Consider the following 57671-nt stretch of genomic DNA (forward strand, 5'->3'; position numbering starts at 1 on the left):
CCTTGCTGATCGGCATGCCGCACCTGTTCGACGTCAGCTTCATCATGCTGGCCCCGCTGGTCTATACGGTGGCAAAGCGCACCAATAGCCATCTGCTTTACATAGGTCTGCCCCTGGCCGCCGGCCTGTACGTGTCTCACGGTCTGCTGCCGCCGCACCCGGCCCCGACGCTGGCGGTCGCAGCGTTCCATGCCAATACCGGACTGACCATCTTTTATGGCCTGCTGATCGCCGTACCCACGGCGATCATCTGCGGCCCGATCTTCACCCGCCTGATCAGCCCCTGGTTCGGCCCGGCGCCCGACCTCAGCGCAGGCCCAGTGGGCGCGCGGGAAGTCAGCCCGGATCAAAACCAGGTGTCGCTGCTGTCATCGATCATCGCCGTGCTGCTGCCGCCCGGCTTGATGCTGGTTGGCACCCTGGGCTTGGCCTTCAGCGTCAAGGGCTCGATGGCCTACGGGGTATTCAACGCCCTGAACAACCCGATCCTGTCGTTGTTGATCGCGGTCATCTTTGCCTTCTTCGCCTTGGGCCTGCGTGCCGGATTCAACCTGGGCCAGGTGCAGAAGATGGCCAGCCAGGGCCTGGCACCGCTGGGCGCGATCGTGATGATTCTGGGCGCTGGCGGTGGCTTCAAGGAAATGCTCACTACCATTCACCTGGATGCACTGATCACTCACCATGCTTCTGGCTGGGCGGTCAATCCGCTGATTCTAAGCTGGGGTATCGCGGCACTGCTGCGCATCTGCGTCGGTTCTGCGACAGTCGCCACCGTCGCTGCCACCGGGATCGTCGCGCCCCTGGCACTAGCCTATCCGGGCCTGTCACCGGAGCTGTTGGTACTGGCCACCGCCTCGGGTGCCGTGATGCTCTCCCACGTCAATGACTCGGGTTTCTGGCTGTTCAAGGAGTACTTCCAACTCAGTGTGGCTCAGACCTTCCGCACCTGGACCCTGATGCTGTGCCTGCAATCAGTGATCGGTTTGATCGGCGTTCTATTGATCGAAGCGGTGATTCGCTAAGATGGCCGCCTGACCATCTGCCTGCACGCCCCGGAGCCTGAATGCCCACCGACGAGGACCTCGCCATCACTGGCGCCGCACCGATGATTCCCGACCAGCGCCGGGAACAGATCCTGCGCCAGTTGCGCAAGCACCAGGTGCTCAGCGTGCACCAACTGACGGAAATGTTCGATTGCTCGCACATGACCGTGCGCCGCGATATCAGTGTGTTGGAGCAGGAAGGCCGCGCCTACTCGGTGCCCGGTGGCGTGCGCATTGCCAGCCAGTTGCACAGCGAACCCAGCCATCAGTCCAAGGCGGTCGCCGAGCAGCCGCAGAAACAGGCGATGGCAAGGCTCGCCGCAGGTTTGTTACACGATGACATGACGGTGTATCTGGATGCTGGCACTAGCACACTGGAGGTTGTTCCGCATATCGCGGCCCTCTCGGGCATGACCGTGGTGACCAACGACTTCGGCATCGTTCATGCTCTGGCCGAAGCGCTACATGTGGACGTGATTCATACCGGCGGCCTGCTCGACCATCCCAACCGCTCGTGCGTGGGTGGTTTGGCAGTGGCCACATTGCGCCAGCTGGCGACCGATATTGCCTTCATGTCCACCAGTTCCTGGGACCTGCAACGGGGCATCACCACGCCTTCGGCGCTCAAGGTCGAGGTCAAGCAGGTGGCGATGCAGTCGGCGTCTCAGCGGGTGCTCATCACCAGCAGTTCCAAATACGGTACGTTCGGGATGTACAAGATCGCCGGGCTCGAGCAGTTCGATGTGGTCATCAGCGACAGCGAGTTGACTGACGTGGCAGCCGAGGCGATCCGCAAGCTGGGCGTGGAAGTACTGTTGGCCCAAGAGTGACGATACGGGTAGATGGAACTCCACTGCCTGACAGCGGCCACAATTGCACACAATTCCTGCGGGAAGTACCTGCCATGAACGACACCTTCGATCTGAACCGCTTCATCGACGCCCAACGCGCGGTGTACTCCGATGTCCTCGAAGAATTGCGCAGCGGCCGCAAGCGCACTCACTGGATGTGGTTCGTCTTTCCCCAACTGGCGGGCCTGGGGCGGAGCGAGACGGCGCGTTTCTATGCGATCAGCGGCGCTGCCGAAGCAGTGGCCTATCTGCACGATCCGTTACTGGGCGCTCGGCTTCTGGAGTGCACACGGACCGTGCTCGAGCATTCAGGCAAGAGCGTGACAGCCATGTTCGGCAGTCCCGATGATATGAAACTGCGTTCATGCATGACCTTGTTTGCCAGCGTCGCACCTGAGCAGGCGTGCTTCCAGCAACTGCTCGACCGGTTCTTCAACGGTGAGCCCGACGAGAAAACCGTTGCGCTGCTGGAACAGCCCCTGTAGCAGCGGCGCGAGCCGCGTCATGGCCACTGTGGTGTGCCTGACGCAGCGCGGCGAACCGGGACGCGGCTTGCGCCGCTGCTACAGGGATTCGTGCAAGCCGCGCCATCTGCGATGACGCGGCTTGCGTTGTGGTTGTAGCAGCGTCGTGTTGTGTCGAAGAGTTGCAAATAATCGATAGCCTGCTTTGCTTTAACCAACGTTCCCTGTCCGAGGGGACCTCAAGCGCACGCCTGCGAACGAGCCCATGACCGAGTCTGCCCACCCTACCCCTTCGTCGTCCATCAACCTGCAAATCATCTCCATCGTCTTCTACACCTTCATTGCCTTCATCTCCATCGGGCTGCCGATTGCCGTGTTGCCGGGTTACGTTCACGATCAGCTGGGCTTCAGCGCCGTAGCGGCTGGCGTGGTGATCGGCGCGCAGTACCTGGCCACCCTGCTCAGCCGCCCGAGTGCCGGGCGTATGGCCGATGCCCTGGGCACCAAACGTACCATCGTCTACGGCTTGATCGGTATCGGTATCAGCGGCGCGCTGACCTTCGTATCCGTGTTCCTGCACAGCGTGCCGCAGTGGAGCCTGGGGGTGTTGATCGCCGGGCGTGTGGTCCTCGGACTGTCCCAGGGTGCAATCGGCGTGGGCACCAGCAGCTGGGGCATCAGCCGCGTCGGCGCCGAACACATGGCCAAGGTGATTTCCTGGAATGGCATCGCCTCCTATGGCGCAATCGCCATCGGCGCGCCGCTGGGCGTGCTGATGGTGGGGTTCGCCGGCTTCTGGACCTTGGGCATCGCCCTGATGCTATTGAGCGCGCTGGCGCTGTGGATGATCCACGATACGCCTGCCGCGCCCGTGGTGCGTGGCGAACGCATGCCGTTCTGGGCGGCCTTCGGCCGGGTCGCACCGCACGGGATGAGCCTGATGCTGGCGTCGATCGGCTACGGCACCCTCACCACGTTCATCACCCTCTACTACGTGGAGCGCGGCTGGGAAGGCGCGGCCTGGTGCCTGACCGCCTTCGGCATCAGCTTCATTGCGGCGCGCCTGGTGTTCATCAACAGCATCAATCACCTGGGCGGCTCGACGGTGGCCATGGCCTGTATCGCCACGGAGGTGGTCGGGTTGAGCCTGCTCTGGCTCGCGCCCTCGCCGACCTTCACGCTCGCGGGTGCAGCGCTGGCCGGTTTGGGGTTGTCGCTGGTCTATCCAGCGCTGGGGGTGCTGGCCATCCACAAGGTACCGGGCACCAGCCGCGGTGCAGGCTTGAGCGCCTTCGCGGTGTTCTTCGATTTGGCCCTGGCGATTGCCGGACCGGTGATGGGCGCAGTAGCGGCCGGATTCGGCTATGGATCGATTTTCGCTCTGGCCGCCGGGCTGTCCCTGGCGGCACTGGGGCTCACTGCGTGGCTGTCGCGCCAGGATCAGTGATCGGCGGTCTGCAGGCCCGCGCGTGAAGGCCGACCCAGGGTGTGCGTGAAGAACTTGCCGGCTTCGTGGATCAGGTCGCGGTGGATACCTTCACGGTCCACGCCGTCGGCATCGGTACACAGGGCCGGCGAGGAGTCGCGTTGCTCGTCCGTGCATGGCGCCATGAAAACAAAGTGACCGGCGCCGGGGAGCAGTCGATAGTCCGTGTTTCCCGGCAGCTTGCGCGCCAGCGCCTCGGCATTCTTGTCGATGGCCACCAGTTGATCGTTATCGCCGCTGTAGATCAGGGTTGGCAAATGGACTTCAGCCAGGGTCTGGCGACCGAACATCAGGCTCAACGGCGCCATCAACAACAGCGCGCGTACCCGTGGGTCGGCTTCGGGGTTCAGGTCGTCGCGGTCGGCTTCCAGTTCACCACGGGTCTGGCAGGCATCGGCGTCGTAGGGCCGCTCTTCGCAGTACTTGCGCAAGCGCTGCAGGTCGGGGCGCGCGCCGGAGAGGATCAATGCCGTCTCGCCACCTGCGGAATAGCCGATCACCCCAACTGCGTTGGCATTGACGAAAGGCGACAACATCGAATCGCCCAACGCTGCGCTGATCGCCTGGGAGATCTGCAGTGGCCGCCCGTACAGATTGCTGAGCTTGCCCAAACGGCTGTGATCCTGGGCGTTGTCACCCGGATGGACCACCGCCACCACCACGAAGCCCTTGCGCGTCAGTGCAGTGATCAGATCGTGCAAGGCCAAGGGGGTGCCGGTGTTGCCGTGGGACAGCATCAGCAGCGGGAAGCGACCGATGGCGATCGGGGCATCCTGCTGCGCGTCGATGCTGTAGCCGCCCAATCGGGCCGGATGCGTACGTCCCTGGGTGGGGTAGAAGGCATAGGCTTGCATGGGCTGGTCGTCGAGCGGGTCGTTGAAGGTCAGCAGGTGATAACCCACGTTCCAGCGGGCATGGGGAAGCGCTTGAGCCTGCACCGAAAACAGGCTCAACAGCAGCAGAAAAACCAATACTGCACAACGACGGACCATCGCGGCGCTCTTCCTTGGCAAAACCTCGGGGGTAGGTTCTGACACAGCATAGGATGGGCCAAGTCACACGCCGGTTCCGTGAAATATTACGCAGGCGCGGCTGAAAACCCTCCACTGACCGCAACCAGAGTCTGCTCGGCTGAACCCTCGTCCGCGGTCCGGCTCTATGAAGGTACCCCTGAAGTGTTGCCGGCCACTGCTCCCAGAGCCTTGGCTGCGCTTCGCCCCCATGAAAAGGATTCCAGCATGAACACTCGAAAGGCCCTTGCCACGCGCACCTCGTTGACGTGCCTTGCCGCCCTCGCCATCGCGGGCTGCGCCGGCAATAACAGCGCATCCAAGGTGGACGCGCCCGGCGCGCCGGCCACGGCGCTGACCAAGACCCTGGACGCTGGCGCCAACGCGCTGCAGTCGCGCCCACCCATCGATGAGTTGAACGCCTACCTGGACGGCTTTCATTTCTACAATGGACACCCCGGCGCGCAGATGGAAGCCCATCACTATTGCGCCATCCTCAATGAAGAAGTGATTCAGTGCGTCATTTATGACGGTAACGTCAAGGATGCAAAACTGATGGGCGTCGAATACATCATCAGCGCCGGGCTCTTCGCCAAACTGCCCACGGCCGAGAAAGCGTTGTGGCACAGCCACGTCCACGAAGTGAAGTCCGGCCAACTGATAGCGCCGGGCATTCCCGCGCCGGCCGAACATGCCCTGATGGAAAAACTGGTGAGCACCTACGGCAAGACCTGGCATACCTGGCACACCGATCTGGACAAGCAGCTGCCCTTGGGCGTACCGCAACTGATGATGGGTTTCACCGCTGATGGTCAGATCGATCCGGCGCTGGTGCGCGAGCGCGACAAACGCTTCGGTGTCGACAGCGACAGCAAGAAAGCGGCCCGCGCCGATATCCCCGCGCCGGCGATAGACCCAGGCGCCGACGCCTGGAGCAAGGGTCGCGTCGTCCAGATCCAGGATCCCACCGGCAGTCGTCACGCGCATTGAGCCTGCAAGTGCAGAGCCGGGCGTCAGAACGTGATACCCAGGTGCTGTCCGGCAAAAATGACCTGATCGAACCAGAACGCCTGGTGAAGCGCGACGATCAGCCAGAACACCAGTTGATAGGACACCTTGCGCGTCTTGTGCCGGAACAGTTGCTGGGCGAGCAGCGCACCCGGCCAGCCGCCGAGCAGCTCGACGCCGTGCAGCAGTCTTTCCGGAATGCGCTGGCCCTGCACCGTGGCGCGGCGCTTGTCATGCCAGTACAACCCGACCGCAAGCAGACTCATCAGGGCATAGACTGCCAGCAGCACCGGGTGCCCGGCCAGTACCAGGCGCAATACGCCCAGGAACGGCAACAGGCATAGCAGGATGAAGGCCGTAAGTTTCAGCGCCAGGAATCGCACGGGACGCTGCTGCCCGCCGCGCAGCGGTGACGGCGCCCGGCGCGACGCCGGTTCAGCCCTGCGCACTGGACCAGTCGATCCAGCCGAACTGCCAGGTGGCCAGGATGATCAGGCCGAAGGCGATGCGGTACCAGGCGAACACCGCGTAGCTATGGGTGGCGATGAACTTGAGCAGGCCGCGCACTGCGATCATCGCGAAGATGAACGAGACCACGAAGCCCAGCGCAAACACCGGGAAGTCCGCTGGCTGAAACAGATGGTGGAACTTGTAGCCGGAGTACACCGCGGCGCCGACCATGGTCGGCATGGCCAGGAAAAACGAGAACTCGGTGGCCGTCTTGCGCGACAGACCGAACAGCAGGCCACCGATGATGGTCGAGCCCGAGCGCGAAGTGCCGGGAATCATCGCCAGGCATTGGGCAAAGCCGACCTTGAGCGCATCGCTCCAGTGCATGTCATCGACGTGGTGAACCCGCACGGCATGTTCGCGCTTCTCGGCCCACAGCATGACGAAGCCGCCAAGCACCAGCGCCACGGCCACGGTGATGGGGTTGAACAGGTATTCGTGGATCTTGTCGGCGAATATCACCCCCAGCACCACTGCAGGCAGAAAGCCGATCAGCAGGTTGATGGTGAAGCGCTGCGCATTGCGCTGGGTCGGCAAGCCGGTGACGACTTCGAGGATCTTGCGGCGAAACTCCCACACTACGGCCAGTATCGCACCCAGCTGGATGATGATATTGAAGGCCATCGCCCGCTCGCCTCCGAAGCCGATCAGGTCGGCCACGATGATCTGATGGCCCGTGCTGGAGATAGGCAGGAACTCGGTCAAGCCTTCCACGATGCCCAGAATCAACGCCTGCATGGCGGTCCAAAAATCCATCATTCCCCCAATTGGACGCGCGCCTGGCGCGGTCCTGTCTGTTTAATAGAACTCATTGCCGTCGGGCCCCGCGATGCTATCAGAGCAGGTCGTGCAAATCCGCATGCCGGCGCCGTCGAGCGTTGATTGAGTTGAAGTTTCATCTTTACGGCAGGTCCACGGCACGCAACGCGCGCCGCGAGTGTGGCGCAGGTTACAATCCCGGCCTTCGATGCATTGCATGCACCTGCCAGGGATTGTCCATGTCGCCTTTGGAATTGTTCGCCGCCACGCTGGGCGTGATCGCGGTGTGGTTGACCGTCAAGCAGAATTGGCTGTGCTGGCCGATCGGCCTGGTCATGGTACTGATCTATTCGTATGTGTTTTATGACTACAAGCTGTACTCCAACATGCTGTTGCAGGTGGTGTACGCGGGCGTGCAGGTGTACGGGTGGTGGCACTGGACCCGTGGTGCATCGACGGCCAATGGTCGACCGGTCACGCGCCTGGCACCAGCGCCGCTGCTCGGCGGTTTGCTCATCGGCCTGGTCGCAGGGCTTGCGCTGGGAGCGGCGATGGCCACCTGGAGCGACGCCAGCCAGCCGTGGCTGGACGCCCTGCTGACCGGCTTCAGCCTGGTCGCACAGTGGTGGATGGCCACCAAGCGCGAGCAGTGCTGGCCGCTGTGGATCGTCCTCGATGCGATTTTCGTCGGCTTGTTCGTGCATCAGGCGCTGTACCTGACGGCAGGGTTGTACGCACTGTTCCTGCTGCTGGCCATTCATGGCTGGCACCAGTGGCGCAAGAGCGTGGCGGTGGCCGCATGAAGGTCGTGGTGCTGTGCGGGCCCGAATCGTCGGGCAAGAGCTGGCTGGCCGAACGCATGCGGGTGCAACTGGGTGCGGTGGTGGTGGGCGAATACGTGCGCCACTTCATCGGCCGCGAACAGCGTGATACCTGCTACGCCGACATCGACGCCATCGCTCGCGGCCAATTGGCCTGGGAAGATGCCGCCCGCCGCGCGCAACCGGCGTTGCTGGTGCTCGACACCCACTTGCTGAGCAATATGCTCTGGAGTGAGACCTTGTTCGGCAACTGCCCGGCGTGGCTGGAAACGGCGCTGCTGCAACGGCACTACGACGCGCATTTGCTGCTCTCGCCAGAGGGCGTGGAATGGACTGCCGATGGCCAGCGCTGTCAACCCGAGCTGTCCCAGCGCCAGGCCTTCTTTGCCCAAAGCTGGGCCTGGCTGCTGGCCCACGCGCTGCCTTGCACCGTCATCAGCGGAGATTGGCAAGCGCGTGAAACACAGGTGCTGGCGAGCATTCGGCATGTTCTGGATCAACCCTAGCATGCGTCAGCGCATGTGGTGTTTGTGCAGCAGGCGATACAGCGTCGGGCGCGACACGCCAAGCACCCTGGCCGCCGTGCTCAGGTTGCCGCCATGGCGCAGCAGCACGTCGCCCAGCGCCTGACGCTCGGCGCGGTGCTTGTAATCCTGCAGCGTCCCCAAAGGCGCAGCGACCAGGGTCTCGGTGCCCAGCCCCAGGTCCCCGGCTTCGATCTGGTTGCCGTGGGCCAGTGCCTGGGCCTGGCGAACCCGGGTGGACAACTCGCGGACATTGCCCGGCCAGTCATGCTCGCCCATGGCAATCAGCGCCTCCTGGCTGAACGGGCGATGGCGCCGACCGTTCTCGCGGCTGTAGCGTTGGGCGAAATGATTGGCCAGCATGGCCAGGTCGCCGTAGCGTTCGCGCAACGGTACCGCGACGATCTCCAGCACGTTGAGCCGGTAATAGAGATCTTCACGCAGCTGCCCCTTGCGCATGGCGCCTGCCAGGTCGCTGTCGCTGGTGGCCACCACGCGCACGTCCACCTCGCCTGAGCCCTTGCGCTGCAGAAACCGCAGCAGTTGCTCCTGGATGTCCAGCGGCAAGCCATGCACCTGCTCGAGCAGCAAGGTACCGCGATGGGCGGCTTGCAGCACGCTGCCGGACAACGGGTGCACATTGGTCTCGCCACAGCCAGGCGCGAAGAGTGGCGTCTGGCCCGGGCGGTGGGCACGGGCCTGGCAGTCGAAGACGATGAAGGGCTGCAGTCGGCGCGCAGACTGCTGGTGCAATGCGCGGGCGATCAACTGCTTGCCGGTACCCGCTTCACCCCGGATCAAGACCGGGGAATCGGTGGTCGAGAATTTGTTGATGAGCTTGTACAAGTCGCGCATGGGCTGACTATCGCCCAACAGTCCGCAAGGCTCGCAGGGGTAGGCGTTCGAATTCACAGGCATGGCCTTTCCTTGCTGGGACGTGTTCGGGAAAATACATCAAAAACAGCGGCTTGCAAGTTGTGCCAAAACGGTAACGGAAAATTGACGTTTAACCCCTTCGCGCTGGTCATGGATCGTCGTCGCGCGACATTGGCGCGTCAGCGATACGTCTCGCGGAGCCCGCGCGACGCCGGTGTACAATCGCCGTTTTTCGGTATCGGCAAGGATGAGCATGAACGCGTTCGATTGGCACCGTGTGCTGCTGGGTGATGTCAACACGGGGTTTCTGGGCGAGGTGGTCGCGCGTACGCTCATGGCCTATGTGGTGGTCTTCCTGTTTCTGAAAATCGCCGGACGGCGGGGGGTGCGCCAGCTGTCGCTGTTCGAGCTGGTGGTGATCCTGACCCTGGGCTCGGCGGCTGGCGATGTGACCTTCTACGAGGACGTACCCGTATTGCCCGTGCTGGTGGTGTTCCTGGCGATGATCATCTTGTATCGCCTCACCACCTTTTTGACCGAGCGCAGCGGCCGCTTTGGCGAATGGTTGGAGGGCAAGCCGTTTCTGATCATTCGCGACGGTGTGTTCGAGCTCAAGGCGCTGCAGAGCGGCAACATCACCCACGCCGAGTTCCTGATGGAACTGCGCCTTCGCGGCGTCGAGCACCTGGGCCAGGTGCGGCTGGGTATCCTCGAGGTGAATGGTGACGTCAGCCTGTACTTCCACGAACGCGAGGATGTAAAGCCTGGGTTGTCGATCCTCCCGCCCGAGCATCGGGAGTCGCTGACCAAGGCCGATCGCGAGGACCTGTATGCCTGCGAGTATTGCGGCCACCTGGAAACCCTGGTTCACCAGCAGGCCCTGCCCTGCCCGCGTTGCGACAATCCGGTGTGGAGCAAGGCGCTCTGCAATCCACGGGCGGCCTGAGGCTACCGCCGCGGCAAGTCGTCCAGATGCTGGTACTCGGCGTTCAGCGCCGCGGCCAGAGCGCGGGCGCGACCCAGCCGGATCGGGCCCTTCTCCATGTCCACCAGCAATGCCGGGCAGGCCATTGGCACTGCGCCTTCCAGTGACTTCAGACGCCCGTCGGTGAACACCAGGCAGCGTTGTGCTTCCTGGGGGTGCTGGCGTGCGCGCTGTTGCAGCCATTCGCGAGCCTGGTCCAGTGCTGCCAGCAGTGGCGTGCCGCCGCCTGCGCCCAGCTCGGCCAGCCAGGGCTGCAATGCCGCCGAAGCCTTCAAACCGTGGCATTGCCAGGCCGGCCCGGTGCCGCTGGCGGTGAGCAGCGCCAACCGGGCGCGTTGCCGGTAGGCATCGTCGAAGACCTGGGCCAGCACGCCCTTGGCCTCGGCCATGGCGCCATGTCGGCGGGTCGAAGCCGATGCATCCACCACCACCAGCCATAGCTGCTGGGCGGCACTGCGACGCTGTTGCCAACGCAGGTCGTCACGTTGGCGCGGCCGCCCCTGCAGCAGGGTAGCCGGCCAGTCGACCTTGCCAGCCGATGCCGCGCGCGCCGCGCCTTGCCGCCCTTGTTCGAGGTTGCCCTTGCCGGGCCGAGCATCCGCCGGGCGCGGACGGATGCTCAGGGCTTTTTTGGCCAGCTCGGCACCGTGCGCCGTTCGCCCACCGGAACGGCCTGCGCCGGCATGTCGCCCCACTGGCCTTGACCGGGGTCGGAGGGTTGCGCAGCGCTGGCAGCGGGCGGCGGTGGCGGTGTTGCGCTGGACTCTGGCGGCCGGCTAGCCTGGCGGCGATGGCGCAGGGCGAACTCGGCAACCGCGTCGACGTCTTCGTCGAGGATAGCGTCGCCGCCGCGCCAGGCCGCATGGGCGCGCGCCGCGCGCAGCCAGACCAGGTCGGCGCGCAGGCCGTCCACGCCTTCGGCGAAGCAACGGGTGGTGATCGATTCAAGCGCCTGGTCGCTCAGCGGAATCGACTCGAGACGCTCCCGCGCCTGTTGGCAACGCAGCCGCAGCGCCGCCTGCGCGGCAGCCCACTGCGCGCAGAACGCCTGGGGGTCGCTGTCGAATGCCAGACGGCGGCGAATGATCTGGCTGCGTTCGGCCGGCGCGGGCTGGCCATCCAGGGCAACGTTGAAGCCGAAGCGGTCGAGCAGCTGCGGACGCAACTCGCCTTCCTCGGGGTTCATGGTACCGATGAGCACGAAGCGCGCCGGATGGGCGTGGGAGATGCCATCGCGCTCGATGCGGTTGACGCCGCTGGCAGCGACGTCGAGCAACAGGTCGACCAGGTGATCGGCGAGCAGGTTCACCTCATCCACGTACAGCACGCCACCGTCGGCCTTGGCCAGCACGCCTGGCGAGAAGCGTGCCCGCCCTTCGCCCAGCGCCGCTTCCAGGTCGAGCGTGCCGACCAGGCGGTCCTCGCTGGCACCCAGCGGCAAGGTCACCAACTGGCCACCGGCGAGCAGATCGGCCAGCCCGCGCGCCAGGGTGCTCTTGGCCATGCCCCGTGGCCCTTCGATCAACACGCCACCGATGCGCGGATCAATAGCGGCCAGACACAGCGCCAGTTTCAGCGAATCGGCGGCGACCACGGCGGCCAGGGGAAAGTGCAGAGTGTCGGTCATTGCAGGGATCTCTTCAGGCATCTTCTTCGGTATCCAGCAGCAGGTCTTCCACGGCTTGTCGGTAGTCGCCCGGTTCAGCCCACAGGCCTCGCTGCTGAGCCTCGAGCAGACGTTCGGCCATGTCGCGCAGCGCCGCCGGATTGTGCTCCTGCAGAAAACTGCGGGTGGAAGGATCCAGCAGGTAGGCGTCGGTGAGCAACGCGTACTGGTGATCGTCGATCAGGTGCGTGGTCGCATCGAAGGCAAACAGGTTGTCGACCGTCGCGGCCAGTTCGAAGGCGCCCTTGTAGCCGTGCCGCTTGACCCCTTCGATCCACTTCGGATTGGCCGCGCGGGCGCGCACCACGCGGTTGAGCTCTTCTTTCAGGGTACGCACGCGCGGCACGTCTGGCTGGCTGTGGTCGCCGTGGTAACTGGCGGTCTTCTGCCCGCCCAGGGTTTCCGCAGCGGCCAGCATGCCGCCCTGGAACTGGTAGTAATCGTTGGAATCGAGCAGGTCGTGCTCGCGGTTGTCCTGGTTCTGCAGCACGGCCTGGACCTGCCCCAGGCGCCGGGCGAAAGGTGCGCGTGCGGCGGTCCCCTCGTCGTCCGCACCATAGGCATAGGCGCCCCAGTTCAGGTAGGCCTCGGCCAGGTCTTCGCGGGTCTGCCACAGGCGGCCGTCTATGGCCCCTTGCACCCCGGCGCCATAGGCACCGGGCTTGGCGCCGAAGATACGCCAGCCCGCCTCGCGGGCGGCCTGCTCGGCAGGCACGCCCTCGGCCAGCAGTTGCGCCTGTTCGGCACGGACCTTGGCTGCCAGCGGGTTGAGATCGTCGGGCTCGTCGAGCGCCGCCACGGCCTGCACGGCCGCATCGAACAGGCGCAACAGGTTGGCGAAGGCATCACGAAAGAACCCGGACACCCGCAAGGTCACGTCCACCCGCGGGCGATCGAGCAGGCTCAATGGCAGAATCTCGAAATCGTCCACCCGCTGGCTGCCGGTGGCCCACACCGGGCGCACACCCATCAGCGCCATGGCCTGGGCGATGTCGTCGCCGCCGGTACGCATGGTCGCCGTGCCCCAGACCGACAGGCCCAGCTGGCGCAGGTGATCGCCATGGTCCTGCAGGTGCCGCTCGAGAATCAGGTTGGCGGAGGCGAAGCCGATGCGCCAGGCAGTGGTGGTCGGCAGGTTGCGCACGTCCACGGAAAAGAAGTTGCGCCCGGTGGGCAACACGTCGAGGCGCCCGCGGCTGGGTGCCCCGCTCGGCCCGGCGGGCACGAAACGGCCCGACAATGCGCTGAGCAGGCCGTGCATTTCGGCCGGTCCGCAGGCATCCAGACGCGGTGCCACGGTGTCGCACAGGTGGCCCAGGATGAGTTGCACGTCGCTCCAGCCTTCGCCCAGTTCCAGCGGACCGTTCAAGGCCTGCTCGATCAGCTGGGCGGCATACAGTTCGAGCCGTTCGCGGCTGTCGCCGGCACTGCGCCAGGGCTCCTCGCTGATCGCGGCCAGGGCAGTCGGCCGTGGTCCGTTCCAGGGTGCGCCGAGGTCGCAGTCGAGCGGATCGAAACCCAGTTCGAAAGCCTTGGCCAATGCTCGCAGCACACTGGCCTGGGCGCCGCGGCCGTCGCCCCGAGGAATGCGCAGCAGTGCCAGCAGGGTATCGGCACGCAGGCGACCCTGGGGCGACTCGCCGAACACGTGCAGCCCATCGCGTATCTGCGACTCTTTGAGGTCGCACAGATAGGTGTCCAGGCGCGGCAGCCACACCGCCGCTTCGGCACCCTCGGCCATCTGCAGCTCGTGATCGATGCGGGTTTCGCGCACCAGCGCCAGAATGTCCTGTTCCAGGGCCTGGGCGCGGCGCGGATCGAGCATCTGCGCGTCGTAGTACTCGTCGGCCAACAGTTCCAGATCGCGCAGCGGCCCGTAGGTCTCGGCGCGGGTCAGCGGCGGCATCAGGTGGTCGATGATCACCGCCTGGGTGCGCCGCTTGGCCTGGGCGCCCTCGCCCGGATCGTTGACGATGAACGGGTAGATATTCGGCATTGGCCCCAGTACCGCATCGGGCCAGCACTGCTCGGACAGCCCGACGCCCTTGCCCGGCAGCCATTCCAGGTTGCCGTGCTTGCCCACGTGGATCAGCGCATCGGCGCCGTAGGTGTGGCGCAGCCAGAAATAGAACGCCAGGTAACCATGGGGCGGCACCAGATCGGGGTCGTGGTAGACCGCGCTGACGTCCACCTGGTAACCGCGCGCCGGCTGGATGCCGACGAAGGTCAGGCCCATGCGCAGACCGGCGATCATCATCCGGCCGTTACGGCACATGGGGTCGGCACCTGGCTCGCCCCAGCGCTCGCGCACGGCGGCTTGATTGGCCGCCGGCAGCAAGGCGAAGGCGGCAAGGTAGTCGTCCAGCGCCATGCTCTGGGCACAGGGGCGCAGGTCCAGTTGTTCCAGATCGTTGGTCACGCCGCCGAGCAGCAGGTGAATCAGCGCCGTACCGCTGTCGGGTAGATCGGCCACCGGATAGCCCTGCTGCTGCATCGCGCGCAGGATGTTCAGCGCCGCAGCCGGAGTGTCGAGGCCGACGCCGTTGCCGATTCGGCCATCGCGGGTCGGATAGTTCGCCAGCACCAGGGCGACACGCTTGTCGGCATTGGGCAGACGCGCCAAAGCGGCCCATTTGCGCGCCAGTTCGGCGACGAAATCCATGCGCTCGACATGCGCCGTGTAGCACACCACGTCGCTCTGGCTGCGCTCGTTGTGCCAGGCCAGGTCCTTGAAGCTGATGGCCCGGCTGATGATGCGCCCGTCCAGCTCCGGCAAGGCAATGTGCATGGCCAGGTCGCGCGCGCCCAGACCCTGCTCGCTCGCCTGCCACAATGCCTGGTTGTCCTGCGCGCAGATGGCCTGGATCACCGGAATGTCACGGCGAAACGGCCGCAGGTGCGGTGCTTCCGGGCTGGACTGGGCAAAGCCGGTGGTGTTGAGAATGATCGCGGCGCCCGCCTCGTCCATCCAGTCCTGCACCTGCGCCAGGCATGCAGCTTCCTTGAGGCTGGCCACGGCGATCGGCAACGGATTGAGCCCGGCCGCCTGCAGCCTGGCACAGAAGGTGTCGACGAAACCGGTGTTGGCCGCCTGCAGGTGCGAGCGATAGAACAGCAACGGCACCACAGGCCATTGCGCTTGCCACTGCGTCTGCCAGTGGGCCAGGTCGGCGGTTTGTTGCGTCGGATGGTAGATGACCGTGCGCGGCAGCGTCTGAGGCGCTTCGCACGGTTCGGTGCGTCCGAACCAGGTATTGCCGAGGTAGCCGTACAGGTTGCGTGCGTTTTCCATGCCGCCCTGGCGCAGGTACTGCCACAGGCGGTCGGCTTGCTCGGCAGGCACCGTACAGCGCTCGGCCAGTTCGGGATCGGGGCGATCGCAGCCTGGCACCAGGATGACCTGCACGCCCCGCTCGGCCAGCTGCATCAACTGCTCGACGCCGTAGCGCCAGTAGCCGATGCCGCCGTGCAGGGAAATCAGAATGACCTTGGCGTGGCGCAGCACCTGGTCGACGTAGAGGTCGACCGAAGAATGATTCTGCACCTGCATGGGGTTGGCCAGGCGCAGGCTCGGGTAGTCGGCCGGCAGACGCTCGCTGGCCTCGGCCAGCAAGGCCAGGTGCGAATCGCCGCTGCAGAGGATGACCAGTTCGGCGGGCGTCTGGCCGAGGTCGGCGATGCTGTCGTCCGGCACGAAGCCGCCGGGTTGGGTCCTCAGCAGGTGCATCGGTCAGGCTTCCAGCGCGGCGCGCAGTTGCGCTTGCAGCGACGCTGCATCCAGTTCCTGACCGATCAGCACCAGGCGCGTGCTGCGCACTTCGTCTGCGCCCCAGGCACGATCGAAGTGCTTGTCGAAACGCGCGCCCACGCCTTGGATCAGCAGGCGCATCGGCTTGCCCGGAATGGCCGCGAAGCCCTTGACGCGCAGGATGCCGTGTTGGACCACGGCAGCGTTGAGCGCCTGCAGCAGCTTGGCTTCTTCGGCCTGCGGCAGCTCGATGGAGATCGAATCGAAGGCGTCGTGATCGTGGTCGTCGTGGTCGTCGCCTTCATGGTGGTCGTGGTGAGTCTTGCGGCCGTCGATGTGTTGCTCGGACTCTGCGCCCAGGCCCAGCAGTACCGCCAGCGGCAAACGGCCACTGCTGGCCTCGACCACCTTCACTGCCGCCGGCAGTTCCTCGGCGACCTCGGCGCGCACCGCAGCCAGGGCGTCTGCGTCGATCAGGTCGGCCTTGTTCAGAATGACCAGGTCGGCGCTGGCCAACTGGTCGGCGAACAGCTCGTGCAGCGGCGATTCATGGTCCAGGTTGGGATCGAGCTTGCGCTGGGCATCGACCTGCTCGGGGAAGGCTGCGAAGGTACCCGCCGCCACGGCCGGGCTGTCGACCACGGTGATGACCGCATCGACCGTGCAGGCGCTGCGGATTTCCGGCCATTGGAAGGCCTGGACCAGCGGCTTGGGCAAGGCCAGGCCGCTGGTTTCGATGAGGATGTGATCGAGGTCGGCGCGCCGTGCCACCAGCTCGCGCATGACCGGGAAGAACTCTTCCTGCACGGTGCAGCACAGGCAGCCGTTGGCCAGCTCGTAGACCCGGCCATTGGCTTCTTCTTCGGTACAGCCGATGGTGCACTGCTTGAGGATCTCGCCGTCGATGCCCAGCTCGCCGAATTCGTTGACGATCACGGCGATGCGGCGGCCCTGCGCGTTGTCGAGCATATGGCGCAGCAAGGTGGTCTTGCCCGAGCCGAGAAAGCCGGTGACGATGGTGACGGGTAGTTTGGACAGCGTTTTCATCGGGTCGCCCTGATTGCGCGGCAGGGCACGAGACGAGCGCCGCAACGGCAGGCGCCAGCATTCGTCACCGGATCACCCCGCCCGGTTGAATAGGAAAGAACAGTCGAGGCAGGTCTCCTGGCTCGCGATGCCGGCCATTCTGGCCCAGGCTGCGGCGCCTTCCCGCGAGCGTTCGCAGTGGCCTTGGCGCAGCCTTCATCGCTTACAGTTGCGGGGGCAGCCGCGGCTTGGACCGCGTTCCCGTCTTAGCTCTGCTGGGCAGAGAACCTCGAACGCGCAAGGCTACCACAGGGCACGGGACGTGTCAGTGATACGGCTCAGACCCGATAGCGTACATGGGGGCGGCCGCCGGCCAGGCTAACCTCGGCATGAACACCATAGACCTCGGCGATCAGCCGCTCGGTCAAGACCAGCGCCGGCGCACCACTGGCAACCAGACGGCCGCCCTTGAGCACGACCAGCACGTCGCAGAACATCGCCGCCAGGTTCAGATCATGAATCGCCATCACGCAGGTCAACGGCAGGTTCTGAATCAGTTGCAGCAATTCCAGCTGGTGCTGGATGTCGAGGTGGTTGGTGGGCTCGTCGAGCAGCAGTTCGCTAGGCTGCTGGGCCAGGGCGCGAGCAATCTGCACCCGTTGCCGCTCGCCGCCGGACAAGGTGTGCCAGCGCCGCTGTGCATGGCCGCTCAGGTTGACCTGGGCCAGGGCCTGGGCAATCGCCAGGTCGTCTTCGCGCAGCCACGGTGCGAACGGCGAGCGGTGCGGCGTGCGCCCCAGGCGCACCACCTCCTGTACGCGAATGTCCACCTCGGTGCTGGCGTGTTGTTCCACCATCGCCACCTGCCGCGCGACCGCTCGCCGCGATACGTCCGCCATGGGCTGATCGTCGAGTGTGACCTGCCCCTGGCTGGGACGCCCGAGCCCGGCCAGCAGGCGCAGCAGCGACGACTTGCCCGAGCCATTGGGGCCGATCAGACCGACCATGCTGCCGGGCGTGATGGCCAGGCTGACGTCGTCGAGAATCAGCAGCCCACCCGCTTTCCAGCTGACCTGGTGCAGTTGCAGGCTCATGCTCGACGCCTCGCGCGGTAGAGGATCAAGGCAAACGCCGGGGCGCCGACCAGGGCCGTGACCACCCCGATGGGCAATACCTGGCCGGGCACGATGATGCGCGCGACGATATCGGCCAGCACCATGAAATTGGCGCCGATCAGCACCGAGGCGAGCAACAGCCGGACGTGGCTGGGCCCCACCAGAAAGCGCGCAATGTGGGGCACCACCAAACCGACGAAACCCACTGCGCCGACGATACTGACCATGGTCGCGGTGATCAGCGCGGTGGTCGCGAACAACACCAGCCGCACCGCGACCACAGGCACGCCAAGGGTGGCGGCAGCGTCTTCGCCGAACACGAAGGCATCCAGCGCCCGCGCGAAGTACAGGCACAGCACCAGGCCCGCCCCGACCACCACCGCGGCCAGGCCTACATCGGGCCAACGCACCCCGCCCAGGCTGCCGAGCAGCCAGAACATCACACTGCGTGCCTGCTCGGCATTGGCCGAGGTCGAGACGATATAGGCCGTCAGCGCATTGAACAGTTGCGATCCGGCGACACCGGCAAGGATCACCTGCGCCGGGCCGCTGCGAGTGCCGGCAGCCAGCAGCAGCACCAGGCCGAACGCCAGGGCCGCACCGAGAAACGCGCCCATGGAAATGCCGATCACGCCGCCGCCCAGCCCAAGCAGCATCACCACCACCGCGCCGGTCGAGGCGCCTGCGGAGATGCCCAGCACGTAGGGTTCGGCCAGCACGTTGCGCAGCAGCGCCTGCAACACCGCGCCGCAGATCGCCAGGCCGGCGCCACAACAGGCGGCAACCAGCGCGCGACTCAGGCGGTATTCCCAAATGATGCCCTGGATGATTCTCGGCACCGGGTAGTCGGCCAGGCCCACGCCATTGAGCAGCGCCTTGCCGACCGTGGCCAGGGCAATGCCCATTTCCCCCACCGACACCGCCAGGGCGATCGACACGCTCAACGTCGCCAGGGCGAGCAGCGCCAACAGGAGGCGCCAGACCCAGCCATCTTCACGCGCCAGGCGCTGGATCAAGGTGTGGCCCGTGTACGCTCGAGGCCGGCAGCGATGTCTTCCACCGCGCGCACGACATCCATGGAGGGGTTCAACGACTGCGCATCGACCACGATGATGCGGCCATTGCGCACGGCATCCAGCTCACGGGTCACCGGGTCGCTGCGCAGGAACGCCAGCTTTTTCTCGACATCGTCGGCCGGGTACAGACGCCGTTGCATGCGCGCGACGACAATGACATCGGGATTGCTCGCAGCGATGCTTTCCCAGCTGACCCCAGGCCATTCCTCGTCACTGTCGACGATGTTGCGCAGGCCCAGCAGACGGTTGATATAGCCAGGCGCGCCGCTCTTGCCGGCCACCCAGGGGTCGCCTTCCAGGCGCGTGCTGGAAAACCAGTACACCACCGACAGCGGTGCGTGCCCGGCGCTGCCGGCGCGCTCGCTGGCTTTCTGGATGCGTGCGTGCAACTGGGCGGTCAGGCGCTCGCCGGCCGCCTCGACATCGAAGATGCTCGCCAGCTCGCGGATTTCCTTGTCCACCAGTGCCATGGAAAACACCTGGCTGCGGCTGCCGTCGGCATTGGAGGTGGCGGTGACTTCCTTGCCGTCGCAGTCACTGGGAGACACATAGGAAGGGATGCCAAGGCTGGCCAGTTGCTCGGGCTTGGCAACTTCGCCGTTGGGTCCGACGTGGTAGGTGTACTGCGCCACCACGATGTCAGGTGCGGTATTGGCCACCGCCTCGAAGCTGGGGGCGTTGTCGGCCAGGCGTGGCACCTGGGCATTGGCCGCGCGCAGAGGCTCGGGCAACGGCCCGAACCAGACCCCGGTGCCCACCATGCGTGGCGCCAGGCCCAGCGAGAGGAGAATTTCGGTGCTGGCCTGCCCCAGGCTGACGGCACGCTGCGGCGCGGCCTGGACGGTCAAGGGCGCGCCGCAGTTGGGCAGCGTCAGTGGATAGTGGGTGGCGGCGTGACTGGCGACGGCAGCGAAGAGACCGACGGCAGCGACGCTGGCGCGGACGAATACGGCAGGAAGATTCATTGCAACTCCTTGGATGGCGCGTCCAACAGATCGAAGAAACCCACAGCAAGGTCTGGCTGACGACATGCAACATGTCGATCACAGTGGCGCGACCGCGCCGGATTCGAACCGGCTTCCTGCTCTGGGCGAAGACAAGCGGCGCAGACGGTAGGCGACCCGTCGGCAAAGATCAAATGGTTTAACCCGCGCAACGCGCTGTGGACACCCCGATTGCCTGCCTAGGGGGCGCCGTCGCGGGGCCGGTCGGTACGGTCCTGCTCGACCACATAGCCCGTGTCTATGCTGACCACCACCGACATGCCGGGGCGCAGCCGATGCGCCCCGTCCTGGTCCGGGTCCACGGTGATGCGCACCGGAATGCGCTGGGCGATCTTGACGAAGTTGCCGGTGGCATTGTCGGCCTGCAACAGGCTGAACTCCGAGCCGGTGGCCGGTGAGATGCGCTGTACATGGCCGCGCAGGCGCAGGTGGTCGAGGGCATCGACGGTGAAGCTCACCGGTTGGCCGATGCGCACATCGGCCATCTGGGTTTCCTTCATGTTGGCCATGACCCACAGCGTATCGGGAACCAGCGCCATCAGTTGCGCACCGGAATTCACATAGGCCCCCAGGCGCACGCCGACCTGCCCCAGCTGGCCGTCGCGCGGCGCCAGGATGCGCGTGTTGTCCAGATCGATGCGTGCCAGCTCTACCGCGGCTTCGGCGTTGGCGACGTTGGCGGCCAGCGAGTCACGGTTGACGATCACCGTCTGCAGGTCTTCGCGGGCAATGGCCAGCGCAGCCTTGGCCTGTGCCACCGAGGCCAGCGCCTGGGCGTTGGCAGCGCGGGTCACATCGAGCTCGCGGCGCGACACCGAGCCGTCGCTGATCAGGTTCTGGTTGCGGCCCAGATCGGCAGCGCCCTTGCGCGCCTGCGCTTCGCTGTCCGCCACCGCCGCCTGGCGCTGGGTAATAGTGGCTTCGGCACTGCGGCGCTGTTGCAGGTTGTTGGCCAAGGCGGTCTTCTGCACCTGGACCTGCGCCAGCGCCTGGTTCAGGCGCTGGCGGTAGATACGGTCGTCCAGGCGTACCAGCAGGTCGCCTGCCTTGACGAACTGGAAGTCCTGTACCGGCACTTCGAACACATAGCCTGCCAGTTGCGGCCCGATGATCGTCACCTGGCCACGCACCAGGGCATTTTCGGTACTTTCGATGTGGCTGCTGAACGGAGGCAGTTGCCAGGCGTACAGCACGATCGCCACCCCCACCAACGCGATGCTGGCGAAAATCAGACTGGATAGTACCCGCACCCGCCGCGAACGGGGTTCGGTGGCCGCTGGATTGGGCGGTGGGGTCTGGCCTTCGGGCGTGGCGGCGATGGCATTGGTGGTCGTGGACGTCGGTTCGGTCATGAAGTGCTGGCGCCGCTGGTGGATACGGTAGGTGTCGCGGCGGTGGTCACCGCCCGGGTGGTGCTCATCAGCCACAGGCTGCGGACGAAGATCCACAGCATGGTCAATACGGCAATGATGCAGATCAGCATGAAGACATCGTTGTAGGCCATGACGTTCGCCTCGCGCGTGGCGGCCGTCGCCAGCGCACGGGTGCCCAAAGTGGCCCGCAGGGCCGGGTCGGCGATGTGCGCCAGGTAGCTGGCGGCGGCATTGCTGACCCGCGCCTGGACCAGCGGGTCCATGAGGGTCAGGTGCTCGACGATCATGCTCGAATGGTATTTCTCGCGGACGATCTGGAACGTGCCCAGCAACGCGGCGCCGATCAACCCGCCCAAATTGTTGCAGATACCGAACAGCACCGAGAAGCTGACCAGGTTGCGCGGGTTGGTCAACACGTGGCGCATGCCCAGCACCATGGTCGGGCCCAGGAAAAACGTGCCACCGAAGCCCAGCAGGAACTGGCTGACGTACATGTTGGCCGGACGCGTCAGGTTGCTGGAGAAACTGTCCATGGCCGAACCCACCGCCATCAGCGCCAGGGCAATGATCAGTGGCATGAACAGATGCTCGGGGTTGATGGTCCAGGCACTCACGGCCAGCCCCGCCACCGCGCCGAAGAGCATCACGCAATAAAGGGTGCGCATCTGCTCCTGGCCCATGTTCAACGCTTGCAACAGACCGACCGCGCCGGTGGACTGCTCCGACAGCACCATGCGCGTCAGGATCACCGCCAGGGCCAGGCGGATGGCGACACCGCTGCCCAGCCAGCGGGTCATCAACATCGGGTTGCTGCGGTTGTGCTCCACGGTCAGGCCACCGAGGATCAGCACGATGGCCCCAGCCGAGGCCCAGCCTATCCAGGGTGCCTCCAGCCACCAGTCGATCCGGCCCAGGGACAGCACCGCGCAGAGCAGCGCAATGCCGGAGGCAAGAATCGCGAAAATGAGGAAATCCAGCGGCTCGAAGGTCTTGAAGCGGTCGCCCGGCGGCAGTTTGAGCAGGAACACACAACCCAGGGTCAGCAGCGCCATGCCCAGTTCGAACAGGTACAGGCCACGCCATTCGGCGATCTGCAGCAGGTCCTCGGAAAACACCCGCGCCAGCGGCAAGGCCAGCTGCGAGGTGCCCAGGCCCAGCACCAGGGCCTTGAGACGCCACTTGGCAGGAAACGCCTGGATCATGTAGTACAGACCCAGGGAACTCAGCGCCGCCCCGACCATGCCGTGGGCAGCGCGCACGGCAATCGCCGACCCCAGGTCGTTGACGAACAGATGGCCAAAGGTGACCAGCGCATACAGCATCAGAAACAATTCGGTGAACGTGCGCAGACCGAACTGCTGGCGGAATTTCACCAGCAGCAGGTTCATCGACACATTGGTCATCACGTAGGCCGCAGGCAGCCAGGCCATCTCCGCCGCCGTGGCGCCGAGCGCGCCCTGCAGGAATTGCAGGTTCGCCACCACCAGCGAGTTGCCGAGGCCGCCGGTCAGTGCCACCAGCAGGCCGACGATACCGAACGCCAGGCGCTTGCGCGTCGAATGCAGAGGCGTCGAGGGAGAGCCCGGCAAGTTCGGCTTTTCATGGGGCAGCCAATCGCGGCTCGTGTAGCGGGTCATGCGGTGGCCTTGGCGGGGAGCGTAGAAACGACGAAGAAACGACGAAGATTGGGCGCTAGTAAACCTCACCCGCGGGGGGCTTGCCAATGCTCGTCGCTGCCATGATTTGACTGCACCCCGGCAGTGACCCAAGCTGAATGCCCCGGCCAAGCCTGCGCCCTTTCGGATACCCGCATGTTCAAACGCGTTCGCCTTCCGCTGACCCTGCTGCTCGTGGCACTGCTGCTGATAGCGCTCTGGTACGCCTGGCGCCCTGCGGCCCATACGGTTCCGGCAGCGCCGCAGCAGGGCTACGGCAAAGCTCTGAGCCAGGCTCGCCATGGTCAGCCGGGCGCCGCACGAGTGCTTTATCAGCAGTTGGCCCGCACCGACCTCAGCGCCGAGCGGCGCGCTGCGCTGTACGCCGAACTGCCCAACTACCCCAGTCCTCAAGCCCTCAAACTCGCCACTGCCGACTTGCAGAGCGAGCTTGCCGACGTGCGCCATGCGGCAATCGATGCCGTCATCGGCCTGGTCCCCGAGAGCCAGCGCAGCGTACTGCTGGGGCCCTTGCTGGAAGACCGTGACGAGTCGATCCGCTTTCACGCCGCGCGGGGGTTGCTCGGCTTGCCAGCCGATGAACTGGGCCTGTATTTCGGCCACCTGGACAAGGTGGTGAACGCCTGGATTGCTGCCCTGCAGGGCCAGAACGACAGCGCTGCCGCCCAACTGGCGCTGGCCCGGCTGTACTTGCACGAGAGCGAGCATGTTCAAGCCGAGCAGGCGCTGGCCCGCTATCGCCTGCTCCAGCCCGATGATCTGGAAGCCATTGCGCTGCAGGTCGAGCTGTACGAGCACCAGGGCAAAAGTGACCAGGCGCGGCGTCTGCTGGCCGAACAGTTGCTGGTGCATCCACAATCGGCCCTGTTGCAGCAGCAATTGGGCTTGTGGCTGATGGCCCATGACGAGGATGAATACGCCCTGCTCGCCCTCGCTCGTGCGGTGGAGCTGGCACCGGACAACAATGACTACCGCTATGTACTGGCCACCAACCTGCACGACCTGCAGCAGGTCGAAGCGGCGCAGAAGCAGCTCGAAGAGATCCTGCGTCGTGACCCGGCCAACCGACGCGCACGGGTGTTGCTGATCCAGTACTGGAAAGAAACCGGTCAGCTGCAGAACGTGCAGGTGCTGCTGGCCGAACTCGAGCAGCAGAACGCCGACGACCCCAGCCTGCAGCAGGGGTTGTGAAGTCGCGGCTTTTCCAGGGCCACCCTCGCCCGTTTTTGTCTGAATGAGCTCGGAACCCCGCCCACGGCCCGGTGTCCAGTATCAAGCTGCGTCGCGTTCTGCACTGCAGCCCCTTCCGCTACCCGAGGACACCTTTTTGACGACGGCCAAAGCAGCCACCGGTATCGCCGGGCTGGACGACATTCTTGGTGGAGGTCTGACCCGCTGCCATATCTTTCTGCTCGAGGGTCAACCGGGTGCGGGCAAGACGACGGTAGCCCTGCAGTTCCTGCTCGAAGGCGTTGCGCAGAACGAAACCTGTCTCTACATCACTTTGTCCGAAACCACCAAGGAACTGCGCGAAGGCGCTCGCTCCCACGGCTGGGAACTGGACGAGCGCGTCACCGTGTTCGAGCTGACGCCGCCGGAGTTGGTGCTCGACCTGCAACAGCAGCAGAGCCTGCTCTACAGCAGCGACCTTGAACTGGGCGAAGCGACGCGGCAGATCTTCGACGAAGTCGAACGGGTCAAGCCTTCACGGGTGGTATTGGACAGTTTGTCCGAGGTACGTCTGCTGGCTCAGGGCTCGCTGCGCTATCGGCGGCAGATTCTCGCCATCAAGCACTATTTTGCGCGTTTCAATGCGACCGTCCTGCTGCTCGACGACATGACCAGCGAGCCACTGGACAAGACCCTGCACAGCATCGCCCACGGCGTGATTCGCCTGGAAGAAACCGCGCCGGACTACGGCGCCGAGCGCCGGCGCCTGCGCATCATGAAGTACCGCGGGCAGAAATACCGCGGCGGTTATCACGACTTCACCATTCAGGCCGACGGGATACACGTCTATCCGCGCTTGGTTGCGGCCGAACATCGCGCCCGCTACGAGCGTACCCAACTGACTTCGGGCATCCCGGAGCTGGACGCCCTTCTGGGCGGCGGCGTCGAGAACGGTTCGAGCACTTTGATCATCGGCCCCGCGGGTACCGGCAAATCGCTCATTTCCATGGTTTTCGCCGCTGCGGCCGTGGCCCGTGGCGAAAAAGTGGCGCTGTTCATCTTCGACGAAGAGCTCAGCTTGCTGTTCGAGCGCATGAAAAACCTGGGCATCGATCTGGAAGCCTATCAGCGCAGTGGCAAGATGGTCATCCAGCAGGTGGACGCCGCTGAACAGTCGCCGGGCGAATTTGCCCACATGGTCCGCACCAGCGTCATCCTGCACGACATCAAGACAGTGGTGATCGACAGCATCAATGGCTACCACGCCGCGATGATGGGCGAAAGCACACCCGTGCTGCACATCCATGAGCTGCTGCTGTACCTCAACCGCCTGGGCGCCTCGACCTTCATGACCGTGGCCCAACAGGGGCTGGTCGGCGACATGAAGGCGCCAGTGGACATCACCTACCTGGCCGACACCGTCATTCTCCTGCGCTACTTCGAGGCGCTGGGCAACGTGCGGCGTGCGGTGTCGGTGATCAAGAAGCGCTTTGGCGGCCACGAGAACACCATTCGCGAATACAAGATCAGCAGCCAGGGCATGAAGGTCGGTGAGCCACTGAGCGCTTTCCAGGGGGTGTTGCGCGGTGTCCCGACCTACGTCGGCGAAGCCCGTCCCCTGCTTGAAGCAGATGATCAGTGAAGATGTCGATACCCACATCGGAACGAGTGCTGGTGCTTGCCCCCATGGGACGCGACAGCCAGGTGGCCCTGCAGATTCTCGGACAGGCAGGTATTCAAGGCATCGCCGTGGCAGACGTCGACGATCTCTGTACGCACTTGCAGCGCGAAGGCGCAGGTGTCTGCATTGTCGCCAACGAAGCGCTGTCCGAAGCCAGGATGCAGCCGTTGCTGGTGTACCTGAGCCAGCAGCCGGCCTGGTCCGACTTGCCGATCGTGCTGATGACCCATCAACGCGCGGCCGACCAGGCGCAGTCCATGCTGCTCGCTGCGCGCCTGGGCAACGTCACGTTCGTGGAACGCCCGTTTCACCCGCTGACCTTGATCAGCCTGGCCAAGACGGCCATTCGGGGTCGGCGCCGTCAATATGAAGCGCGTGACCGTCTGCTGGACCTGAGCGAAAGTGAACAGCGTTTGCAGCACGCCATGAGTGCCGGGCGCCTGGGAGCCTGGGAGCTGACCTGCAACCCGCTGCAGTTGAACTGCTCGGACCGGACCCGCACCCACTACGGCATCGAGCCCAGCACCCGTTTCGACTACTCAGACTGGCTGCTGTGCGTGCATCCGGGCGATCAGGCCATGATGCAGGAGGCACTGATCAACAGCCTGCAGCTGGGCGCCGACTTCGCCTTGCAGTTCCGCAACAGCTGGCCTGACGGTTCAGTGCATTGGGTGGACATGCGCGCCCGCGCCATTCCCGACAGGCAGGGACGCATCCAGGCACTGGTCGGGGTTACCACCGATATCACCGAACAGAAAGCCGCCGAACAACAGTTGCGTGAACTCAACGGCAATCTGGAACAGCAGGTCGAGGAACGCACGGCCCAGGTACGGATCAACGAAGAGGCCCTGCGCCAGGCGCAGAAAATGGAAGCGGTGGGCCAGTTGACCGGCGGTATCGCCCACGACTTCAACAACATGCTCACCGGCATCATCGGCAGCCTGGAGCTGATGCGCCGACGCCTGAGCCGCAACCAGCTCGACGACCTGCCCAAGCTGATCGACATGGGTATCAGCTCGGCCAACCGCGCCGCATCCCTCACTCACCGCCTGCTGGCGTTTTCCCGCCGCCAGTCACTGGATTCCAAGCCAGTCCAGGTGAACGGACTGGTGCAGTCGATGGAAGAACTGCTGCACCGCAGCCTCAATGAAAGCATTGCGCTGCGCATGCACCTGGATCCTGAACTGTGGATAGCCGAGGCGGACCCCCATCAACTGGAAAGTGCCCTGCTCAACCTGGTGATCAATGCCCGCGATGCCATGCCAGGGCTTGGCGAAGTGATCGTTGAAACGGCCAATCGGCACCTCGATGAGAGCTTTACCAGTGCGCACCAGAACCTGGCACCGGGCGACTACATCATGCTCAGTGTGAGCGACACAGGGTCGGGCATGGACCAGGCCGTGATCAATCGCGCCTTCGATCCATTCTTCACCACCAAGCCCATTGGCCAGGGCACTGGCCTGGGCCTGTCGATGATCTACGGGTTCAGCAAGCAGTCGCGGGGCCACGTCGCGATCCAAAGCACCCCCGGCCAGGGCACTACGGTGCAGCTCTACCTGCCGCGCTGCTATGCCTCGCAACTGCCCCAGGCCACTGCGCCGGTGATCGAATCGCCGATGGCCACCAATGGCGAAACGGTTTTGATCGTCGAGGATGACCATGCCGTGCGTAGCCTGGTGTGCGAAGTCCTGCGCGAACTGGGTTACTGCTATCTGGAGGCAGCCGACGCCGGCGCCGCGCAGCCGATCCTGGCGTCCGGGCAGCGCATTGACCTGCTGATCAGCGACGTCGGCCTGCCCGGCATGAACGGTCGGCAACTGGCCGAAGTCGCGCGCCATCTGCGGCCGGGACTCAAGGTGCTGTTCATCACCGGCTATGCCCAGCACGCCGAAGTGCGCGCCGGTTTTCTCGATGACGGCATGCAGATGATCACCAAGCCGTTCGCGTTCGACGTGCTCACGGCCAAGGTGCGGGAGATGTCCCAGGCCTGAATCAGCGCTTGGGCTTGGTCCGCACATCGTTGAAGCACGGCATTCTGGCGTCCACTCGATCCGAGGCGCGGGCGCCTGGTTTGGCAGCGGTTTCCACATACCAATAGCAGCTGTGGATGGCCCGGGTGATGCCGACATAGGCCAGGCGCAGCGCTTCCTCGTGCTGGGCACTGTCGTAACCGTCCACCTGATCCGCCTGCGCCAGGCCCGCCAGGGCATAGACCTGGTTCTTGTAGGGCGAGCGACTGGCATACTGGCAATCGCCCAGCAGAAATACCGCGTCGGCCTGCAGACCCTTGGCGCTGTGTAACGTGAGCTGGCGCAAACGACGCTGCTCGGCTGGCAACGCTTGATCTGCCTGCAGCAGGCCCTGGATATGCTCGGCCAAAGCCTGGCGGTCACTGTTGCGACGATAGAGCACCAGAATCGAGTCGCCTGCAGCGTGATGCTCGGCGGCGCGCCGTGCCAGATCGGCAAGGTCTCGACTCAAGAGGGTCACAGGCGATGGCTCGCGATCGAATACACGACGGGCCAGGGCCTTCTTGCCGGGTATGGCCGGTGCCGACGCCACGATATGCTCGGCGGCGTCGATGATCGCCTGATGGCTGCGGTAGTTGTCGATCAGCAGTACGCGCGTGTGCTTGTGAGCGCTGAAGGTGCGGTTGAACTGCATGAAGTAGCTTGGGTTACTGCCGCGCCAGCCATAGATCGACTGCCAGTCGTCGCCAACGCACATCAGCGAGCTGTGCTGCGCGGCTCGCTCACCGGCCAACGCGGTGCTGCGGCGCAGGATTTCCGCAAGACTGGCCCTCAACCAGCCAACGATCTGTGCGGAAATATCCTGGAATTCGTCGACGAGCAGATGGGACATGGGGCGCAGTGCGTCGTCAGGCAGTTCGCTGACTCGCGAGCCTGGCCCTTCGCCAAGCAAGGCGAACATGCGATTGAACAGCATGACTGGCGGCGTCTGGTTTTGCAGATGCGCTTCGAGTGCCGGCCAGAACAGGCGCAAGGCAGCGAAAAAGTCCGCTTCGGAATCTTCCGCGTTCCAGCTCATCCGGTCGATGGCGTCGACGACCTGCACTCCGAGGTTCTCGATGAAGGTCGCGGCAGCCACGAAACAGTCCAGCAGCGGCGCCGGGGCAAGTTCGCCGGGCAACTGGTATTCGAACCCGGGCCCGGTCAACCCTTTGCTGTTCAAGGACGTCAAAACCTTCTTGGCATCGGAAGGATTATCCAGCCATATCAGCGGCTTATCACAGAAAGCTTGAAACAGGGTGCGCTTGACTGCCCATTCGCCCCAGATTGGAATCTTGGCCGTGGGCCGGGTGAGTTGGGCATCGGTACCGGGTTCGAACCCTAGCACGACCCAGGTGTTCAACCGTGCAATGTAACCATGCGCATGAAAGGTAAAACCTTTTATATCAATGGCTTGTCGATCTATCTTGATCCCCTTTATAGGCCAGGCATCCTGCGCACGCCAGTGTTCTTCGATCAAGTCACACAGTTCGGCGTCGCGAGCGCTGGCCAGGCTGAGGGCTTTGAGCCGCTTCTGCACATCGGGATCCTGCGGGTCCAGCTTGCGCAGTTGGGCTGCGCTCGCGCGCAAGCTGCCGATGTGACCACTGAACGAAGGATCGCTACTCATCAGGCTGCGATAGCATTCGTTCATCAACTGACGCTGGGTGTCGTTGAGCCGCAGTTGGAACGGATTCGCTTCCTCGCTACCCGTTGCTGCCGCCCCGAGGTTTTCGAAAGCGCGCACCTCAGCCAGCCCAGGCAGCGCGTGAATCAGCGGCAGAACCAGGGAATGATAGGTTCTGACCATTTCACGTACTTTCTCGAATACGTAAGGTACTTCCCACATATCAAAGACTTGGCACAACTTCTTGATAAAGTCTCGACGTGATTCCCGGGTGAAGGTCACCACGCTCAGGCTGTCGAGTTCGAAGCCCATGTAGTGGTGAAGCACAAGCACGCGCAGTACCAACGATGTGGATTTACCTGCACCTGCACCAGCCACCACGCACGTGGCGGGTGTCGTGCTGAAGATCATTTTCCACTGCGCAGGGCTGGGCTGGGCGTGTTCGGGCAGGCGGGTAGCGACGTCAGCCTTGATGGTTTTCTTCAGCGCTGGCGTCAGTTCGAGCTGCCAGGGCGCGAACAGCAACGGCTGTGGCGCTTGTGAGGTGACGGATTTTTTCGGCGCGCGGGGCGGCCGTTTCGACTGTGACTCGGGAGGTGGTTCGCCAGGCGGGGCCGGCGCGGTAGCTTCCGTGAGCGGCGTGTGAAACCAGGCGTCACGCTGCTGCGAGCGCAGCCACCGCCAGCCCCGGGCGATCAGGCCTGGGGCTTGACGGTCTTTGTCGGTAGGTTGCGATGACACGAAAACTCCTGGGCATATCGCGAGGACCGCAATATACCAAAGATCCCACCTTCAAACGCTGCACACCCTCTGTAGCAGCGGCGCGAGCCGCGTCGGCGGCCTGTGCGGTGTACCTGATCCACCGCAGTGCCCTCTTCGCGGCCGATGACCGATCCTACGCGATACCGGATTTCCTGTAGGAGCGGTCCGCGGCCGCGAAACGGGCGACTCGGTCTATCAGATACTCCGCAGCGCCCCTTCGCGGCCGATGACCGCTCCTACGCGATACCGAATTCCCTGTAGGAGCGGTCCGCGGCCGCGAAACGGGCGACTCGGTCTATCAGATACTCCGCAGTGCCCTCTTCGCGGCCGATGACCGATCCTACGCGATACCGCATTTTCCTGTAGGAGCGGTCCGCGGCCGCGAAACGGGCGACTCGGTCTATCAGATACTCCGCAGCGCCCCTTCGCGGCCGATGACCGCTCCTACGCGATACCGAATTCCCTGTAGGAGCGGTCCGCGGCCGCGAAACGGGCGACTCGGTCTATCAGATACTCCGCAGCGCCCTCTTCGCGGCCGATGCCCGCCACCACGGAAGGTGCGTGCGGGATCAGCCGATGGCGGAATCCACCAGCACCTGCGCTTCGGCTACCAGACGCTGCAGATGCGCCTCGTCGATGAAGCTTTCGGCGTAGATCTTGTAGATGTCTTCGGTGCCCGAGGGACGCGCGGCGAACCAGCCGTTGGCCGTGATGACTTTCAAGCCACCGATCGCCTGCCCATTGCCTGGCGCATGGCTGAGGATCTGCTCGATCGGCTCACCGGCCAACTCCGTGGACTTCACCTGCTCGGGCGACAGCTTGCTCAAGGCCGCCTTCTGCTGCGGATTCGCCTTGGCCTCCACGCGCGTAGAGAATGGCTCGCCCAGGCTCTGCGTCAGTGCCTCATACGCCTGGCTCGGGTCGCGCCCCGTGCGCGCGGTCATTTCAGCGGCCAACAGGGCCGGGATCAACCCGTCCTTGTCGGTGGTCCACACACTGCCGTCCATGCGCAGGAACGACGCACCGGCGCTCTCCTCACCGCCGAACCCCAGCGAGCCATCGAACAGACCGTCGGCGAAATACTTGAAGCCCACCGGCACTTCATGCAGACGACGCCCCAGGCGCGCGGTGACGCGGTCGATCATGCCGCTGCTGACCACGGTCTTGCCCACGGCCGCGTCGGTGCGCCACTGCGGACGGTTCTGGAACAGATAGTCGATCGCCACCGCCAGGTAGTTGTTGGGGGCCAGCAACCCGCCCGTCGGGGTGACGATGCCATGACGATCGTGATCGGGATCGCAGGCAAAGGCCACGTCGAAGCGGTCCTTCAGGCCGATCAGCCCCTGCATGGCGTAGCTGGACGATGGGTCCATGCGAATCTGGCCGTCCCAGTCCACGCACATGAAGCGGAAGGTGGCATCGACTTCGGTGTTCACCACCTGCAGGTCGAGCTGATAGTGCTCGGCAATGGCCGACCAGTAGCGCACACCTGCCCCACCCAGCGGATCCACACCCAGGCGCAGGCCGGCTTTGCGGATAACGTCGAAGTCGATCACATTGACCAGGTCGGCCACATAGTGACCGATGTAGTCGTGCCGGTGAGTCGTGGCAGCCTTCAGCGCCTGCTCGTGAGGCATGCGCTTGACGCCACGCAGGTCATCGGCAAGCAGCTCGTTGGCCTTGGCTTCGATCCACTTGGTCACGTCACCGTCGGCCGGGCCGCCATTGGGTGGGTTGTACTTGAAACCACCGCTTTGCGGCGGGTTGTGCGACGGCGTGATGACCACACCGTCCGCCAGGCCGCTGCTGCGCTCACGGTTGTAGCAGATGATCGCGTGGGAGACCGCCGGTGTCGGGGTGTATTCGTCGTCCTTGGACAACATCACCTGCACGCCATTGGCGGCGAACACTTCAAGGGCGCTGGCGCCTGCCGGGGTCGACAGCGCGTGGGTGTCGATGCCGACGAACAGTGGGCCGTCGATCCCCTTGCTGCTGCGGTACAGGCAGATCGCCTGGCTGATCGCCAGCACATGGGCCTCGTTGAAGCTCAAGTCGAACGAGCTGCCGCGGTGCCCCGAGGTCCCGAACGCCACACGCTGAGTGGACTCGCTTGCATCCGGCTGGCCGGTGTAATAGGCCGTGACCAGACGCGGGATGTCGATCAGCAGCTGGGCTGGAGCAGGTTTGCCCGCAAACGGACTGAGCTTCATGCAAAAACCTCTAGTGTAGGTACCGAAACGGAGAATGACAGTTTAGTGGCACTTCGACACTGGAGGTAGCTATTTGATTCCCTTTTTTGACGCTTCTTTTGTCGAACCGACCGGCAGCAGGTTGCCTGCTGCCCTTCGGGACGCCTGATCAGGTGATCGGCGCGGGGTTGAACAAGGTGATGTCGTTGTGCAGGCGATAGCGCTCGGCCCACGTCTGTTTTTCACCACTGGCCACGGCCAGGTAGTAATGGAACAGCTCCCAGCCCAGTTCCTCGATGGTCGCCCGCCCGGTGGCAATGCGCCCGGCGTCGATATCGATGAGGTCAGGCCAGCGCTCGGCCAGCTCGGTGCGGGTAGACACTTTCACCACCGGCGTCATCGCCAGGCCGTAGGGAGTGCCGCGCCCCGTGGTGAACACGTGCAGGTTCATCCCCGCAGCCAATTGCAGCGTGCCGCAAACGAAGTCGCTGGCGGGCGTGGCGCAGTAGATCAGGCCTTTGCGGTTGACCCGTTCGCCCGGACCGAGCACACCGTTGATGGCGCTGCTGCCCGATTTGACGATCGACCCTAGGGACTTCTCGACGATGTTGGACAAACCGCCTTTCTTGTTCCCCGGTGTGGTGTTGGCACTGCGGTCCGCCGCACCGCGTTCCAGATAATTGTCGTACCAGTCCATCTCGCGCACGAGCTGGGTAGCCACTTCGTGGGTTTCGGCCCGCGAGGTGAGCATATAGATGGCATCGCGCACCTCGGTGACCTCGGAGAACATCACCGTGGCCCCGGCGCGAACCAGCAGGTCGGAGGCGAAGCCCAGGGCCGGGTTGGCGGTGATCCCGGAGAACGCATCGCTACCGCCACACTGCATGCCCAGGATCAGCTCGCTGGCGGGCACCGTTTCGCGACGCCGACGGTCCAGCTTGGCCAGCCGCGTCTCGGCCAGCGCCATGATCTGCTCGACCATTTCACCGAAGCCATGCCCGGAGTCCTGCAGGCGGTACAGCCACGGCTCGCTCAGGTCTACCGAGGGATCGTCCTCGTGCATAACCTGCCCGGCCTGCAACTTTTCGCAACCCAGGCCGATCACCAGGGCTTCGCCACCCAGGTTCGGGTTGCGCGCCAGGTTGCGTACGGTGCGAATCGGAATGTAGGCATCGCGCGCATTGATGGCCACGCCGCAGCCGTAGCTATGGGTCAGCGCCACCACGTCGTCGACGTGGGGGTACTTGGGCAGCAGCTCTTCGCGAATGCGCTTAACCGCGTGGTCCAGCACTCCGGTCACGCACTGCACCGTGGTGGTGATCCCCAGAATATTGCGCGTACCCACGGTACCGTCGGCATTGCGGTAGCCCTGGAAGGTGAAGCCATCCAGCGGCGGCAGAGCCGGCGGTACCGCGTCGGACATCGGCAGGCTGTCCAACGGCGGCGCCGAAGGCATGGCCAGCTGGCTTTCCTTGACCCAACTGCCTTGACGGATCGGCTCCAGTGCGTAGCCGATGATCTGACCGTAACGCACCACAGCACCGCCCTCGGCGATGTTGACGGTGGCGACCTTGTGGCTCTGCGGCACACCTTCGATGACCGTCAGGCCATCGGGAAAACGGCTGCCTTCGGCCACGCCCTGATCGTTGACCACGACCACGACGTTATCGTCTGCGTGCAGGCGCACGTAGCGGGGAGAATCGGAATGTTCGATCAATTGCATGGCTTGGCCCTTCCAATCAATTCAGGCTGAATCCAGAGCCGCGTACCGGCAGTGCCGGCCGCGGTCTTGTCGTTGGCTGCAGACGCTTCAGGGACGAGCGGCATTGAGCTGCGGTGCATCGTCGACGACCGGGTCGCCGTTCTCTTCGCGCAGTACCACGCGCTTGATCGGGCCGACAATCACCAGGTAGCTGAACACCGCTACCAGGGCATTGGCACCGACGTAGACCAGCGCGTACTTGAACGAGCCGGTGGCACTGATGATGTAGCCGATCACGATCGGCGTGGTGATGGACGCCACGTTACCGAACATGTTGAACAAGCCGCCGCTGATCCCGGCGATCTGCTTGGGCGAAGTGTCGGACACCACGGCCCAGCCCAGCGCACCCACGCCCTTGCCGAAGAACGCCAAAGCCATGAACGCCACCACCATCCATTCGGCCTGCACATAGTTGCAGATCACCATGGTGGTCGACAGCATCAGGCCGCAGACGATCGGCGTCTTGCGCGCGAAGGTCAGGGAATGGCCGCGACGCAGCAGGCTGTCCGAGATGACCCCGCCCAACACGCCACCGATGAAGCCGCAGATGGCCGGCAGCGAGGCAATGAAGCCTGCCTTGAGGATGGTCATGCCGCGTTCCTGGACCAGGTACACCGGAAACCAGGTGAGGAAGAAGTAGGTGATGCCGTTGATGCAGAACTGCCCCAGGTACACACCAAGCATCATGCGCGTGGTCAGCAGTTGGCGAATGTAGTTCCACTTCGGCTTGGACTTGCCGCCCTTGGCCTGGTCCATGTCCACCAGCCCGCCGTTCTGCTCTATGAACTCCAGCTCTTCGGCACTGACGCTTGGGTGTTCCTTGGGATTGTGGATGTACTTGAGCCATACGCCCGAAAAGAGGATGCCCAGGCCGCCCATGACCACGAAGACATGCTCCCAGCCCCAGGAGTGCACGATCCAGCCCATCAGCGGAGCGAACAGCACCGTGGCGAAGTATTGCGCCGAGTTGAAGATCGCCGACGCCGTGCCGCGCTCGGCGGTCGGGAACCAGGCCGCAACGATGCGTGCGTTACCGGGAAACGACGGCGCTTCGGCTGCGCCGACCAGAAAGCGCAGCATGAACAGCGCGATCACCGCGTTGGCCATCGGCAGGTAGCCGACGAACCCCTGCATTACCGTGAACAGCGACCAAAGGAAAATGCTCCAGGCGTACACCTTCTTCGAGCCGAAGCGGTCGAGCAACCAGCCACCGGGGATCTGCAGCAGGACGTAAGCCCAACCGAACGCGGAGAAGATATAGCCGAGGGTGACGGCGTCGATGCCCAGGTCTTTCTGCAGACTGGCACCGGCGATGGAAATGGTGGCGCGATCCGCGTAGTTCAGTGTTGTCACCACGAACAACAGGAACAGGATCATGTAGCGCACATGCGTCTTCTTCGTCGCTGGCATGCGAAGGTACTCCCACGAGTTATTTTTATGCGGGTAGAGGGTATGAAGCCGGGTATTTCAGGTGTCGCTGACTCAGCCGGGCTGCAAACCATGGCCCTGTAGGACGGAGGAAGTCGGACAACAGCGGGAAGACATCACGTGGATAATCATGGTTGCAGCACCCTGGACGTTGGAATTATTAGGGGACACCGGTCTGTGCCGGTACTGCAGTTACGTTATCGTACAACGCTGATTATATCCATACCTCCGAGATGAATTATTTCCAAAGATGTAGCGATGTGGGCGGGAAGTCATCGTACTACGTTGCAGGCGCTGACTTGGAGGGTCAGATGGACAGATCTTCGTGCGCCTTGACCACGCGCGCCCGGCTGTTGGCCAGATGGATGCGCATCGCGGCGCGGGCGGCATCATAGTCACAGCGGGCGACCGCTTCGAAGATGTGCGCATGTTCGCGGACCAGCCGTTCGTGTTTCTGCTGGCGGTCCAGACGTGCGATGGCCACGGTGTCCAGGCGTGCACGGGGAAACATGCTGGTGCCGAAATGCGTGATGATGTCGGCGAAATAGCGGTTGTTGGAAGCCTGGGCGATCTGCAGGTGGAACTGGAAGTCGGAGACGATGGACCCGCTGGTGTCGGACGCCTGTTCGAAGCGCTTCAGCGCGTCTTCGATACACGCCAACTGGTCGTCGCTGCGCCGCAGTGCCGCCAACCCCGCCGCTTCGATCTCGAAACTGATGCGCACATCGAGAATGGCGATGACGTCCTGCAGGGTGACGATAGTGGCCGGGTCCAGGCGCGATACGGTCGAACCCGGGACGTTGAGGACGAAGGTGCCGATGCCGCGACGGGTTTCGACGATGCCCGACACCTGCAGGCGGGACAGTGCCTCGCGCACGGTAGCCCGGCTTACACCGCCCACCGCCATCAATTCGAGTTCGGTGGGCAGCTTGTCTCCGGGCTTGACCACACCCTGGCTGATCATCCTGCAGACATCGTCCACCAGGCTCTGGGCCAGGTTGCCCGGCCTGCGACGCGTGATGTCGGCGGTGACGATGTCGTTGCTCATGGCGGCGCGATCATGGCTGGAAAAGGAAAACCGATCATATATCAGCAAGTTGTGTGATGACAGCGCGAACATGCCGCCTTTCGAGGTGTTCGCGGTAGGTGCGGCGCCCTTGAAATATACCTTGAACCCCCCCTTCCCAACCGCTACGGCAGGCCTAGAATGGCGGCGTGGTCGCGGTCCCCAATAACGCTGTTGCCCCCCCTCCCGAGCCAACATGTCCAAAGCCAATCCCTGCCTTGAGTGCGGCGCCTGCTGCGCGCATTTCCGTGTGTCCTTCTACTGGGGCGAATGTCAGTCTGCGGGCGGCCTGGTGCCTGACGAGCAGGTCATTCAGGTCACCCACAATCGGGTGGCGATGCTCGGCACCGACGCCAAGCCCACGCGCTGCGTTGCCCTCGCCGGCGAGGTGGGCAAGATCGGAATCGGTTGTACGATGTATGCCCAGCGCTCCAGTACCTGCCGCGAGTTCGACGCTTCCTGGGAACACGGCGAACATAACCCGGCGTGCGACAAGGCGCGTGCAGCCCATGGCTTGCCGCCGTTGCCGGAGCCGGTCATGACCCTCCTCGCCAGCTAGCCGGTTCAAGCGCCGCGCTCTGCGCCGAGAGCAGCCGGATGCCGTGCGCTTTTGGCCATCGACGGGATTCGGCGTTTAGCAGATAATCGGCCATCATTACGCTATCTCGCCCCATCTCTGTACCAGGAGTTCTTGCATGGCCGCGCTGAACACGCAAACCGTTGACGCTTTCAAATCCCAGCAAAATGCCATTGTCGAGCAGTGGCTCGCAGGCCTTGAAGCCAGCGGAGCGACGCGCAACATCAAGGAAGCCGACCTTCGGCAGCAGAGCAGCGAGCTGCTCAGCCAGTTGATCATCGCCCTGGAAACCAGTCAGACCCACAACATCGCCGGCAGCCAATGGGCCGATGTCCGTCAGGTACTGGAGAAACTGTCCCACAGCCGCGCGCTGCTGGGCCACGACTCGCACCAGACCGCGCACTTCATCTTTGCCCTCAAGCGCCCGCTGTTCGCCGTGCTGCAGGCAGCGTACGCCAGCCATCCGGCCGAGCTTGCCGAGCAGGTGCTGCTGGTCTCGGACCTGCTCGACGGGCTGGGCATGCACACCATCCGCACTTTCCAGAAATCCCGCGAGATGGTCATCAAGCGTCAGCAGGAAGAACTGCTCGAACTCTCCACCCCTGTCGTCAAGCTGTGGGAAGGCGTACTGGCCCTGCCGATGATCGGCACGCTGGACTCGCAGCGTACCCAGGTGGTGATGGAATCGCTGTTGCAGCGCATCGTCGACACCGGCTCGGAAATAGCCATCATTGATATCACCGGGGTGCCGACGGTCGACACCCTGGTGGCCCAGCATCTGCTCAAGACAGTCACCGCCATTCGCCTGATGGGTGCCGATTGCATCATCAGTGGTGTTCGCCCGCAGATCGCGCAGACCATCGTCCATCTGGGCCTTGACCTGCAAGGCGTGGTCACCAAGGCCAATCTGGCAGACGCCCTGGCCCTGGCCCTGCGCCGCCTGAACCTGACCGTCAGCAAGGCGGTTTGAGCCCATGGAACGCATCCCTATATTGCAGATGGGCGCGTACCTGCTGGTGACCATTCAGGTCGACATGCACGATCAACTGGCGCTGGCGCTGCAGGATGACCTGTCGGAAAAGATCAGCAAGACTTCGGCCCGAGGTGTGTTGATCGATATCTCCGCGCTGGACATGGTCGATTCGTTCATTGGCCGGATGATCGGCACCATCTCCGGCCTGTCGCGGATCATGGACGCCGAAACCGTGCTGGTCGGCATGCAGCCCGCCGTGGCGATCACGCTGGTCGAGCTGGGCATGAACCTGCCGGGCGTGAGCACCGCGCTGAACGTGGAGCGCGGCATGCGCCTGCTGCAGGCACGGGTGAACGGCTCATGAACATCGAGAGCAGCGGCAGTCAACCGGTGCGCCTCGAACAGGACGTGGTGCTGGCCCGCCAGACGGCGCGCAAGTTGGCCCAGGACTGCGGCATGCGCCTGATCGACCTGACCAAGCTGGTGACGGCGGTCAGCGAGCTGGCGCGCAACACCGTGGTCTATGGCGGTGGCGGCGACATGGACTGGCAGATTCTCGACGACGGCGTGCGCAAGGGCCTGCGCCTGACGTTTCGTGACGAAGGCCCGGGCATTCCCGATCTGAAACTAGCGCTGACCGATGGCTGGACCTCGGGCAACGGGCTTGGCCTGGGCCTGACCGGTGCACGTCGCCTGGTCGAGGAGTTCGAACTGGATACCGCGCCTGGCCAGGGCACTCGCGTGACGATCACTCGATGGACCTGACCTTGCGCAGTGTCATCACCCAGGTGATCGCACTGCAGGACCCCAGCCAGGTAGGCGAAGCCCGCCGTGCCGCGCAGAAGATGGCGCAGACCCAGGGCCTCGACGAAACCGACTGCGGCCGCGTGGCGCTGTTGGCCACCGAGCTGGCCAGCAATATCCTCAAGCATGCCGGCCATGGCGAGCTGCACCTGCGTGCCCTGCCCCATCCAACTTCACCGGGTGTGGAACTGCTGGCACTGGATCGCGGCACCGGTTTCGAGCTGCACGAGTGCATGACCGACGGCTATTCCACCCGCGGCACTCAAGGCATCGGCCTCGGCGCGCTGGCGCGGCAATCGGAAGTGTTCGATGCGTACAGCGACGCCCGCGGTTCAGTGGTGCTGGCACGCCTGTACCGCAAGCGCGACAAGCTCGCCGACCTGCGCCTGGGCGTGACCCAGCGCTCGCTGCACGACGACCCGGCGTGTGGCGATGCCTGGCAGGTGGCGTTCGCCGGCGAGGGTATCAGCGCCGTGGTGGTCGATGGTCTCGGTCATGGCGAAGAGGCCGAAAAGGCCGCACGCGCAGGTTGCCAGGCGTTCGGGCAGGCACCGTTCGCACGGCCCGAACATGTGCTCGACGACATGCACCAGGCCATGAACGGCACACGCGGTGGCGCAGTGGCCGTTGCCCAGTTCGAATACCACGCCGGGCAACTGCGTTTCGCCGGCATCGGCAACATCGGCGCCACGCTACTATCGCCGGGCAAGAGCCGCGGACTGGCGTCCCATCCGGGCATCGTCGGCGGACAGTTCCGTCGCGCGCAAGCCTTCACGTTCGACGAGGCGAACGAGCAGTTGCTCGTTCTGTACAGCGACGGGTTGCAGTCGCGCTGGAACATGGCCGACTACCCGGGCCTGGTCCACCTTCACCCCGCCATCATTGCGTCGGTGCTGTACCGCGACTTCTGTCGCGGCCGCGACGACATCACCGTATTGGTCATCGCTCTGGAGCCACCCCATGTCTGAACCCCTCGATCTGGATGCCGAGGCCAGTGCGGCATTGATCGCCCAACTGCGTGCCGAGGCCCAGGCCTTGCGTGACGAACTGGATGAAACCAACCAGGGCGTGCTGGCACTGTATGGCGAACTCGACGGCCAGGCTGAGGAACTGCGCCAGGCTTCGGACCTAAAGAGCCGCTTCCTGTCCTACATGAGCCACGAATTCCGCACCCCGCTGGGCTCGATCCTGAGCATTACCGGCCTGCTTGCCGATGAACTGGACGGCCCCTTGGCGCCGGAGCAGCAGAAGCAGGTGAGTTTCATCACTCACGCCGCCCAGGAACTCAGCGACATGGTCGACGACCTGCTCGACCTGGCCAAGATCGAGGCAGGTCGGATCAGCATATCGCCGGCATGGTTCGACATGTTCGATCTGTTCTCGGCGTTGCGCGGCATGTTCCGGCCGATCGTCAATGCCAGCGCCGTGGACCTCATCTTCGAAGAACCTGTTGGACTGCCACGCCTCTATACCGATGACAAGAAGCTCGCGCAGATCCTGCGCAACTTCATTTCCAATTCTTTGAAGTTCACCCTGGCAGGTGAGGTGCGGGTGTCGGCCAGGCTGGAATCGCCATCGCAGATCCGCTTCGCCGTGAGCGATACCGGTATCGGCATTCCTGCCGAGCTGCACGGTACGTTGTTCGAGGACTTTGCCCAGATCGATTCGCCGGTGCAGAAACGCCTGCGCGGCACCGGCCTGGGCCTGTCGCTGTGCAAGCGCTTCGCCGAGTTGCTGGGCGGCACGGTTGGCGTGCAAAGCAGCCCGGGGGTGGGCTCGACATTCTTTGTGATCATTCCGTTGGCCATTGCGCCGGAGCCTGGCCATGACACCTGAAGTGCGGGTACTCATCGTCGACGACAACAGCGCCACTCGCTACGCGCTGCGGCGCCGATTGGAACGCCACGGCATCGTCATTCTGGAAGCCGGCACCGGCGGCGATGGCCTGGCGCTGATCGCCAGCGAGCAACTGGACGCGTTGATTCTGGACGTCAACCTGCCGGACATGAGCGGCTTCGACATCGTCCGACTGCTGCGCGCCAAGCCAGCCACCGCCCTGCTGCCGATCATCCATGTGTCGGCGGCGTCCATTCAGACCGGCGACATCATCACGGGTCTGGAAGCCGGAGCCGATGCGTACCTCATCCATCCAGTGGACGCCGACGTGCTGTTGGCCACCCTGCGCACTCTGCTGCGCGTGCGTGACACCGAGAACGCGCTGCGCGAAAGCGAGGCACGCTTTCGCGAGATTTTCGCCAACATCGCCGCGCCCATCGCGGTGATCGACGAGCAGCTGCAGGTGATCGAGTGCAATCATGCGTTCTCGCAACTGCTGCCTACCCCGGTGTCCCTCACCAGCCTGCAAGCGCAACTGGCGGCCGGGCAGGAAAGCGTGCTGGACGACCTGCAGGTGCGCTTGAGCAAAGGCGAACGCTGGCGTGGCAACCTGACCATCAGAGTCGACGATCAACTGCGTGAAACCGAATGGCAGGTCTCGCCCTATCGCGCGCCCGGGCACAGCCTGGTGTTCATCGAGGACGTGACCGAGCACCGGCAGCGCGAGCGTCAGCAGCAGATCCAGTTGGCCGACGCACAGACATTGCTGGCGCAGGAAGTGGCCGAGCGCGCGCGCACCGAGACGCAACTGTTGCAAGTGCAGAAAATGGACGCCCTGGGCAAGCTCACCGGGGGTATTGCGCATGACTTCAACAACCTGCTGACCGGCATCATCACGGCGCTGGAACTGATCAAGAAGCGGGTCGAGCCCTCCGCTGTGCAAGGTGCCACCGGCAGCGTCGACAAAGCCGTGTCACGCTATGCCGATGCGGCGCTGCAGTCGGCAACCAATGCGGCCGCCCTCACCCATCGCATGCTGGCCTTCGCCCGCCAGCAGCCGCTCGATACGCGGCCGATCGCGATCAACCAGCATGTGCATTCGCTGGAAGACCTGTTGCGCCGCACCATCGGTGAACGGATCACCCTGAGCCTGGACCTGACCGACAGCGCAGCCATCGCCATGGTCGATCCGATCCAATTCGAGAATGCGGTGCTCAACCTGGTGATCAATGCCCGCGACGCGCTGCCCGAAGGCGGCAACATCCGTCTGTCGACCTTCGCCGCCTATTCGCGGGGCGACACACGCCTGGCCGATGGCGACTACGTGGTGCTGTCGGTGCGTGACGACGGTACCGGGATCGATCACAGCATCATCGACAAGGTCTTCGACCCGTTCTTCACCACCAAGGCCGTTGGCAAGGGTACGGGGTTGGGTCTGTCGACGATCTACGGATTTGCCCGGCAGTCCGGTGGCGACGTACGGATCCGCAGCCTGCTTGGCCACGGCACCGAGGTGACCCTGATGCTGCCGGCTGGCCTGGCGCTGCTACCGCAGCCCAGCGAGCCGGTGCAGTTGGAGAACCGCGGTAACGGCGAGCACTTGCTGGTGGTGGAAGACATGGCGTCGGTACGGATGTTCGTGGTCGAGGCGCTGATCGACGCAGGGTACCGCTGCACCGAGGTAGAAAGCGCGCTGGATGCATTGGATATCGTGCGCGATGACCCGTCGATCCAGCTGCTGTTGACCGACGTCGGCCTGCCGCAAATGAACGGCCGCGTTCTCGCCGACGCTGCTCGCGCCTTGCGTCCCGAACTGCCGGTGCTGTTCATGACCGGCTATGCGGAAAACGCTTTGGACTTGCAGACTTTTCTTGCCGAAGGCATGGACATGGTCATCAAGCCCTTCCGCATGGGCGACCTGGTCGGCCGCATCACCCACCTCCTCGAACGCGATCCCCTGTAGCAGCGGCGCAGGCCGCGTCGGTGGTCTACGCATTCCTTCTTACCCACCACACCACCCCCGGACGCGGCTTGCGCCGCTGCTACAGGCGAGTGATTTGTAGCAGCGGCGCGAGCCGCGTCGGCGGTCTACGCATTCCTCCTGACCCACCACACCACCCCCGGACGCGGCTTGCGCCGCTGCTACAGGCGAGTGATTTGTAGCAGCGGCGCGAGCCGCGTCGGCGGTCTACGCATTCCTCCTGACCCACCACACCACCCCCGGACGCGGCTTGCGCCGCTGCTACAGGCGAGTGATTTGTAGCAGCGGCGCAAGCCGCGTCGGCGGTCTACGCATTCCTCCTGACCCACCACACCACCCCCGGACGCGGCTTGCGCCGCTGCTACAGGCGAGTGATTTGTAGCAGCGGCGCGAGCCGCGTCGGCGGTCTACGCATTCCTCCTGACCCACCACACCACCCCCGGACGCGGCTTGCGCCGCTGCTACAGGCGAGTGATTTGTAGCAGCGGCGCGAGCCGCGTCGGCGGTCTACGCATTCCTCCTGACCCACCACACCACCCCCGGACGCGGCTTGCGCCGCTGCTACAGGCGAGTGATTTGTAGCAGCGGCGCGAGCCGCGTCGGCGGTCTACGCATTCCTCCTGACCCACCACACCACCCCCGGACGCGGCTTGCGCCGCTGCTACAGGCGAGTGATTTGTAGCAGCGGCGCGAGCCGCGTCGGCGGTCTACGCATTCCTCCTGACCCACCACACCACCCCCGGACGCGGCTTGCGCCGCTGCTACAGGCGAGTGATTTGTAGCAGCGGCGCAAGCCGCGTCGGCGGTCTACGCATTCCTCCTGACCCACCACACCACCCCCGGACGCGGCTTGCGCCGCTGCTACAGGCGAGTGATTTGTAGCAGCGGCGCGAGCCGCGTCGGCGGTGCACGCGATCGCTGATCACAGCCATATCGCGTCCCACAAAGGATAATCGCCAACCTTCTGAACCAGCCCGGCGCGGACCGGGTTCATGATGATGTAGCGCGCTGCGCTTCTGAGATCCTCTTCGCGGCGCAGGGCACGGTCGTAATACCCTTTCTGCCAGAGTCGGCCACAGGTCCCGTTGCGGCGATTGATGGCCAGGCTGCTGCGCGCTTTCATCCGGCAAACGATCGTAGCCAAATCGCCTTTTCGCAATTGAAACAACCAGTGCAGATGATCCGGCATCACCACCCACGCCAACGACTCTACGTCCCCTGCGTCATGCAGGGCGCGCAACTGAGCAACCAGCGCCCGGGCGGTTTGCAAGCAGGAAAAAACGGCAGCCCGATCAGCCGTCACACAGGTGATCGAGTAAAGCCGGCCTAGCTCGCTGAAGCGCCCCTTGCGCAATACATAGGCTTTTCTGCACGCCGACATTCCCTGTCCACCGAAAAGCCTTCACCTTAGAAAACAGATGGCCCCTGGACAAGCGCACAATCATTGCCGAATCTGACCAGGCTTTTAGAACCCCGAGCCGGCCTTGTCCAGGCAAGCATCGACCTCGGCATCAGTGGGATGACGCAGGATCTCCAGCGAGTCGGACGTCCAGCTCACCAGGCCCAGTTCAGCAAATTCGCTGAGCCAGCCTTCCATCGGCCATTGCGCCCAGCGCTGGTTAAAGCGCTGAGCATTGGCTACGATCGCCGAAAAATGGTTGAGCGGCGGACGCCAGGTCGGGTGGTATTGATGGAAGGCCAGGGCCGCTGCCACTCGTAGCTCCACGCCATGGTGACGTGCGCTGAACGCGAAATCGGTGTCTTCGGCGCCGTAGCCCAGGTACCCCTCGTCAAAGCCACCGATGCGTTCGAATACCTCACGGGTGCAAGCGAAATTCAGCGACCAGAACAGGTGATGCGCAAGCAGCGAACCCGGCTTCCCGCGGTATTGGCTGAGCGGATGGGCAACGCCGTCGCGCATCAACGTGGCTTGAGTCCAGTCTTCCATCCGGGCGGTACTGGGCAAGTAACGGACCTCGCCCAGGTGCAAAGCTTCAGGCCTTTCACGCAGCGCGGCCGCGTAATCGGACAGCAGGCTTTGGCTCGGGATGCAGTCCACGTCGAGGAACACCCAATGCTCGCCCCCGCATTGGCGCACGGCATTGCGCGCTTTCGCCAGCGGCAAGCCATGAGACGCATCATCGACCACGAGGCAGTGGATGGGAAAGCACTCACTGTGCAAATCACGCGCCGGCTGATTCATGAACACCACCCAGAACGCCTCGGGCATCAGGTTGCCCTGCTCCAGTCCACGGATAACATTGTCCAGCTGTCGCTCGCGGCCATGCACCAGTGTGATCACACTCACCATGTCACGTTCACCTCGTCAGAACCCACTCACCTTGCACAACCCCGGCAACCGCGCCGGCTCGCCGTAACCGCTGCCCGCCGGGGCACACCGGCTGACGCGCACCGATCCGCTCCAGGCAATGCGCCGGCCGCGGGCCTCCACCTGTTCGATCAGATGCCGCTCGTCATGACCCAAGCTCGCATTCAGCCCTCCGGCATCCGTGTAGGCCAAGGTGCTCATACCGAGATTGGCCATATGCACGTTCGAGCGCCGTTCATCCATGGTCACCGAGCGCCGCCGCCGACCCTGTACGAAGCGGCTGGCACCCGGCTCGGCATCCACCCGCCCGCACACAGCGTCGACTCCGTAGGCCAGCTGCGCGGCCAGCCAGTCATCAGGCACCCGCACATCCGCTTCCGTCCAGGCCAGCCATCGTGCGCCCGCCTGTACCAGGTGTGCGGCGCCTGCGGCCCTCGCCGCTACCTTGTTGGCGGCATTGGTATCGATCAGCCGTACCGGATAGCGCTGGGCGATATCGCGCGACCTGTCGCTGCAGGCGTCGAGCACCACGACGATGCGTACCAGTTCGGTACACAGCGTGCCGTGCTCGGCAGCCAACATGACCGATCGCAGGCATCGGTCGAGACTGGCGTGCTCGTTTTGCACAGGAATGATGACGCCGATCATGCTGAACCTCTTGAAGAGACGAAATCGTCGAGACCATGCTGGCCATTGACCAGCAATCGACTCGAAGATGAACGAGAGGTTTCAGATAAACGATGAAACGTGCAGATTCATTCAAGACCGATCTTGAGCAATTCCCCGTCGTCGTCATCGGTCAACACATACAGATAGCCATCCGGGCCTTGGCGAACGTCGCGGATCCGCTCGCCGCGTTCACCCAGCAGACGTTCCTCGTGAACCACCTTGTCACCCTCGAACTGCAGGCGAATCAGGTCTTCGGAGGCTAACGCACCGATGAACAGATTGTGGTTCCAGCGCTTGAACTTGTCGTTGTCATAGAACGCCATGCCGCTGATGGCCGGTGACTTTTCCCACACATGGTACGGATCGGTGATGCCCGGCCCGGTCTTGCCGCGGGCCTCGGGAATCGGCTCTCCGGAGTAATTGATCCCGTGGGTGTAGAGCGGCCAGCCGTAATTGGCGCCGCGCTCGATGATGTTCAGCTCGTCACCGCCACGGGCGCCGTGCTCATGGGTCCAGAGGGTGCCGGTCCACGGGTTCAGCGCAGCGCCTTGCTGGTTACGATGCCCGAATGACCAGATTTCCGGACGCACGCCCTTCTGCCCCACGAACGGGTTGTCCTTGGGCACCTTGCCGTCGGCGAAGATGCGCACGACCTTGCCCTGCAGCTTGTCCAGGTCCTGAGAAGTGGCACGCTCGTTGTTTTCGCCCAGGGCGATGAACAGGTAGCCGTCGCGGTCGAAGACCAGACGGGAACCGAAGTGATTGCCGACCGACAGCTTCGGCTCCTGGCGGAAAATCGTGGTGAAGTTTTCCAGATGAGTCAGGTCTTCGGACAACCGTCCACGACCCACGGCGGTGCCGCCCTTGCCATCCTGGCCCTGTTCGGCATACGACAGGTAGACCATGCGGTCGGCCTTGAAGTCGGGTGACAGCACCACGTCGAGCAACCCGCCTTGATTCTTCGCCCATACCTGCGGTACACCGCTGATGGGTGAAGAGATTTTGCCCTCGGCGCTGACCACGCGCAGATCACCCGGTTTTTCAGTGACCAGCATGCCCTTGTTGTCCGGCAGGAAGGCCAAACCCCAAGGGTATTTGAGGCCTTCGGCCACGGTTGTCACGGTGATCTGGCCCAGTTCGCTCGGGTAAGTGGTCACCGTTGCCGCCGAAGCGGCCAGTCCGTACAGCGCAAGGCCGGCGCAAGCCGAGGCCAAAAGGGTTTTCTGCAGCATGGGCTTATCCTTCAGCAAGAATGGAGTGATCAACGCGTGCCAGGGGCGGTGCGGGGTTGTTGGGTGCCGTTGGCCGGGCGGCGCAGGTTCTCGCCGTTGCCGATGCCGCGGTTTTCAAGCGTCGGCGGTCGCGGATTGTCGGTGCGCGGCGTCGGCTGGCGCAGTTGCGGATTGGGCGCGGTAGTGCCCTGGCGGCTGTTCGGATTGATCCGTCGAGTGGGGCTGTTGTAGGGATTGGAGGTATCGTTGGCGGCCACGGTGATTGGCTGACGCGGTTGCTCGGTGGCGATCGACACGTGGGCCATCGCCGAATGAGACAGCATCGTGCCAAGCATCAGCGACGCCAGTAGGGACAACTTCATGGGTATCTCGCCCTCGATCACGGTGGATTCAGGGATTTGAGGATGAATTGTCCCTGACGTTCGCCGCGGCATGGCCCGGCGAGCTCGTCGAGGTAATTCACCATGTTTCAAATATCGACCTGCACCACTCAAGGCTGGGTCAGGCCGAGCCTCTCGTGCCACTGCGCAAGCGACTCGTCCGGGTACTGTTGAAACTGCCGGTCGTGCTTGCCGGACTGCACCTCGACCCAGCTCGCCTTGGAATCGAGCAGCAGGTGGGTGTGTTCGGGCGGCACCGGCAACTCGCTGTCGATGGCACTGGCGAATGGATGCACCAGCTCCGGCCAGGCCGGATCGAACAACCACAAGGCGCTGCCGCACAGGTGGCAGAAATGCCGCTCGGCAGTACTGGGGTGAGTGCCGCTGCCGTTCTCGTCGGGCAACCTGGCATGGTAGACGGTGATATGACTACGACCCTGCACATTGAGACTGGCCGCTTCGCCGCCCAGGTTGATGGCGTAACCGCCGCCACCCTGGGTCTTGCGGCAGATCGAACAGTAGCACCGCTGATAAGGGTAAGGATGGGCGCTGTGCAGGCTGAAAGTGACGGCACCGCAGTGACAGGATCCGTGCAGTTGCATGGCTGAACTCCGTATCGAGTGGCGATCAATGGGCGGTTGATGAACGTTCAGCGTAGACCCTGCACGGGCCGTTCAGTTTCGCAGGTAGCGCCCGCTGGCCGCGACGAACAGGAGCATCACGATCAACACGCCCAGGGCAATCGACAGGCTGCTGGCGTGGGCCACGAAGCCGATGAAAGCCGGGCCTACCAGGATGCCTGCATACCCCAGGGACGTCATGGCAGGAATGGCGGCGCTCTGCGGCATGGTGGTCTGGCGCCCGACCGCGGTGAACAGCACCGGGACGATGTTCGAGCAGCCTGCGCCGATCAAGGCATAGCCCAGCAATGCCGCCGGCCACGCCGGAACGGCCAGCGACAAGGCCAGACCGATTGCCGCGCAGAGCCCCCCGTACAACGTGACCCGGGCGCCACCGAAACGCGAGACGATGGCATCGCCGGTCAGGCGGCCGATCGTCATGGTCGTGGCGAAGGCAGCGTAGCCAAGCCCTGCGTAGGCAGGTTGCATGTCGCGCTCGGAAACCAGGAATACAGCACTCCAGTCGAGCATGGCCCCCTCGGTGAGAAAGACGATGAAACACAGCGCCCCGAGGAACAGCACGATCCCACGTGGCACGGCGAACAGCGGGCCGTCGCTTTCATTGCCATAGGGCAGCAGATGCGGCGCCGCCTTGAATACCGCGACAAGGGTCAGCGCTACCACGCAGGCCACCGCCAGCAGCGGCGTCAGGCCGAGCGCAAGCAAAGCGGTCATGCCGCCCGCTCCGAGGATGCCACCCACACTGAACAAACCGTGGAAGCCGGACATCATCGGCCGGCCACTGGCCTTCTCGACCAGCACCGCCTGGATGTTCATGGCGCAATCGATGGCGCCCATTCCGGCGCCGAACACCAGGATTGCGGCAATCAACAGCGGCAGGGTCGCCACGCTGGCCAGCAGCGGCAACGTCAGGCAGATGAGCAAGGCTGCACCGACGATGACGCGTCGGCAGCCCCAGCGCGCGCAGAAATAACCCGCCAATGGCATGGCCAGGATGGAACCTGCGCCCAGCCCAAGCAGCAGCAGGCCCAGGCTGCCGTCGCTGAGCTGCGCCCGCGCCTTGGCCAGCGGCACCAGCGGCGCCCAGGCGGCCATGGCGAAGCCGGCGATGAAGAAAGCGATACGGGTGGAAAACTGCTCTTGCCGACCCGGCGCGGCGGTGGCGAAGGTGCTGCTCGACGACATGATCAAAGCCTTGGATAAAGAGTTTCATGCAGCCGCGCGCACCGCTCGAGCGACACGCGACTACCTTGAATGCAAGATGAACAATCGCGACAAATGCCGTGGATCGGCGAACTTGCCGGTAAAAATTCACTCAACGACTGGTGTACCGATCAATAGAGCGACCCGCATTGTGTTCAGTTCCCCGGCGAAAATCCTCCTCCCCCTGCTGTTCCTGCTGCTGACTTCCACCTTGCAGGCCGCTGAAGCCCCGGCGGCCGATGCGCCTGTCGAAGAACCAGCACCGCTGGTGCAAGGCGGCTTGCTGGGTGCCATCAGTACAGGCATCGACGACGTGCAGAAGAAGCTCGATCTCGACGAACATCTGCTCGACACTTGGCGCCTGCGCACCGACCGCGCCGCCAGCGAGGTCGATAAGTTGATCAATCGACACTCCCACTCGGCACTCGATCTGGCAACGGATTTCATTCTGCTGTCGGTGTGCTGGATGGCAGCGTTTCTGCTCGCGCATTTTCTCGGGCGCTTCATCGTTGCCCGCAGCGGCCACCGTCGTTTCGTCCGCGAGCGTCCGCGCCTGCACAACCTGTTGGGCTACATCCTGCCGTTCACCTTGCCGGCTATCATTGCCCTGCCAGTGACGCTGTATGCCAGTCACTCGCTGGACGCATCCATCGCCAGAGCCATCGGCATGTCGCTGGCCTACGCCACCAGCAGCGGCATTTTCTCCACCTCGGTGATCATGTGCGTGATCACGTTGTTCGACAGCGGTCACAAGCGCGCTGCGGTCACGGTACTGCGTCGCTATGCTCCGCGCCCGCTGTTCATGATCGGCTTTCTGGCAGCCCTGAGCGACGCCCTCACCAGCCCGCAGATCGCCCGCCAGCTGGGCACCAACTTCACCGCCAGCCTGGCGGTGGTCGCGGGCCTGTTCGCCACCTTGTCCTTCGCGGTGCTGGTGGTGCGCATGCGTCGGCCGGTGGCCCATCTGATCCGCAATCGGCCACTGGCGCAGCGCCTGCAGCACCGCGGAGTGCAAGAGTCGCTGCGGCTGTTTTCGGCGCTGTGGTACCTGCCCATCCTGCTGATGATTCTGGTCTCGGCGGTGCATCTGATCGGCGCCGGCGAGGAAAGCCAGAAAGCCTTGCAGAACGCCCTGCTCACCACCGTGCTGCTGATCGCTACGGTGTTCCTCAGCACTGTCATGCAACACCTGTTCAAACCCGCCGCTGCCGCCACTGCCGCACCCCGCCTGCGGCCCTATAAAGAGTTGCTGCGCAACCTGGGCCACGCCGTGGTGCGCATCGTCATGGCCATCGCCTTCATCGAACTGCTGGGACGCATCTGGGGCGTGTCGATGCTCGAATTCGCCGCCAGCAACAGCATGGGCCGGGCGATCAGCGATTCGCTGAGCAGCATCGGCTTGATCCTGCTGGTCACCTGGCTGTTGTGGGTGGTCCTGGACACAGCCATCCAGGAGGCACTGAAGCCGTCGGTCGGCAAACGCGCCTCGCGCCAGCCGAGCACGCGGGTGCTGACCATCCTGCCGATGCTGCGCAACGCCATCAAGATCATCCTGCTGGTGATCTGCACCATCACCACCATGGCCAACCTGGGCATCAACGTTGCGCCGCTTCTGGCCGGTGCCGGCGTAGTCGGCCTGGCCATCGGCTTTGGTTCGCAACAGCTGGTGCAGGACGTGATCACCGGCCTGTTCATCCTCATCGAAGACACCATCGCCATCGGCGACTGGGTGGTACTCGACTCCGGCCACGCCGGCACGGTGGAAAGCCTGACCATCCGCACCCTGCGCCTGCGCGACGGCAAGGGCTTCGTGCATTCGGTGCCGTTCGGGCAGATCAAGGCAGTCACCAATCAATCCCGGCAATTCGCCTACGCGTTCTTCTCGGTGCAGTTCACCTACGACAGCGACATCGACACCGCCCTGGACCTGATCAAGCAGGCGGGGCAATCCATCGTCGAGGACGTGATGCTCAAGCACAACCTGCAGGGTCCGTTGCAGGTGTTCGGGGTGGACAAGATGGACCTCAATGGCATCGTCCTGACCTCGCAATTCCGCACTGTGTCCGGCGGTCAGTACGGCGTGGGCCGGGCCTTCAACGAGCGCTTGAAGAAGCTGGTCGACCAGCATGACAACGTGCGTTTCGCCCAGTACTACCCTGCCCTAGGCCTGCCCGCCCCGACTCCGACCTGAATCACCCGCCGCAAAAAAACCTCGGCACCGACGTTCACAGGGTGCGTGAACGTCGGTGCCGAGGTGTGCGTCGATGGTGAGGGAGCGGGCGGATCAGCTACCGGCGCCGCCGTGGGCTTCTTCGAAGAAGTAGTCTTTCCAGTTGTCTGCCTTGTTCTTCAGCACACCCAGCTCATGCAGGCGCTGGGCGTAAATGAAGGTGCGTTGCGGCACCACTGTGAAGTCGATCTCCGGGTCCTGGACGATCTTTTCCACGAACGCCTCGCTCAAGGTCGATTTCTCCACGCGAATATAGGTCTTGGCTGCGGCGACCTTGTCGGCCTTGACGATCTGCGCGGCTTCCACCAATGCGTCATAGAACGCCTTGTAGGTCTTCGGGTTGTCGTCGTGGAATTTCTGCGTGGTGTACAGCACATTGAAGGTCGCCGGGCCGCCGAGGATGTCGTAGCTGCTGAGCACCTTGTGCACCTTGGGGTTTTCCAGGGCCTGGTACTGGAACGGCGGGCTGGAGAAATGCGCGCTGATTTCCGAACCGCCGGCCATCAGCGCCGAGGTGGCGTCCGGGTGGGGAATGCTCACCGAAATGTTATCGAATTTCTTGAATTCCTTGTCGCCATAGAGTTTGGCCGTCTCCAACTGCAAGGTGCGAGACTGGAAGCCAACCCCTGCGGCGGGCACCGCGATGCGGTCCTTGTCGGTGAAGTCCTGCAAGGTCTTGACGTCAGGATTGTTACTGAGCAGGTAGTTGGGCATCGAGCCCAGCGACGCGATGGCCTTGACGTTCTGCCGACCCTTGGTGCGGTCCCAGACGGTGAGCATCGGCGGCACGCCGGCCGACACCACATCCAACGCACCGGCGAGCAATGCCTCGTTCATCGCGGTGGCTCCGGAAATGCTGTTCCAGTCCACTTCGATGTCCACGCCTTGCTGCTTGCCGTGTTTCTCGATCAGCTGCTGGTCACGCACGACATCGAGGATCAGGTAGCCGATGCCGAACTGCTGGGCGATGCTGATCTTGCCTTCGGCGCTGGCGCCGCTGGCCAGCAGTGCGCCGGCCAGGCCGCAGGCCAGGGATAGCTTGCTTGCAAATACCATGATGAAGTCTCTGGACTAAAGGAAATGGACTCAGCGCTGCATGCCCCAGCGCTTGATGGTGAGGCGTTCGAACGTGTTGAACAGCAGGTTTTCCACCAGCAGGCCGATCAGGATCACCGCAGCCAGGCCGGCGAACACCTTGTCGGTGTACAGCTCGTTGCGATTCTGGAAGATGTACCAGCCCAGGCCACCCTTGCCCGACGAGGCGCCGAACACCAGCTCGGCGGCGATCAAGGTGCGCCAGGCGAACGCCCAGCCGATCTTCAGGCCTGCCAGGATCGACGGCAGCGCGGCCGGAATGAGGATGTACCAGACGAATCGCAGCCCTCTCAGGCCGTAGTTGCGACCTGCCATGCGCTGGGTTTCCGACACGCCGAGGAAGCCTGCGTAGGTGTTCAGTGCCAATGCCCACAGCACCGAATGCACCAGCACGAAAATCAGGCTGTTCTCGCCCAGGCCGAACCACAGCAGGGACAGGGGCAACAGCGCGATGGCCGGCAAGGGGTTGAACATTGCCGTCAAAGTGCTGAGCAGGTCGCGCCCCAGCTGGGTCGACACTGCCAGCGTGGTCAGGCCGAAGGCCAGGACGATGCCGATCAGGTAGCCCTTGATCAGTACCGTCAGCGATATCCAGACCTTGCTCAACAGCTCGCCACTGGCCACACCGTCGATGAAGGCATGGGCGGTCTGCATGAAGCTGGGCAGCAGCAAGTCGTTGTTCTGCCAACGCGCGGCCAGTTCCCAGATAACCGCTAGGGCGAGCAGGATCACGCCCTTGCGCACCCAGGCCTGTTGCCAGATCCGCTGCGGCAAGGAGATGTCGCGCACCAGTTCGGCTTGGGTGAACGGCTCCAGGACGACTTCGTACTCCTGGCGTGCGGGTGGGGAAAGGCTCATGTCGTTGCTCCGAATGCGGCGAGATCAGTAGGCGATGCGCAGGCGCTGGAAATCCACCGGACGGTCCAGCTCAGGCGCTTCGCCCTCGTCGAACAGCAGGCGATGGATGCGCTGGGCGCTGGCCTGGAAATCGACGCCGCCCAGGCTGCTCAGGTCGAACTGGTGGCTGTTGATTTCCGCCCGCACCCGGCCCGGGTGCGGCGACAGCAGCAGGATGCGGTTGCCCACCACCAATGCTTCTTCGATGGAGTGGGTGACGAAGAGCAAGGTGAAGCGCACTTCCTGCCACAGTTCCAGCAGTTCTTCCTGCATCTTGCGCCGCGTCAGTGCGTCGAGCGCCGCGAACGGTTCGTCCATCAGCAGGATCTTCGGCTGCATGGCCAGCGCGCGAGCGATGGCGACCCGCGCCTTCATGCCGCCAGACAACGTATGCGGGTAGGCATCGGCGAAAGCACTGAGGCCGACCTTCTCCAGGTAGTGACGGGCGCGCTCGTTGGCTTCGGCGCGTTTCAAGGTGCGCGACGCCAGCAGCGGGAACATCACGTTCTCGATCACGGTTTTCCAGGCGGGCAGTTGATCGAACTCCTGGAACACCACGATACGGTCCGGGCCTGGCTCTTCTATGCGCTCTCCGGCGAGGCGAATCTGCCCTTCGCTGGGCTTGATGAAGCCCGCCACCGCTTTGAGCAGCGTGGATTTACCGCACCCGGAGGGGCCCAACAGGACGAAGCGATCGGCCCGGTCCACTTCGAAGCTGACCTGATGCGTTGCGCGCACCACCCGTTCGGAGGTGCGGTATTCGAGGCTGACGTTGTCCACCTGCAGCAGGGTCTCGGCAGTCGGCCGTTGCCCGGGTACACCTGCGGTATCAGCGCTGGCCGTGTGGCCTGGCAGTGCAGCGTTCATGCAAGACTCCCTATCAAAACGGCGCATCGCCCTGGATGGTGGTGCGGTACAGCTTGCGCCGCAGGTGGTCCGGGCAGCCGGCCGCGAGGTGTACCAACGAGCGGTTGTCCCAGAACACCATGTCGTGTGGCTGCCACTGATGACGGTACACATGCTCGTCGCGCACGCTGTGGGCATAGAGCTGTTGCAGCAGGTCGCGGCTTTCGTCTTCGGGCAGGCCCACGATGTGCGTGGTGAAGCCCTCGCTGACGAACAAGGCCTTGCGCCCGTTCTCCGGATGGGTGCGAACCACCGGATGGGCCACGGTGACCACCTGGGCCAGCTGTTCGGCACTCAGGGTCGGTCGCCAGTTGGCGGCGTTCTTGCCCTCGCTGTAGCGTGCGGTATAGGAATGCACGGCGTGCTTGCCCTCAACCGCCTGGCGCAGTGCTGCGGGAAGAGTGTCCCAAGCCCTGTGCATGTCGGCGAACAAGGTGTCACCGCCTTCGCTGGGTAATTCCTGCGCATGCAGCATGGAGCCCAGGCTCGGCAGTTCTTTATAGGACAGGTCCGAATGCCAGTATTTGCCGGCGTCACCCAGCCCGACCGGCTGGCCGTTCTCGACAATGTTGGAAACGATGAGGATCTCCGGGTGCCCCGCCAGCAGGAACTGCTTGAGCACATGGATTTGCAGCACACCGAAACGACGGCTGAAGTCGATCTGTTGCTCAGGGGTGATGCGCTGATCGCGAAACACCACGACATGATGGTCGAGATGGGCGCGGTGAATGCGGATGAAGTCTTCGTCACTCAACGCCAGGCGCAGGTCCAGGCCGACGATTTCGGCACCGACATGGCCGGCCAGCGGACGAACTTCGAATGCTTGACGTGAGGTTTCAGGAAGGACGGCGGCCATGTTGTGCTCCGACTCTGGCTATTGAGTACGAGGGGATAGCCAGACTGTAGAGCTATAAGAATATAATTTTAAATATCGTTATCGCATAACGATATCGCTGTCGGGACTTTCAGCTGGTGGAGTCTCGTCGGATGTCTCTGATCCGCTTGAAGTTTTTTTAAACACCGTGAAGAAAACAACAGGATTGGCTGTCAGAAACCCGCTATTGACCCTGCGCTATTGCGAAACGTCTTACAGTCAAATACTGTACGCACGTACAGCCAATAAGGAATTCTGTCGTGACCACTGCCACCCCTGCCGCGCCGAGCGCCTATGAGCGTCTTGGCGTGCGCGTCCAGAAGATCATCAATTCGCCCACCGCGCAGAAGTCTCGCGCGGCCCTCATATTCCGCCTCGAGCACGAAAGCGAGGACGATTGGGCACAAATGCTCGAGGAAATCGCCGAGAACGACAACGTCACCCTCGCCCACCGCGACGACGGTGGCGTGCAGATTTTCTGGGTCGTGCCGAAGGAAGATTGATTCGATGATGGTCCGCAGTTTTTTCATCAGCTTGATGTTGTTCAGCTTTACCGCGTATGCCGATGCCCCACGCACGTTCAGCGAAGCCAAGAAAGTCGCCTGGAAGCTGTACGCTCCGCAGTCCACCGAGTTTTACTGCGGCTGCAAGTACACCGGCAATCGGGTCAACCTTGCGGCGTGCGGCTATGTACCGCGCAAGAACGCCAACCGCGCTGCGCGCATCGAATGGGAACATATCGTGCCGGCCTGGCAGATCGGCCACCAGCGCCAATGCTGGCAGAACGGCGGGCGCAAGAACTGCACCCGCAACGACAAGGTCTACCAGACCGCCGAAGCCGATCTGCACAACCTGGTGCCGAGCATTGGCGAGGTGAATGGCGACCGCAGCAACTTCAGCTTCGGCTGGCTGCCCGAACAACGCGGGCAGTACGGTTCATGCCTGACCCAGGTCGACTTCAAGGCCAAGAAGGTCATGCCACGGCCTTCGATCCGCGGGATGATCGCGCGCACCTATATGTACATGAGCAAGCAGTACGGATTGCGCCTGTCGCGCCAGGACACCCAGCTGTACCAGGCCTGGGACAAGACCTACCCGGTGCAGGTCTGGGAGCGCCAGCGCAACCAGCAGGTGGCGTGCGTGATGGGCCACGGCAACGCCTTCGTCGGGCCGGTAGACCTCAAGGCCTGCGGCTGAAGCCAGAGAGCCTTGGCGTGCAACCGCGCTTCAGGGCTTGTCGGCCTCGCTGAACGGCATCACCACCGATTCGATACCGCGCGAGCCCATGAGGCGAGCGCGCTCCTTGTCCGCTTCGGCCCGGCTGTCGAACGGCCCAAGGTAGACCAGGGTCTGGCCGTCGCGCTGGACGAAGCTGGCAACGAAGCCGTTTTCCACCAGACGCGCCGCCATGTCAGTCACCGAGCCCATGTTGCGACCCGAAACGATACGTACCTCCCAACGCTGCCCTGGCTGTTCGGCTACATCGACGGGCGCCAGCAATTCCTCGGCGCTGCCGCACACTTCGCGCACGCGAGGGTCGTTGCCATCGTTGTCGATGACCACTTCGAACCGGTCGCCATGGGGGACGGCCGCGTAGCTGCGGTAGGGCCCGTAGACGCCCTGGGCATTCTTGCCCTTCACCTGGCCACAGTAGTTGCCTTGATCGGTGGTGCGAACATTGGTGAAGCGCGCCGTCTTGGGGTTCTCCAACAACTGCGACACCGCCTCATGGGCTTTTTCGAACGCGGTACCGCAACCGGCCAACGTCAGCATTGCCATCACCATCATCAACTTGCGCACACGCCTACCTCCAGAATTCGAGGCGCCGATTTTATCACTATCCACCCGGCCGGCGCCCGTTCTAGCGTCGACCGCCGCTGACGCCGCGGCAACGCCGTGGCATCATGCAAGCCTTACCTTTTCGAATAGCCAGCAGGGCCCCGACATGATCGCCAAAGAAGACCGCAACACAGCCGCACTGGCGATATTCCTCGACGCCCACCCCGAGTTGCGCGAGGAGATTCAGGTGCTGGACAGCCGCGAGCAGGCCGAACAGGTGCAGTGGGCCTTCGAGGACGAGGCGCAGGCCCAGGGCCTGGAACCGTGGGAGCTGGCGCTGCAATTGATTGCGCAAAGCCCGGAAGAACTCAAGGCGATGCGCCTCGAGGTTCACCAGGAAGTGGCGGACGCACTGGGCCTGAGCTGGGAAGACTATTGCGAATTCAATGCCGTCGAACTGTGACATGACCGACGGTCTCAAGCTGAATCGAACCCTGCTCGCCCATCGTCTCTCGAAAGCATGACACCCACGTCAACTTGCGAGGCATGC

52 protein-coding genes and 1 riboswitch (1 of these 53 cut by a window edge) are annotated in these 57671 nt (G+C 63.8%); of the genes, 22 read left to right on the forward strand and 30 right to left on the reverse strand.

The window, feature by feature from the left end; all coding sequences use genetic code 11:
• The 4 genes from IFT76_RS00510 to IFT76_RS00525 form a co-directional block, all read left to right on the forward strand.
• On the forward strand, positions 1 to 1022 hold the 3' portion of the coding sequence (locus IFT76_RS00510) for a GntT/GntP/DsdX family permease (RefSeq protein ID WP_185793349.1). 328 nt of this gene lie to the left of the window's left edge; 1022 of the gene's 1350 nt are visible here — the last part of the coding sequence; the start codon falls outside the window, past its left edge; it ends in the stop codon at positions 1020 to 1022.
• Positions 1023 to 1063: 41 nt separating this feature from the next.
• Positions 1064 to 1873 carry a DeoR/GlpR family DNA-binding transcription regulator gene (locus IFT76_RS00515; RefSeq protein ID WP_185793350.1) on the forward strand — a complete coding sequence of 270 codons (810 nt, stop codon included), beginning with the start codon at positions 1064 to 1066 and terminating at the stop codon, positions 1871 to 1873.
• A 74-nt stretch (positions 1874 to 1947) separates the two neighbouring features.
• Positions 1948 to 2379 (forward strand): DUF1810 domain-containing protein, encoded by a 432-nt coding sequence (locus tag IFT76_RS00520; RefSeq protein ID WP_192057093.1) that lies wholly within the window; start codon positions 1948 to 1950, stop codon positions 2377 to 2379.
• Between the two features lie 244 nt (positions 2380 to 2623).
• Positions 2624 to 3805: an MFS transporter gene (locus tag IFT76_RS00525; RefSeq protein WP_185793352.1), complete on the forward strand. Its 1182-nt coding sequence runs from the start codon at positions 2624 to 2626 to the stop codon at positions 3803 to 3805.
• On the opposite strand, the gene IFT76_RS00530 is transcribed toward IFT76_RS00525, so the two are convergent.
• Complete coding sequence (locus tag IFT76_RS00530; protein WP_192057094.1) at positions 3799 to 4836, reverse strand: alpha/beta hydrolase family protein; 1038 nt, start codon at positions 4834 to 4836, stop codon at positions 3799 to 3801. The genes IFT76_RS00525 and IFT76_RS00530 overlap by 7 nt on opposite strands.
• A 246-nt stretch (positions 4837 to 5082) precedes the next feature.
• Between IFT76_RS00530 and IFT76_RS00535 the strand changes: the two genes are divergently transcribed.
• Positions 5083 to 5844, forward strand: a complete 762-nt coding sequence (locus IFT76_RS00535; RefSeq protein WP_192057095.1) for an OBAP family protein — start codon at positions 5083 to 5085, stop codon at positions 5842 to 5844.
• A 23-nt stretch (positions 5845 to 5867) separates the two neighbouring features.
• On the opposite strand, the gene IFT76_RS00540 is transcribed toward IFT76_RS00535, so the two are convergent.
• Both IFT76_RS00540 and IFT76_RS00545 read right to left on the reverse strand, forming a co-directional pair.
• Positions 5868 to 6311, reverse strand: coding sequence for a DUF1294 domain-containing protein (locus IFT76_RS00540; RefSeq protein WP_446731087.1), 444 nt, complete (start codon positions 6309 to 6311; stop codon positions 5868 to 5870).
• Positions 6298 to 7128 (reverse strand): undecaprenyl-diphosphate phosphatase, encoded by an 831-nt coding sequence (locus IFT76_RS00545; protein WP_122478277.1) that lies wholly within the window; start codon positions 7126 to 7128, stop codon positions 6298 to 6300. The genes IFT76_RS00540 and IFT76_RS00545 overlap by 14 nt, the downstream gene beginning before the upstream one ends.
• A gap of 242 nt (positions 7129 to 7370) precedes the next feature.
• Between IFT76_RS00545 and pnuC the strand changes: the two genes are divergently transcribed.
• Positions 7371 to 7934: a nicotinamide riboside transporter PnuC gene (gene pnuC, locus IFT76_RS00550; RefSeq protein ID WP_192057097.1), complete on the forward strand. Its 564-nt coding sequence runs from the start codon at positions 7371 to 7373 to the stop codon at positions 7932 to 7934.
• Positions 7931 to 8458 (forward strand): AAA family ATPase, encoded by a 528-nt coding sequence (locus IFT76_RS00555; RefSeq protein ID WP_192057098.1) that lies wholly within the window; start codon positions 7931 to 7933, stop codon positions 8456 to 8458. The genes pnuC and IFT76_RS00555 overlap by 4 nt, the downstream gene beginning before the upstream one ends.
• A 6-nt stretch (positions 8459 to 8464) precedes the next feature.
• On the opposite strand, the gene IFT76_RS00560 is transcribed toward IFT76_RS00555, so the two are convergent.
• A complete protein-coding gene (locus IFT76_RS00560) occupies positions 8465 to 9394 on the reverse strand; it encodes a sigma 54-interacting transcriptional regulator (RefSeq protein WP_192056073.1) in 930 nt (309 codons plus the stop codon).
• Between the two features lie 211 nt (positions 9395 to 9605).
• On the opposite strand from IFT76_RS00560, the gene IFT76_RS00565 reads away from it, so the two are divergent.
• Positions 9606 to 10298: a DUF421 domain-containing protein gene (locus tag IFT76_RS00565; protein ID WP_192057099.1), complete on the forward strand. Its 693-nt coding sequence runs from the start codon at positions 9606 to 9608 to the stop codon at positions 10296 to 10298.
• A 2-nt stretch (positions 10299 to 10300) separates the two neighbouring features.
• Here the strand turns inward: IFT76_RS00565 and IFT76_RS00570 are convergent, their stop codons facing one another.
• The 9 genes from IFT76_RS00570 to IFT76_RS00610 all read right to left on the reverse strand — a co-directional run bounded on the left by IFT76_RS00570 (position 10301) and on the right by IFT76_RS00610 (position 22982).
• Positions 10301 to 11032, reverse strand: coding sequence for a VWA domain-containing protein (locus IFT76_RS00570; protein ID WP_192057100.1), 732 nt, complete (start codon positions 11030 to 11032; stop codon positions 10301 to 10303).
• Entirely contained in the window at positions 10957 to 11964 is a 1008-nt protein-coding gene (locus tag IFT76_RS00575) for an ATP-binding protein (RefSeq protein ID WP_122478279.1), read from the reverse strand. Before IFT76_RS00575 ends, IFT76_RS00570 begins: the two co-directional genes overlap by 76 nt.
• Before the next feature lie 13 nt (positions 11965 to 11977).
• On the reverse strand, positions 11978 to 15730 hold the full coding sequence (gene cobN, locus IFT76_RS00580) for a cobaltochelatase subunit CobN (RefSeq protein ID WP_192057101.1): 3753 nt from the start codon (positions 15728 to 15730) through the stop codon (positions 11978 to 11980).
• 3 nt (positions 15731 to 15733) lie between these two features.
• Complete coding sequence (gene cobW, locus IFT76_RS00585; RefSeq protein WP_192057102.1) at positions 15734 to 16798, reverse strand: cobalamin biosynthesis protein CobW; 1065 nt, start codon at positions 16796 to 16798, stop codon at positions 15734 to 15736.
• 90 nt (positions 16799 to 16888) lie between these two features.
• A riboswitch (cobalamin riboswitch) is annotated at positions 16889 to 17084 on the reverse strand.
• 31 nt (positions 17085 to 17115) lie between these two features.
• Positions 17116 to 17871 carry an ABC transporter ATP-binding protein gene (locus tag IFT76_RS00590; protein ID WP_122478131.1) on the reverse strand — a complete coding sequence of 252 codons (756 nt, stop codon included), beginning with the start codon at positions 17869 to 17871 and terminating at the stop codon, positions 17116 to 17118.
• A complete protein-coding gene (locus tag IFT76_RS00595; RefSeq protein ID WP_122478133.1) occupies positions 17868 to 18908 on the reverse strand; it encodes a FecCD family ABC transporter permease in 1041 nt (346 codons plus the stop codon). Before IFT76_RS00595 ends, IFT76_RS00590 begins: the two co-directional genes overlap by 4 nt.
• A complete protein-coding gene (locus IFT76_RS00600) occupies positions 18905 to 19933 on the reverse strand; it encodes an ABC transporter substrate-binding protein (protein ID WP_192057103.1) in 1029 nt (342 codons plus the stop codon). Before IFT76_RS00600 ends, IFT76_RS00595 begins: the two co-directional genes overlap by 4 nt.
• Positions 19934 to 20151: 218 nt before the next feature.
• On the reverse strand, positions 20152 to 21324 hold the full coding sequence (locus IFT76_RS00605) for an HlyD family secretion protein (RefSeq protein ID WP_185793362.1): 1173 nt from the start codon (positions 21322 to 21324) through the stop codon (positions 20152 to 20154).
• Positions 21321 to 22982 carry an MFS transporter gene (locus IFT76_RS00610; RefSeq protein WP_192057104.1) on the reverse strand — a complete coding sequence of 554 codons (1662 nt, stop codon included), beginning with the start codon at positions 22980 to 22982 and terminating at the stop codon, positions 21321 to 21323. Before IFT76_RS00610 ends, IFT76_RS00605 begins: the two co-directional genes overlap by 4 nt.
• Positions 22983 to 23156: 174 nt before the next feature.
• On the opposite strand from IFT76_RS00610, the gene IFT76_RS00615 reads away from it, so the two are divergent.
• From IFT76_RS00615 to IFT76_RS00625, 3 genes are all read left to right on the forward strand, one after another.
• Positions 23157 to 24212, forward strand: a complete 1056-nt coding sequence (locus IFT76_RS00615) for a hypothetical protein (RefSeq protein ID WP_192057105.1) — start codon at positions 23157 to 23159, stop codon at positions 24210 to 24212.
• A gap of 136 nt (positions 24213 to 24348) precedes the next feature.
• Positions 24349 to 25833, forward strand: a complete 1485-nt coding sequence (locus IFT76_RS00620; protein WP_240998775.1) for an ATPase domain-containing protein — start codon at positions 24349 to 24351, stop codon at positions 25831 to 25833.
• A gap of 2 nt (positions 25834 to 25835) precedes the next feature.
• A complete protein-coding gene (locus IFT76_RS00625) occupies positions 25836 to 27863 on the forward strand; it encodes a response regulator (RefSeq protein ID WP_192057106.1) in 2028 nt (675 codons plus the stop codon).
• Between the two features lies 1 nt (position 27864).
• Here the strand turns inward: IFT76_RS00625 and IFT76_RS00630 are convergent, their stop codons facing one another.
• The 5 genes from IFT76_RS00630 to IFT76_RS00650 form a co-directional block, all read right to left on the reverse strand.
• Entirely contained in the window at positions 27865 to 30249 is a 2385-nt protein-coding gene (locus IFT76_RS00630) for a UvrD-helicase domain-containing protein (RefSeq protein ID WP_342365557.1), read from the reverse strand.
• Between the two features lie 590 nt (positions 30250 to 30839).
• Positions 30840 to 32480, reverse strand: a complete 1641-nt coding sequence (gene pgm, locus IFT76_RS00635) for a phosphoglucomutase (alpha-D-glucose-1,6-bisphosphate-dependent) (RefSeq protein ID WP_192057107.1) — start codon at positions 32478 to 32480, stop codon at positions 30840 to 30842.
• A gap of 148 nt (positions 32481 to 32628) precedes the next feature.
• Positions 32629 to 34182: a galactarate dehydratase gene (garD, locus tag IFT76_RS00640; RefSeq protein WP_192057108.1), complete on the reverse strand. Its 1554-nt coding sequence runs from the start codon at positions 34180 to 34182 to the stop codon at positions 32629 to 32631.
• An 87-nt stretch (positions 34183 to 34269) separates the two neighbouring features.
• Positions 34270 to 35631, reverse strand: coding sequence for an MFS transporter (locus IFT76_RS00645; RefSeq protein ID WP_122478149.1), 1362 nt, complete (start codon positions 35629 to 35631; stop codon positions 34270 to 34272).
• Between the two features lie 325 nt (positions 35632 to 35956).
• Positions 35957 to 36697: a FadR/GntR family transcriptional regulator gene (locus IFT76_RS00650; protein WP_122478282.1), complete on the reverse strand. Its 741-nt coding sequence runs from the start codon at positions 36695 to 36697 to the stop codon at positions 35957 to 35959.
• Between the two features lie 214 nt (positions 36698 to 36911).
• Here IFT76_RS00650 and IFT76_RS00655 point away from each other — a divergent pair, with 214 nt between their 5' ends.
• The 7 genes from IFT76_RS00655 to IFT76_RS00685 all read left to right on the forward strand — a co-directional run bounded on the left by IFT76_RS00655 (position 36912) and on the right by IFT76_RS00685 (position 42868).
• Positions 36912 to 37274 (forward strand): YkgJ family cysteine cluster protein, encoded by a 363-nt coding sequence (locus IFT76_RS00655; protein WP_192057109.1) that lies wholly within the window; start codon positions 36912 to 36914, stop codon positions 37272 to 37274.
• A gap of 136 nt (positions 37275 to 37410) precedes the next feature.
• Positions 37411 to 38262: an STAS domain-containing protein gene (locus tag IFT76_RS00660; protein WP_192056088.1), complete on the forward strand. Its 852-nt coding sequence runs from the start codon at positions 37411 to 37413 to the stop codon at positions 38260 to 38262.
• Between the two features lie 4 nt (positions 38263 to 38266).
• Complete coding sequence (locus IFT76_RS00665) at positions 38267 to 38629, forward strand: STAS domain-containing protein (RefSeq protein ID WP_122478154.1); 363 nt, start codon at positions 38267 to 38269, stop codon at positions 38627 to 38629.
• Positions 38626 to 39030 carry an anti-sigma regulatory factor gene (locus IFT76_RS00670; RefSeq protein WP_122715337.1) on the forward strand — a complete coding sequence of 135 codons (405 nt, stop codon included), beginning with the start codon at positions 38626 to 38628 and terminating at the stop codon, positions 39028 to 39030. Before IFT76_RS00665 ends, IFT76_RS00670 begins: the two co-directional genes overlap by 4 nt.
• On the forward strand, positions 39027 to 40037 hold the full coding sequence (locus IFT76_RS00675) for an ATP-binding protein (protein WP_446731093.1): 1011 nt from the start codon (positions 39027 to 39029) through the stop codon (positions 40035 to 40037). Before IFT76_RS00670 ends, IFT76_RS00675 begins: the two co-directional genes overlap by 4 nt.
• A complete protein-coding gene (locus IFT76_RS00680; protein ID WP_122478158.1) occupies positions 40030 to 40905 on the forward strand; it encodes a sensor histidine kinase in 876 nt (291 codons plus the stop codon). The genes IFT76_RS00675 and IFT76_RS00680 overlap by 8 nt, the downstream gene beginning before the upstream one ends.
• A complete protein-coding gene (locus IFT76_RS00685) occupies positions 40895 to 42868 on the forward strand; it encodes a response regulator (RefSeq protein WP_192057111.1) in 1974 nt (657 codons plus the stop codon). The genes IFT76_RS00680 and IFT76_RS00685 overlap by 11 nt, the downstream gene beginning before the upstream one ends.
• 940 nt (positions 42869 to 43808) lie before the next feature.
• On the opposite strand, the gene IFT76_RS00690 is transcribed toward IFT76_RS00685, so the two are convergent.
• The 7 genes from IFT76_RS00690 to IFT76_RS00720 all read right to left on the reverse strand — a co-directional run bounded on the left by IFT76_RS00690 (position 43809) and on the right by IFT76_RS00720 (position 49322).
• Positions 43809 to 44267: an REP-associated tyrosine transposase gene (locus IFT76_RS00690; RefSeq protein ID WP_192057112.1), complete on the reverse strand. Its 459-nt coding sequence runs from the start codon at positions 44265 to 44267 to the stop codon at positions 43809 to 43811.
• Positions 44268 to 44351: 84 nt separating this feature from the next.
• Positions 44352 to 45197, reverse strand: coding sequence for a glycosyltransferase family 2 protein (locus IFT76_RS00695; RefSeq protein WP_197976826.1), 846 nt, complete (start codon positions 45195 to 45197; stop codon positions 44352 to 44354).
• A gap of 15 nt (positions 45198 to 45212) precedes the next feature.
• Entirely contained in the window at positions 45213 to 45863 is a 651-nt protein-coding gene (locus tag IFT76_RS00700) for a glycosyltransferase (RefSeq protein WP_192056094.1), read from the reverse strand.
• A gap of 107 nt (positions 45864 to 45970) precedes the next feature.
• On the reverse strand, positions 45971 to 47116 hold the full coding sequence (locus IFT76_RS00705; protein WP_122478163.1) for a PQQ-dependent sugar dehydrogenase: 1146 nt from the start codon (positions 47114 to 47116) through the stop codon (positions 45971 to 45973).
• 29 nt (positions 47117 to 47145) lie between these two features.
• On the reverse strand, positions 47146 to 47478 hold the full coding sequence (locus tag IFT76_RS00710; protein WP_446730933.1) for a hypothetical protein: 333 nt from the start codon (positions 47476 to 47478) through the stop codon (positions 47146 to 47148).
• A 128-nt stretch (positions 47479 to 47606) separates the two neighbouring features.
• Positions 47607 to 48098, reverse strand: coding sequence for a GFA family protein (locus IFT76_RS00715; RefSeq protein ID WP_192057113.1), 492 nt, complete (start codon positions 48096 to 48098; stop codon positions 47607 to 47609).
• A gap of 72 nt (positions 48099 to 48170) precedes the next feature.
• Complete coding sequence (locus IFT76_RS00720; protein ID WP_192057114.1) at positions 48171 to 49322, reverse strand: MFS transporter; 1152 nt, start codon at positions 49320 to 49322, stop codon at positions 48171 to 48173.
• Between the two features lie 169 nt (positions 49323 to 49491).
• Between IFT76_RS00720 and IFT76_RS00725 the strand changes: the two genes are divergently transcribed.
• Positions 49492 to 51531: a mechanosensitive ion channel family protein gene (locus IFT76_RS00725; RefSeq protein WP_446731088.1), complete on the forward strand. Its 2040-nt coding sequence runs from the start codon at positions 49492 to 49494 to the stop codon at positions 51529 to 51531.
• Between the two features lie 93 nt (positions 51532 to 51624).
• Here the strand turns inward: IFT76_RS00725 and IFT76_RS00730 are convergent, their stop codons facing one another.
• From IFT76_RS00730 to IFT76_RS00745, 4 genes are read right to left on the reverse strand one after another with little or no spacing between them, the layout of a single operon-like run.
• On the reverse strand, positions 51625 to 52626 hold the full coding sequence (locus IFT76_RS00730) for an ABC transporter substrate-binding protein (RefSeq protein ID WP_185793376.1): 1002 nt from the start codon (positions 52624 to 52626) through the stop codon (positions 51625 to 51627).
• Positions 52627 to 52656: 30 nt separating this feature from the next.
• Complete coding sequence (locus tag IFT76_RS00735; RefSeq protein WP_192057115.1) at positions 52657 to 53523, reverse strand: ABC transporter permease; 867 nt, start codon at positions 53521 to 53523, stop codon at positions 52657 to 52659.
• Between the two features lie 24 nt (positions 53524 to 53547).
• Positions 53548 to 54429: an ABC transporter ATP-binding protein gene (locus tag IFT76_RS00740; RefSeq protein WP_192057116.1), complete on the reverse strand. Its 882-nt coding sequence runs from the start codon at positions 54427 to 54429 to the stop codon at positions 53548 to 53550.
• A gap of 13 nt (positions 54430 to 54442) precedes the next feature.
• Positions 54443 to 55324 (reverse strand): TauD/TfdA dioxygenase family protein, encoded by an 882-nt coding sequence (locus IFT76_RS00745; RefSeq protein ID WP_192057117.1) that lies wholly within the window; start codon positions 55322 to 55324, stop codon positions 54443 to 54445.
• 278 nt (positions 55325 to 55602) lie between these two features.
• Here IFT76_RS00745 and IFT76_RS00750 point away from each other — a divergent pair, with 278 nt between their 5' ends.
• Complete coding sequence (locus IFT76_RS00750; RefSeq protein ID WP_122478175.1) at positions 55603 to 55845, forward strand: DUF1654 domain-containing protein; 243 nt, start codon at positions 55603 to 55605, stop codon at positions 55843 to 55845.
• 4 nt (positions 55846 to 55849) lie between these two features.
• Complete coding sequence (locus IFT76_RS00755; RefSeq protein ID WP_122478176.1) at positions 55850 to 56539, forward strand: endonuclease; 690 nt, start codon at positions 55850 to 55852, stop codon at positions 56537 to 56539.
• Positions 56540 to 56569: 30 nt separating this feature from the next.
• On the opposite strand, the gene IFT76_RS00760 is transcribed toward IFT76_RS00755, so the two are convergent.
• Entirely contained in the window at positions 56570 to 57142 is a 573-nt protein-coding gene (locus tag IFT76_RS00760) for an SPOR domain-containing protein (RefSeq protein ID WP_185793380.1), read from the reverse strand.
• A gap of 145 nt (positions 57143 to 57287) precedes the next feature.
• On the opposite strand from IFT76_RS00760, the gene IFT76_RS00765 reads away from it, so the two are divergent.
• On the forward strand, positions 57288 to 57584 hold the full coding sequence (locus IFT76_RS00765) for a DUF6388 family protein (RefSeq protein ID WP_192057118.1): 297 nt from the start codon (positions 57288 to 57290) through the stop codon (positions 57582 to 57584).
• Positions 57585 to 57671 lie beyond the last annotated feature (87 nt).

It is taken from the genome of Pseudomonas sp. CFBP 13727 (assembly GCF_014841915.1).
Lineage (GTDB): Bacteria > Pseudomonadota > Gammaproteobacteria > Pseudomonadales > Pseudomonadaceae > Aquipseudomonas > Aquipseudomonas baltica.

Coding starts and splice junctions, on each gene's coding strand:
- IFT76_RS00625 (WP_192057106.1), top strand. CDS start 25,836: ATGTCGATACCCACATCGGAACGAGTGCTGGTGCTTGCCCCCATGGGA.
- IFT76_RS00610 (WP_192057104.1), bottom strand. CDS start 22,982: ATGACCCGCTACACGAGCCGCGATTGGCTGCCCCATGAAAAGCCGAAC.
- IFT76_RS00670 (WP_122715337.1), top strand. CDS start 38,626: ATGAACATCGAGAGCAGCGGCAGTCAACCGGTGCGCCTCGAACAGGAC.
- IFT76_RS00735 (WP_192057115.1), bottom strand. CDS start 53,523: ATGAGCCTTTCCCCACCCGCACGCCAGGAGTACGAAGTCGTCCTGGAG.
- IFT76_RS00615 (WP_192057105.1), top strand. CDS start 23,157: ATGTTCAAACGCGTTCGCCTTCCGCTGACCCTGCTGCTCGTGGCACTG.
- IFT76_RS00575 (WP_122478279.1), bottom strand. CDS start 11,964: ATGACCGACACTCTGCACTTTCCCCTGGCCGCCGTGGTCGCCGCCGAT.
- pnuC (WP_192057097.1), top strand. CDS start 7,371: ATGTCGCCTTTGGAATTGTTCGCCGCCACGCTGGGCGTGATCGCGGTG.
- IFT76_RS00520 (WP_192057093.1), top strand. CDS start 1,948: ATGAACGACACCTTCGATCTGAACCGCTTCATCGACGCCCAACGCGCG.
- IFT76_RS00645 (WP_122478149.1), bottom strand. CDS start 35,631: ATGCCAGCGACGAAGAAGACGCATGTGCGCTACATGATCCTGTTCCTG.
- IFT76_RS00665 (WP_122478154.1), top strand. CDS start 38,267: ATGGAACGCATCCCTATATTGCAGATGGGCGCGTACCTGCTGGTGACC.
- IFT76_RS00530 (WP_192057094.1), bottom strand. CDS start 4,836: ATGGTCCGTCGTTGTGCAGTATTGGTTTTTCTGCTGCTGTTGAGCCTG.
- IFT76_RS00560 (WP_192056073.1), bottom strand. CDS start 9,394: ATGCCTGTGAATTCGAACGCCTACCCCTGCGAGCCTTGCGGACTGTTG.
- IFT76_RS00565 (WP_192057099.1), top strand. CDS start 9,606: ATGAACGCGTTCGATTGGCACCGTGTGCTGCTGGGTGATGTCAACACG.
- IFT76_RS00765 (WP_192057118.1), top strand. CDS start 57,288: ATGATCGCCAAAGAAGACCGCAACACAGCCGCACTGGCGATATTCCTC.
- IFT76_RS00555 (WP_192057098.1), top strand. CDS start 7,931: ATGAAGGTCGTGGTGCTGTGCGGGCCCGAATCGTCGGGCAAGAGCTGG.
- pgm (WP_192057107.1), bottom strand. CDS start 32,480: ATGAAGCTCAGTCCGTTTGCGGGCAAACCTGCTCCAGCCCAGCTGCTG.
- IFT76_RS00535 (WP_192057095.1), top strand. CDS start 5,083: ATGAACACTCGAAAGGCCCTTGCCACGCGCACCTCGTTGACGTGCCTT.
- IFT76_RS00680 (WP_122478158.1), top strand. CDS start 40,030: ATGTCTGAACCCCTCGATCTGGATGCCGAGGCCAGTGCGGCATTGATC.
- IFT76_RS00705 (WP_122478163.1), bottom strand. CDS start 47,116: ATGCTGCAGAAAACCCTTTTGGCCTCGGCTTGCGCCGGCCTTGCGCTG.
- garD (WP_192057108.1), bottom strand. CDS start 34,182: ATGCAATTGATCGAACATTCCGATTCTCCCCGCTACGTGCGCCTGCAC.
- IFT76_RS00715 (WP_192057113.1), bottom strand. CDS start 48,098: ATGCAACTGCACGGATCCTGTCACTGCGGTGCCGTCACTTTCAGCCTG.
- IFT76_RS00710 (WP_446730933.1), bottom strand. CDS start 47,478: ATGAAGTTGTCCCTACTGGCGTCGCTGATGCTTGGCACGATGCTGTCT.
- IFT76_RS00720 (WP_192057114.1), bottom strand. CDS start 49,322: ATGTCGTCGAGCAGCACCTTCGCCACCGCCGCGCCGGGTCGGCAAGAG.
- IFT76_RS00605 (WP_185793362.1), bottom strand. CDS start 21,324: ATGACCGAACCGACGTCCACGACCACCAATGCCATCGCCGCCACGCCC.
- IFT76_RS00515 (WP_185793350.1), top strand. CDS start 1,064: ATGCCCACCGACGAGGACCTCGCCATCACTGGCGCCGCACCGATGATT.
- IFT76_RS00745 (WP_192057117.1), bottom strand. CDS start 55,324: ATGGCCGCCGTCCTTCCTGAAACCTCACGTCAAGCATTCGAAGTTCGT.
- IFT76_RS00740 (WP_192057116.1), bottom strand. CDS start 54,429: ATGAACGCTGCACTGCCAGGCCACACGGCCAGCGCTGATACCGCAGGT.
- IFT76_RS00545 (WP_122478277.1), bottom strand. CDS start 7,128: ATGGATTTTTGGACCGCCATGCAGGCGTTGATTCTGGGCATCGTGGAA.
- IFT76_RS00650 (WP_122478282.1), bottom strand. CDS start 36,697: ATGAGCAACGACATCGTCACCGCCGACATCACGCGTCGCAGGCCGGGC.
- IFT76_RS00695 (WP_197976826.1), bottom strand. CDS start 45,197: ATGGTGAGTGTGATCACACTGGTGCATGGCCGCGAGCGACAGCTGGAC.
- IFT76_RS00600 (WP_192057103.1), bottom strand. CDS start 19,933: ATGAATCTTCCTGCCGTATTCGTCCGCGCCAGCGTCGCTGCCGTCGGT.
- IFT76_RS00525 (WP_185793352.1), top strand. CDS start 2,624: ATGACCGAGTCTGCCCACCCTACCCCTTCGTCGTCCATCAACCTGCAA.
- cobW (WP_192057102.1), bottom strand. CDS start 16,798: ATGAAAACGCTGTCCAAACTACCCGTCACCATCGTCACCGGCTTTCTC.
- IFT76_RS00655 (WP_192057109.1), top strand. CDS start 36,912: ATGTCCAAAGCCAATCCCTGCCTTGAGTGCGGCGCCTGCTGCGCGCAT.
- IFT76_RS00690 (WP_192057112.1), bottom strand. CDS start 44,267: ATGTCGGCGTGCAGAAAAGCCTATGTATTGCGCAAGGGGCGCTTCAGC.
- IFT76_RS00730 (WP_185793376.1), bottom strand. CDS start 52,626: ATGGTATTTGCAAGCAAGCTATCCCTGGCCTGCGGCCTGGCCGGCGCA.
- IFT76_RS00685 (WP_192057111.1), top strand. CDS start 40,895: ATGACACCTGAAGTGCGGGTACTCATCGTCGACGACAACAGCGCCACT.
- IFT76_RS00700 (WP_192056094.1), bottom strand. CDS start 45,863: ATGATCGGCGTCATCATTCCTGTGCAAAACGAGCACGCCAGTCTCGAC.
- IFT76_RS00660 (WP_192056088.1), top strand. CDS start 37,411: ATGGCCGCGCTGAACACGCAAACCGTTGACGCTTTCAAATCCCAGCAA.
- IFT76_RS00755 (WP_122478176.1), top strand. CDS start 55,850: ATGATGGTCCGCAGTTTTTTCATCAGCTTGATGTTGTTCAGCTTTACC.
- cobN (WP_192057101.1), bottom strand. CDS start 15,730: ATGCACCTGCTGAGGACCCAACCCGGCGGCTTCGTGCCGGACGACAGC.
- IFT76_RS00590 (WP_122478131.1), bottom strand. CDS start 17,871: ATGAGCCTGCAACTGCACCAGGTCAGCTGGAAAGCGGGTGGGCTGCTG.